General features: G+C 67.1%; 43 protein-coding genes, 1 tRNA gene and 1 pseudogene. 25 read left to right on the top strand and 20 right to left on the bottom strand.

Annotated features, from left to right (window positions below):
• Nucleotides 1–344: 344 nt before the first annotated feature.
• On the bottom strand, nucleotides 345–2,525 hold the full coding sequence (locus tag DBZ45_RS09865; protein WP_111903743.1) for an elongation factor G-like protein EF-G2: 2,181 nt from the start codon (nucleotides 2,523–2,525) through the stop codon (nucleotides 345–347).
• 250 nt (nucleotides 2,526–2,775) lie between these two features.
• Between DBZ45_RS09865 and DBZ45_RS09860 the strand changes: the two genes are divergently transcribed.
• Nucleotides 2,776–4,905 (top strand): amylo-alpha-1,6-glucosidase, encoded by a 2,130-nt coding sequence (locus tag DBZ45_RS09860; protein ID WP_111903735.1) that lies wholly within the window; start codon nucleotides 2,776–2,778, stop codon nucleotides 4,903–4,905.
• A 91-nt stretch (nucleotides 4,906–4,996) separates the two neighbouring features.
• Complete coding sequence (locus tag DBZ45_RS09855) at nucleotides 4,997–6,028, top strand: glycosyltransferase family 4 protein (protein ID WP_111903734.1); 1,032 nt, start codon at nucleotides 4,997–4,999, stop codon at nucleotides 6,026–6,028.
• A gap of 32 nt (nucleotides 6,029–6,060) precedes the next feature.
• Here the strand turns inward: DBZ45_RS09855 and hrpB are convergent, their stop codons facing one another.
• Complete coding sequence (gene hrpB, locus DBZ45_RS09850) at nucleotides 6,061–8,817, bottom strand: ATP-dependent helicase HrpB (protein ID WP_111903733.1); 2,757 nt, start codon at nucleotides 8,815–8,817, stop codon at nucleotides 6,061–6,063.
• A 114-nt stretch (nucleotides 8,818–8,931) separates the two neighbouring features.
• On the bottom strand, nucleotides 8,932–10,521 hold the full coding sequence (locus tag DBZ45_RS09845; RefSeq protein ID WP_111903732.1) for an HNH endonuclease signature motif containing protein: 1,590 nt from the start codon (nucleotides 10,519–10,521) through the stop codon (nucleotides 8,932–8,934).
• A 188-nt stretch (nucleotides 10,522–10,709) separates the two neighbouring features.
• On the opposite strand from DBZ45_RS09845, the gene DBZ45_RS09840 reads away from it, so the two are divergent.
• A complete protein-coding gene (locus tag DBZ45_RS09840; protein WP_111903731.1) occupies nucleotides 10,710–11,348 on the top strand; it encodes a hypothetical protein in 639 nt (212 codons plus the stop codon).
• A gap of 65 nt (nucleotides 11,349–11,413) precedes the next feature.
• Here the strand turns inward: DBZ45_RS09840 and ggt are convergent, their stop codons facing one another.
• Nucleotides 11,414–13,240: a gamma-glutamyltransferase gene (ggt, locus tag DBZ45_RS09835; protein ID WP_111903730.1), complete on the bottom strand. Its 1,827-nt coding sequence runs from the start codon at nucleotides 13,238–13,240 to the stop codon at nucleotides 11,414–11,416.
• Between the two features lie 84 nt (nucleotides 13,241–13,324).
• Nucleotides 13,325–14,566 carry an MFS transporter gene (locus DBZ45_RS09830; protein WP_111903742.1) on the bottom strand — a complete coding sequence of 414 codons (1,242 nt, stop codon included), beginning with the start codon at nucleotides 14,564–14,566 and terminating at the stop codon, nucleotides 13,325–13,327.
• Between the two features lie 194 nt (nucleotides 14,567–14,760).
• Between DBZ45_RS09830 and DBZ45_RS09825 the strand changes: the two genes are divergently transcribed.
• Complete coding sequence (locus DBZ45_RS09825; RefSeq protein ID WP_111903729.1) at nucleotides 14,761–16,917, top strand: amylo-alpha-1,6-glucosidase; 2,157 nt, start codon at nucleotides 14,761–14,763, stop codon at nucleotides 16,915–16,917.
• A gap of 21 nt (nucleotides 16,918–16,938) precedes the next feature.
• Here DBZ45_RS09825 and DBZ45_RS09820 read toward each other — a convergent pair whose 3' ends face one another.
• On the bottom strand, nucleotides 16,939–17,877 hold the full coding sequence (locus tag DBZ45_RS09820) for a 5'-3' exonuclease (protein ID WP_190243072.1): 939 nt from the start codon (nucleotides 17,875–17,877) through the stop codon (nucleotides 16,939–16,941).
• 67 nt (nucleotides 17,878–17,944) lie between these two features.
• Between DBZ45_RS09820 and DBZ45_RS09815 the strand changes: the two genes are divergently transcribed.
• On the top strand, nucleotides 17,945–18,532 hold the full coding sequence (locus tag DBZ45_RS09815; protein ID WP_111903727.1) for an HhH-GPD-type base excision DNA repair protein: 588 nt from the start codon (nucleotides 17,945–17,947) through the stop codon (nucleotides 18,530–18,532).
• 57 nt (nucleotides 18,533–18,589) lie between these two features.
• Here the strand turns inward: DBZ45_RS09815 and DBZ45_RS09810 are convergent, their stop codons facing one another.
• The 3 genes from DBZ45_RS09810 to DBZ45_RS09800 form a co-directional block, all read right to left on the bottom strand.
• Nucleotides 18,590–19,054, bottom strand: a complete 465-nt coding sequence (locus DBZ45_RS09810) for a phage tail protein (protein ID WP_111903726.1) — start codon at nucleotides 19,052–19,054, stop codon at nucleotides 18,590–18,592.
• Nucleotides 19,055–19,154: 100 nt separating this feature from the next.
• Complete coding sequence (locus DBZ45_RS09805; protein ID WP_111903725.1) at nucleotides 19,155–20,501, bottom strand: glutamine synthetase; 1,347 nt, start codon at nucleotides 20,499–20,501, stop codon at nucleotides 19,155–19,157.
• 55 nt (nucleotides 20,502–20,556) lie between these two features.
• Complete coding sequence (locus DBZ45_RS09800; RefSeq protein WP_223257003.1) at nucleotides 20,557–21,690, bottom strand: amidohydrolase family protein; 1,134 nt, start codon at nucleotides 21,688–21,690, stop codon at nucleotides 20,557–20,559.
• Between the two features lie 240 nt (nucleotides 21,691–21,930).
• Here DBZ45_RS09800 and bioB point away from each other — a divergent pair, with 240 nt between their 5' ends.
• The 6 genes from bioB to DBZ45_RS09770 are packed head-to-tail and all read left to right on the top strand — an operon-like array spanning nucleotide 21,931 to nucleotide 27,712.
• A complete protein-coding gene (gene bioB / locus DBZ45_RS09795) occupies nucleotides 21,931–22,980 on the top strand; it encodes a biotin synthase BioB (RefSeq protein ID WP_111903724.1) in 1,050 nt (349 codons plus the stop codon).
• Nucleotides 22,977–23,288, top strand: a complete 312-nt coding sequence (bsaP, locus tag DBZ45_RS23820) for a biotin synthase auxiliary protein BsaP (protein WP_440130513.1) — start codon at nucleotides 22,977–22,979, stop codon at nucleotides 23,286–23,288. The genes bioB and bsaP overlap by 4 nt, the downstream gene beginning before the upstream one ends.
• Nucleotides 23,258–24,661 (top strand): adenosylmethionine--8-amino-7-oxononanoate transaminase, encoded by a 1,404-nt coding sequence (locus DBZ45_RS09785; protein WP_111903723.1) that lies wholly within the window; start codon nucleotides 23,258–23,260, stop codon nucleotides 24,659–24,661. Before bsaP ends, DBZ45_RS09785 begins: the two co-directional genes overlap by 31 nt.
• Nucleotides 24,662–24,669: 8 nt before the next feature.
• Nucleotides 24,670–25,827, top strand: coding sequence for an 8-amino-7-oxononanoate synthase (locus DBZ45_RS09780; RefSeq protein WP_111903739.1), 1,158 nt, complete (start codon nucleotides 24,670–24,672; stop codon nucleotides 25,825–25,827).
• The gene (gene bioD, locus DBZ45_RS09775) at nucleotides 25,824–26,501 is read left to right on the top strand and encodes a dethiobiotin synthase (RefSeq protein WP_111903722.1); all 678 of its coding nucleotides are present in this window, start codon (nucleotides 25,824–25,826) and stop codon (nucleotides 26,499–26,501) included. Before DBZ45_RS09780 ends, bioD begins: the two co-directional genes overlap by 4 nt.
• Nucleotides 26,477–27,712, top strand: a complete 1,236-nt coding sequence (locus DBZ45_RS09770) for a cytochrome P450 (RefSeq protein ID WP_317616954.1) — start codon at nucleotides 26,477–26,479, stop codon at nucleotides 27,710–27,712. The genes bioD and DBZ45_RS09770 overlap by 25 nt, the downstream gene beginning before the upstream one ends.
• 26 nt (nucleotides 27,713–27,738) lie before the next feature.
• Here the strand turns inward: DBZ45_RS09770 and ribA are convergent, their stop codons facing one another.
• Nucleotides 27,739–29,595, bottom strand: a complete 1,857-nt coding sequence (ribA, locus tag DBZ45_RS23455) for a GTP cyclohydrolase II RibA (RefSeq protein WP_111903721.1) — start codon at nucleotides 29,593–29,595, stop codon at nucleotides 27,739–27,741.
• Nucleotides 29,596–29,697: 102 nt separating this feature from the next.
• Nucleotides 29,698–30,333 carry a dihydrofolate reductase family protein gene (locus DBZ45_RS09760; protein WP_111903720.1) on the bottom strand — a complete coding sequence of 212 codons (636 nt, stop codon included), beginning with the start codon at nucleotides 30,331–30,333 and terminating at the stop codon, nucleotides 29,698–29,700.
• Nucleotides 30,334–30,520: 187 nt separating this feature from the next.
• On the opposite strand from DBZ45_RS09760, the pseudogene DBZ45_RS09755 reads away from it, so the two are divergent.
• Nucleotides 30,521–31,864 (top strand): annotated as a pseudogene (locus tag DBZ45_RS09755) (aspartate aminotransferase family protein); the annotation flags it as partial.
• Here DBZ45_RS09755 and DBZ45_RS09750 read toward each other — a convergent pair.
• The gene (locus DBZ45_RS09750) at nucleotides 31,861–32,472 is read right to left on the bottom strand and encodes a dihydrofolate reductase family protein (RefSeq protein WP_111903718.1); all 612 of its coding nucleotides are present in this window, start codon (nucleotides 32,470–32,472) and stop codon (nucleotides 31,861–31,863) included. The pseudogene DBZ45_RS09755 and the gene DBZ45_RS09750 sit on opposite strands and share 4 nt — an antisense overlap.
• 225 nt (nucleotides 32,473–32,697) lie before the next feature.
• On the opposite strand from DBZ45_RS09750, the gene DBZ45_RS09745 reads away from it, so the two are divergent.
• Nucleotides 32,698–33,156, top strand: a complete 459-nt coding sequence (locus DBZ45_RS09745) for a CHAD domain-containing protein (protein WP_111903717.1) — start codon at nucleotides 32,698–32,700, stop codon at nucleotides 33,154–33,156.
• Between the two features lie 124 nt (nucleotides 33,157–33,280).
• Complete coding sequence (gene ftsW / locus DBZ45_RS09740; protein WP_111903716.1) at nucleotides 33,281–34,516, top strand: putative lipid II flippase FtsW; 1,236 nt, start codon at nucleotides 33,281–33,283, stop codon at nucleotides 34,514–34,516.
• Here the strand turns inward: ftsW and DBZ45_RS09735 are convergent.
• Entirely contained in the window at nucleotides 34,513–35,973 is a 1,461-nt protein-coding gene (locus DBZ45_RS09735) for an MFS transporter (protein ID WP_111903715.1), read from the bottom strand. The two genes, ftsW and DBZ45_RS09735, sit on opposite strands and share 4 nt — an antisense overlap.
• 225 nt (nucleotides 35,974–36,198) lie before the next feature.
• On the opposite strand from DBZ45_RS09735, the gene DBZ45_RS09730 reads away from it, so the two are divergent.
• Nucleotides 36,199–36,423 (top strand): hypothetical protein, encoded by a 225-nt coding sequence (locus DBZ45_RS09730; protein WP_111903714.1) that lies wholly within the window; start codon nucleotides 36,199–36,201, stop codon nucleotides 36,421–36,423.
• A gap of 43 nt (nucleotides 36,424–36,466) precedes the next feature.
• Nucleotides 36,467–37,708 (top strand): NAD(P)/FAD-dependent oxidoreductase, encoded by a 1,242-nt coding sequence (locus tag DBZ45_RS09725; protein ID WP_111903713.1) that lies wholly within the window; start codon nucleotides 36,467–36,469, stop codon nucleotides 37,706–37,708.
• Nucleotides 37,709–37,750: 42 nt separating this feature from the next.
• On the opposite strand, the gene DBZ45_RS09720 is transcribed toward DBZ45_RS09725, so the two are convergent.
• Nucleotides 37,751–38,365 (bottom strand): carbonic anhydrase, encoded by a 615-nt coding sequence (locus tag DBZ45_RS09720; protein WP_111903712.1) that lies wholly within the window; start codon nucleotides 38,363–38,365, stop codon nucleotides 37,751–37,753.
• A 140-nt stretch (nucleotides 38,366–38,505) separates the two neighbouring features.
• On the opposite strand from DBZ45_RS09720, the gene DBZ45_RS09715 reads away from it, so the two are divergent.
• Nucleotides 38,506–39,321: a hypothetical protein gene (locus DBZ45_RS09715; protein ID WP_111903711.1), complete on the top strand. Its 816-nt coding sequence runs from the start codon at nucleotides 38,506–38,508 to the stop codon at nucleotides 39,319–39,321.
• 31 nt (nucleotides 39,322–39,352) lie between these two features.
• On the opposite strand, the gene DBZ45_RS09710 is transcribed toward DBZ45_RS09715, so the two are convergent.
• On the bottom strand, nucleotides 39,353–40,303 hold the full coding sequence (locus DBZ45_RS09710; protein ID WP_111903710.1) for a cation diffusion facilitator family transporter: 951 nt from the start codon (nucleotides 40,301–40,303) through the stop codon (nucleotides 39,353–39,355).
• A 144-nt stretch (nucleotides 40,304–40,447) separates the two neighbouring features.
• On the opposite strand from DBZ45_RS09710, the gene DBZ45_RS09705 reads away from it, so the two are divergent.
• Nucleotides 40,448–41,296 (top strand): alpha/beta fold hydrolase, encoded by an 849-nt coding sequence (locus DBZ45_RS09705; RefSeq protein ID WP_111903709.1) that lies wholly within the window; start codon nucleotides 40,448–40,450, stop codon nucleotides 41,294–41,296.
• 30 nt (nucleotides 41,297–41,326) lie between these two features.
• On the opposite strand, the gene DBZ45_RS09700 is transcribed toward DBZ45_RS09705, so the two are convergent.
• A complete protein-coding gene (locus tag DBZ45_RS09700) occupies nucleotides 41,327–42,298 on the bottom strand; it encodes an NAD(P)/FAD-dependent oxidoreductase (RefSeq protein WP_111903737.1) in 972 nt (323 codons plus the stop codon).
• A 329-nt stretch (nucleotides 42,299–42,627) separates the two neighbouring features.
• Nucleotides 42,628–42,948, bottom strand: a complete 321-nt coding sequence (locus DBZ45_RS09695) for a hypothetical protein (RefSeq protein ID WP_223257000.1) — start codon at nucleotides 42,946–42,948, stop codon at nucleotides 42,628–42,630.
• A gap of 116 nt (nucleotides 42,949–43,064) precedes the next feature.
• Here DBZ45_RS09695 and fdh point away from each other — a divergent pair, with 116 nt between their 5' ends.
• The 3 genes from fdh to nrfD all read left to right on the top strand — a co-directional run bounded on the left by fdh (nucleotide 43,065) and on the right by nrfD (nucleotide 48,600).
• Nucleotides 43,065–46,400 (top strand): formate dehydrogenase, encoded by a 3,336-nt coding sequence (gene fdh / locus DBZ45_RS09685; RefSeq protein WP_146617477.1) that lies wholly within the window; start codon nucleotides 43,065–43,067, stop codon nucleotides 46,398–46,400.
• Between the two features lie 104 nt (nucleotides 46,401–46,504).
• On the top strand, nucleotides 46,505–47,515 hold the full coding sequence (locus DBZ45_RS09680; RefSeq protein WP_111903706.1) for a 4Fe-4S dicluster domain-containing protein: 1,011 nt from the start codon (nucleotides 46,505–46,507) through the stop codon (nucleotides 47,513–47,515).
• On the top strand, nucleotides 47,512–48,600 hold the full coding sequence (nrfD, locus tag DBZ45_RS09675) for an NrfD/PsrC family molybdoenzyme membrane anchor subunit (protein ID WP_111903705.1): 1,089 nt from the start codon (nucleotides 47,512–47,514) through the stop codon (nucleotides 48,598–48,600). The genes DBZ45_RS09680 and nrfD overlap by 4 nt, the downstream gene beginning before the upstream one ends.
• Before the next feature lie 34 nt (nucleotides 48,601–48,634).
• Here nrfD and selD read toward each other — a convergent pair whose 3' ends face one another.
• Nucleotides 48,635–49,648 carry a selenide, water dikinase SelD gene (selD, locus tag DBZ45_RS09670; RefSeq protein ID WP_111903704.1) on the bottom strand — a complete coding sequence of 338 codons (1,014 nt, stop codon included), beginning with the start codon at nucleotides 49,646–49,648 and terminating at the stop codon, nucleotides 48,635–48,637.
• Between the two features lie 42 nt (nucleotides 49,649–49,690).
• Between selD and DBZ45_RS09665 the strand changes: the two genes are divergently transcribed.
• From DBZ45_RS09665 to arfB, 4 genes are all read left to right on the top strand, one after another.
• Nucleotides 49,691–49,785 (top strand) — tRNA-Sec (locus DBZ45_RS09665).
• Between the two features lie 36 nt (nucleotides 49,786–49,821).
• Nucleotides 49,822–51,153: an L-seryl-tRNA(Sec) selenium transferase gene (selA, locus tag DBZ45_RS09660; protein ID WP_111903703.1), complete on the top strand. Its 1,332-nt coding sequence runs from the start codon at nucleotides 49,822–49,824 to the stop codon at nucleotides 51,151–51,153.
• Nucleotides 51,154–51,156: 3 nt separating this feature from the next.
• Nucleotides 51,157–52,950, top strand: coding sequence for a selenocysteine-specific translation elongation factor (gene selB / locus DBZ45_RS09655; RefSeq protein ID WP_111903702.1), 1,794 nt, complete (start codon nucleotides 51,157–51,159; stop codon nucleotides 52,948–52,950).
• Nucleotides 52,951–53,001: 51 nt separating this feature from the next.
• The gene (gene arfB / locus DBZ45_RS09650) at nucleotides 53,002–53,424 is read left to right on the top strand and encodes an alternative ribosome rescue aminoacyl-tRNA hydrolase ArfB (RefSeq protein ID WP_111903701.1); all 423 of its coding nucleotides are present in this window, start codon (nucleotides 53,002–53,004) and stop codon (nucleotides 53,422–53,424) included.
• 102 nt (nucleotides 53,425–53,526) lie between these two features.
• On the opposite strand, the gene DBZ45_RS09645 is transcribed toward arfB, so the two are convergent.
• Nucleotides 53,527–55,812, bottom strand: a complete 2,286-nt coding sequence (locus DBZ45_RS09645) for a gluconokinase, GntK/IdnK-type (RefSeq protein ID WP_111903700.1) — start codon at nucleotides 55,810–55,812, stop codon at nucleotides 53,527–53,529.
• The coding region (gene manD / locus DBZ45_RS09640; RefSeq protein ID WP_111903699.1) for a D-mannonate dehydratase ManD at nucleotides 55,802–56,938 on the bottom strand (1,137 nt) is incomplete at its 5' end. The genes DBZ45_RS09645 and manD, both read right to left, overlap by 11 nt.

Below are 56,938 nucleotides of genomic sequence, written 5' to 3'. Positions count from 1 at the left end.
CCACTGCCACCGGACTGCAACGCGACTCCCCGACCGGCCGAATGTCCACCACTGCCACCGGACTGCAACGCGACTCCCCGACCGGCCGAATGTCCACCACTGCCACCGGACTGCAACGCGACTCCCCGACCGGCCGAATGTCCGCCAGCGGCACCGGGTTCAGTTGGTGCGCGTGACTTTCTGGGTTTGCCGGTCGTTGTTCTGATGCACATCTCTTCTACAGTGGTGAGCGATACGCCGTGGCTCGGCCACCTCGCCAGTGGCATTCCAGCGACTAGATACCTTGAGCCCACGAGGCGTGGTTGCCTTGGATACACGCAGGCTTGGGGAACAGCCATCTACGCCTAGGCGTGCGCCGCCGCCGGTGCCACGTTGCCCGGGACGGGTTCGTGCCGCAGGTAGCTGCGGCGGAACCGGCCCGTGCCGGCGGTCAGCGCCCGCAGCTGCACCGCATACCGGAGGAGTTCCCCGTCCGGGACCTCGGCGGTGACCTCCGTGGCGTCCCCGCCGGACGACGTCGTGCCCGTGAGCCGGCCACGGCGGGACGACAGGTCGCTCATGACGGCTCCCACGTACTCATCCGGGATGCTGATGGTGACGGCGGAAACGGGCTCCAGCAGCTGGATGCGGCCGGCGGCTGCGGCCTCGCGGAGGGCCAGCGCACCGGCGGACTGGAAGGCGGCGTCCGAGGAGTCGACGCTGTGGGCCTTGCCGCCCACGAGGGTCACCCGGATGTCCACCACCGGGAAGCCGGCCGAGACACCCTTCTGCATCTGCGACCGCACACCCTTCTCCACCGAGCCGATGAACTGGTTCGGCACCACCCCGCCCACGGTCTTGTCCACGAACTCGAAGCCAGCCCCGCGTTCGAGCGCCTCCACCTCAATGTCACAGATGGCGTACTGGCCGTGGCCGCCGGACTGCTTGACGTAGCGCCCGTGCCCAACAGCGGGCGCGGCGAAGGTCTCTCGCAGCGGTGTCACCACGGGCACGGTCTGCAGCTTCACGCCCTGGTCCCGCAGCCGGTCCAGGACCACCTCGCCGTGGGCCTCGCCCATGCACCACAGGATCAGCTGGTGGGTTTCCGAGTTGCGCTCCACCCGGAGCGTCGGGTCGCCGGCGGCCACCTTGCCCAGGCTCTTGGCGAGGGCGTCCTCGTCGCTGCGGGTGGCGGCCTCGACGGCGACCGGCATGAGCGGCTCCGGCATGTCCCAGGCGGTGATGAGCAGCGGAGCGTCCTTCGCGGACACAGTATCGCCGGTCTCGGCGCTGCCAAGTTTGGTGATGGCGCAGATGTCGCCCGCCACCGCGAACGGCACCGGCTTCAGGTTTGCCCCCATTGGGGAGTAGAGGTGGGTCAGGCGCTCGTCGCTGTCGTGGTCCTCGTGGCCCCGTTCGGCCAGGCCGCGGCCGCTGACGTGCACTGCCGAATCCTCGCGCAGCGTACCGGAAAAGACCCGCACCAGGCAGACCCGACCCAGGAACGGGTCCATGGTGGTGCGCACCACCTCACCGGCCAGCGGCCCGTCCGGGTCACAGGACAGCGGACCCGCCGGTTCCCCGGCGAGGTCCGTCACGTCCGGCACGGCACCCTCCAGCGGTGTCGGGAATGCCCGGGTCAGCATGTCCAGCAGCTCGGCGATCCCCACGCCTTTTTCGGCCGAGGTTGGAAGGACGGGAAAGAACGATCCGCGCGCCACAGCCGTTTCGAGGTCGCCCACCAGGACGTCGGCGTCGATATCCTTACCTCCGAGGTAGCGGTCCATGAGCGACTCGTCCTCGCTCTCGGAGATGATGCCCTCGATCAGCGTGCCGCGCGCCGATTCCACGGATGCGAGTTCATCCGCAGTGGCGTCCCGGACCGCGGGTGCCGGGGACTCGCCGTCGTACTCCGAAACCTGCCCGGACAGCAGCCCCAGCAGTCCCGTGGCGCCGCCGTCCCCGAGGACCGGCAGGTAGGCGGGCACCGCCGACTGGCCAAAGGCGCTCTGGCAGGCGGCCAGGGCCGCGTCGAAGTTCGCCCGCGGGTGGTCCAGCCGGCTGATCACCACCGCCCGGGGCGTGTCCAGCTGGGCGCACTCCGCCCACAGCGCGGTGGTGGCGGCGTCGATGCCGTCCACGGCCGACACCACGAACAGCGCCGCGTCCGCAGCGCGCAGTCCCGCCCGCAATTCGCCGGTGAAGTCCCCGTAGCCCGGTGTGTCCAGCAGGTTCACCTTGACGCCGTCGTAAATCAGGGGTGCCACAGAAAGCACCACGGAGCGCTGCTGGTGGATCTCGGACGGCTCCGCATCGCTGACTGTGTTGCCGTCAACGATGGAACCCATCCGCGGGATGGTCCCGGAGGCGGCGAGCAGGGCCTCGAGCAGCATGGTCTTGCCGGCTCCGGAGTGTCCCACCAGCGCGACATTGCGGATGCCCTCAGGCTTGTCCACCGGCGCTCCGGCCGACGCGTCCGCCCGCCGGAGATCGGAACTGCCGCGGCCCGGACCCTTGCCCCGGCCGTTTGTGCCCTTTACCGACATGACCATCTCCCGGCGTGCTAGTCGTGAGCCGCCAAGCGGCCTTGGTAAGACGATTCGACACCTAAAGCTGCTGATCAGCAAGGGGTCCCTGCCCCCCAAGGCCAGTCCGACGGCGCGGCGGCGCGGCTCTCCGGGGCCGGCACCGGGCGCTACGTAATAACCGTTGCGGCGTCCTGCCGGTAGGGGGACGATGGATACCGTGGCCGCACGGCCGGCCCATGCCATCCGACTAGTCGCCAGGGAGCGGTCGATGAGTGCGTGGAATGAAAATATCGGTGCAGGATCATCCGGCCTGACGGCGGTCACCGTGGTGGAAGGCTCCTCCTTCTGCATCTCCGCCGAGAGCGGGGACGTGTTTCCCGGCCAGCCGCAGGGCGCTTTCTACCAGGACACCCGGATTCTGTCCCGCTGGCAGCTGACGGTCGACGGCGTTCCGCTGGAACCGCTGTCCGGCCAGACCCGCGAACCCTACCGCGCGGTGTTCGTCGGCAGGCCCCGCGGGGCCAACGGGGCGGTGGAGAGCCCGCTGGTGGTGGAGCACAGCCGCCAGGTCGGGCCCGGTCTGCGTGACGACATCAAAATCCACAACTACTCGGAACAGCCGCTGGCCTGCCGCATCCAGATCAAAGTGGACGCGGACTTGAGCGACCTGTTCGACGTCAAAGGCGGAAAGGTGGTGCCTTCCGCCGAACACAGCCGGCAGGTCCGGGCCGACGCCCTGCAGATTGACGCAATGCGCAATGGCGTCCACCGCGGCGTGATCATCAGCGCCCACGGCGCCACGGTCACCGAGGATGCCCTGATGTTCGACGCCGAACTGGCCCCCCGCGGCGTGTGGACGGCCAGCGTGTTCACCACCCCGCTGGTTGACGGCGCCGGGCCGGAGCAGCCGTTCACGCATGAGTCGGCTCCGCACGTGGGCGCCCAGCGCTACGCCGCTTGGGAGGAACACGTTCCCCGGCTGACGGTGACGGACAAGAACGTGGAGAAGGTGCTGACCCGCAGCCAGGAGGACCTGGGCGCCCTCCGGATCTTCGATCCCGACCACCCGGAGCGGGCAGCCGTCGCCGCAGGGGCCCCGTGGTTCATGGCCCTGTTCGGCAGGGACTCCATCCTGTCCTCCTACATGGCGCTGCCGGTGGACCCGAAGCTGGCGGCCGGGACCCTGCAGACCCTCGCCTCCCTGCAGGGCCAGAAGGTTGATCCGGACACCGAGGAGGAACCAGGCAGGATCCTGCACGAGGTGCGGCTGGGGGTCACCGCCGGACTCGCGCTCGGCGGCAGCCAGGCGTACTACGGCACCGCGGACGCGACGCCTCTGTTCGTGACACTGCTGGCGGAGCTGGGGCGCTGGGGCCTGGCGGGCGACCTGCTGGACTCGCTCCTGCCCCATGCTGACCGGGCCCTGGAATGGGTGGAGCACTACGGGGACCGCGACGGCGACGGTTTCGTGGAGTACCAGCGCGCCAACGAGCACGGCCTGCTGAACCAGGGCTGGAAGGACTCCTGGGACGGGATCAACTTCGCCGACGGCACGTTGGCGGAGGCCCCCATCGCCCTGTGTGAAGTGCAGGGGTACGTCTACAGTGCCTACCTCGGACGCGCGCTGCTCGCGCAGCAGCTGGGCGACGAGGAGACCGCGGCCAAATGGAACCGCCGGGCTGCTGATATCAAGGCCGAGTTCAACGAGAAGTTCTGGCTCCCGGAGCGGGGATACTTTGCCGTGGCCCTGGACAAGGACAAGCGTCCGGTGGATGCCTGCACCTCCAACATGGGCCATTGCCTCTGGGTGGGGATCGTGGACGCGGACAAGGCACCCCTGGTGGCCAAGCGGCTGATGTCGCCGGAGATGTTCACGGGCTGGGGAATCCGGACGCTCGCCTCGGACATGGGTGCCTACAACCCTGTCAGCTACCACAACGGTTCGGTGTGGCCGCACGACACCGCGCTGGTGGCTGCCGGACTGATGCGGTACGGGTTCGTCGAGGAGGCCACGCAAATCGCCACGGGCCTGTTCGACGCGGCGGAACAGTTCGACGGGCGGCTGCCGGAACTCTTCTGCGGATTCTCCCGGGATGATTTCCCTGATCCTGTGCCGTTCCCCACGTCGTGTTCACCGCAGGCCTGGGCTTCGGCCGCGCCCGTGCACCTGATGCGGACCCTTCTGCGCTTTGATCCCCTGCTTCCGCGTGCGGAGGTCTGCCTGGCACCGGTGCTGCCGGCGGAGTTCGGCAGCTTCCGCGCGGACAACGTGCAAATGGACCATTCCCGGATCACTATTAGCGCCGCCGGCAGCGAGGGATCCATTGACGGCCTGCCGCAGGGCACGACAGTGCTGCACGCACCCCGGCCGCCGCTGGAGCGGCTGATGGCACCTTAAGGAACACACCGCACCGCAACTCCGGTGCGCCTACAACTGAATGGTCTCAGTAGTTAGACGGTCACAGTAGATCCGGACAAGGGAGCTGCGGATGCGTATCGGTTTGATTGCGGGGCCTTGGTATCCGATTCCCCCGGCTGGGTACGGAGGCATCGAACTGGTGGTCGACGCCCTGGCCAGGGGATTTTCCAGGGCGGGCCATGAGGTGCTGCTTGCCGCCACCGCGGACAGTACCTGCCCCGTGGATCGGCTCCCCGGGATGCGCTCCTCCGAACCCGACCTCGTTGGATTCACCTCCTCGGAACTCAGCCACGTCATCAACGCGTATGCCGGCATGGACGGCACCGTGGACCTGGTGCATGACCACACGCTCGCAGGTCCGCTCTACCGCGGACGTCCCGAGGGGCTGCCGGTGGTGACCACAATTCACAGCGAACTCACCCCGTCGTTCGCCGCTGTTTATGGCGCAGCAGCCCGGGACACGACCCTGATCGCCATCTCCAAGAGCCAGGTCAGCAGCGTGCTGGCAGACCGGGTCGCGGCCGTCATCCCCCACGGCATGGAGGTGGCCGCGGTTCCAGTGGGGCACGGGCAGGGCGGCTACGCGTGTTTCCTTGGCCGGATGTGCCCCGACAAAGGCGTCGTCGAAGCCATCCAGGTGGCCCAACTGGCCGGGGTTCCGCTCCGGATCGCCGCAAAGATGCGGGAACCTGCCGAAATGCAGTATTACCACGACGTGGTGGGGCCGCTGGAGGGCCCGGACGTGGAGTTCCTGGGCGAAGTGGGCGGCGCGGAGAAATACAAGCTGCTGGGCGAAGCGATCGCCCTGCTCAATCCCATCCAGTGGATGGAACCGTTCGGGCTGGTGATGATCGAGGCGATGGCCACCGGCACCCCGGTCGTGGCCACACCCCTGGGGTCGGCGCCCGAGATTGTTGACGACGGCCTCAGCGGCTACCTGGCCGAGGCGCCGGAGGACCTGGCCCGCCTCCTGGTGCGCGCTGCGGACCTGGACCGCAGGACGGTCCGGACCCAGGCCGAAGAGCGGTTCAGCACCGAGCGCATGGTCGACGCCCATCTGGCCCTCTACGCCCGGCTGACCGCTGTGACCTCGGCCCGGTAGTCGCTTCCGCTCGCCATGACCCTCGCCGGTCCTCACTTCCGGGGGTTGGTTCGTGCGGTCGCCGTCGCGGTCCAGGGGTCCTCGGGCCAGGGGTGCTTCGGATAGCGGCCCCGCATCTCGGCGCGGACCTGCGCGTAGGGCCCGGACCAGAAGGAGGCGAGGTCGTCCGTCACGGCCAGCGGCCGCCGGGCCGGCGACAGCAGATGGAACTGCACCGCCACCCGTCCGCCGGCGAGCCGCGGCGTCCGGTCCCAGCCGAAGCATTCCTGGAGTTTGACGGCGACTACCGGCCTGCCGCGGTCGTCCCCGGGCGCCGGATAGTCAATCCGGACGCGGGAGCCGCTAGGCACCTCCAGGGATTCCGGAGCGAGCTCGCCGAGGCGGGCGGCGTCGGGCCACGGCAGCAGCCGCCTCAGGGGATCCGTCAGGTCGATGCCGGAGGTAGCGGCGCCACCGGCCAGCGCCTCCAGCTCCGGACCGAGCCAGTCATCCAGCCGGGACAGCAAGGCCAGTTCGGACATGTCCGGCCAGGGATCACCCAGTTCCCGGTGCAGCAGGGCGAGACGGCGGCGCAGTCCGTCGGCCGCCGCCGACCATCCGATGGCTCCCAGCCCCTGTTCCTCCAGCGCCCGGGCGACGGCGGCGCGCGCCTCCCCGGCGGAAGCCCGCACGGGCGTGGAGGAGAGCGAGATGGCGCCCAGCCGCCGCTCCCGGCGGGCCGTCACCCGGCCCTGGCTGAACGTTGCCTCCACCGAGTCGAGCAGCAGGTGAGCCGCGGCGGCCTCGGCTGCGTCCGTCGTCAGCGGTGCGGCAGAGCGGATCACCGCGCCGGTCCCGGCTGCATCCCGCCCGTCCGTCCGCGCAACCTCGGCCACCGCCAGCCATTCGTGACCCGCAAGCGGGCTGCCGGCGGGAAGGCCGGCCCGGGTGCCGGAGGCCAGCAGGTAGCGCTCCGGCCCGTCCCCGGGGACCCGGCGGGCCACCCGGTCCGGGAACGCCAGGGCCACCACCAGTCCGATCTGTTCGGCGGTCCCCGCTGGCACGGCGAGCACTGGCAGGGCGAGCACCGGCACATCGACGGAGGGAAGCCCGACGACGGTCCCCGCCTGGCGTGCCAGGGTGTCCAGCCGCCGCGCCTCCTCGGCCCACCGCTTGGAGGCGGGGTCCTTGCCGGAGCGAAGCGCCGACACCAGCCGGGGCAGGTCCGCTCCGTTTGCGCGCTGGTCCCCTGCGACGGCGGCCACCACCTCCGCGGCAGTTCCGGAACCGGCACCCCCGGAACCGGCTCTGCCGGCGGAACCTCCTCCCAGTAGCGCCGACCCGACCAGGAGGGCGCGTCCCAGGCGCGGATCGGCCGGGATGCGCGCCAGGGCTTTGCCCAAATCCGTGGCGTGGCCGTCCTCCGCCACAGCGCCCAGCTCGCGCAGCACCTCGACGGCGTCGCCCATCGCTGCCTGCGGTGGGGTGTCAGGAAGGGCCAGCCCACGGCCGCCCGGTGCGCCCCAGCAAGCCAGGATCAGGGCGGCGCCCGTCAGGTCGGACACGGCGATCTCAGGCGTCTGGTGCGCAGGCGCAGCGCCGAGGGTCTTCTGGTCATAGCAGCGGACCACCTTCCCCGGCCCCTGCCGCGCTGCACGTCCGGCGCGCTGCTCCGCGGACGCCCGGGAGCAGGAGACTGTGACCAGGCCGGTCATGCCGCGGCCGGCGTCGCGGCGCGGTTCGCGCGACAGGCCGGCGTCGACCACCAGCCGGACGCCGGGCACCGTCAGCGACGACTCGGCAAGTCCCGTGGACACGATGATCCGGGCGGGATCCCCCGGCTGGCGCCCGGACACGGCACGGTCCTGGGCCGAGGGGCTGACCTGGCCGTGCAGTTCCAGAATTTCGACGCCGGGACCCACCCGGGTGCGGAGGCGTGCGGCCACATGGGACACCTCCCACGCGCCCGGCAGGAATACCAGGGCGTCGGTGCCGGCGTCCGAGGCAAGGGCTTCCGCGTGGGACGCAGCGGCGGTGTCCGCCACATGCTCGAGGAAGGCGCGCGTCACGCCGCGACTGTCCAGCCGCGCCACCGGGGCGGGCGCCCATGCCGTTTCCAGCGGGTGCAGCGCGGAGGGGCAGTCGACGACGGGAGCCAGCCCGCCGCCGTCGGCCTCCTCGATTTGCTCTCCGCCGGGATCCGCACCGAGCAGCGCCGCGAACCGCGGCGCATCCAGGGTGGCGGACATGGCAACAAGCATGAGGTCGCCGCGCAGCTGGCGCACCTCGGCGAGCAGGCCCAGCAGCAGATCGGTTTCCAGGCCGCGTTCGTGCACCTCATCGAGGATCACCGCAGCCGTGCCGTCGAGGCCCGGGTCAGCCAGCAGGCGGCGCAGCAGAATGCCGGGGGTCACGAACTCGATCAGGGTGCCGGGACCGGCCTGCCGTTCGCCTCGGACGGTGTACCCCACCCTGTCTCCCAGCTTCGTCCCGTCGAGTGAAGCGAGGCGCCGGGCCGCAGACCGGGCGGCGACCCGGCGCGGTTGTGTCACCACGATGCGCGGCTTCCCATCCTTGGCGGCGGCCTGTGCCAGGTTGGCGACCAGCGGAGGCACCAGTGTCGTTTTGCCGGTGCCGGGCGGGGCCTGGACCACCGCTGCTCCGCCGTCACCCTGCTTTTGGAGCACGCCGGCCAGCTCCGCCAGCGACTCCGCAAAGACAAGCCCGGAGCCTATGGCCTGCAGGCTGAACGGGGCGGAACGTGCCAGGGCGTCCTGTGGGGCATCTTGCGGGAGGGGTGCGGAAGTCACCCCTCCATTGTGCCGGTCGGTAGGGGCGGCACCAGGGACGCGTGCGCCGTCGTGCTCCGGCAGGCGACCACCAGCCCTCGGATCCTGCCCGCGCTGTTTGCGGCACGCGGCTTCCTAAGCAGCTATGTATGCTGCCCAGTCGGGCCACGGATCCACCGGCAGTGGTGAACCCGAGATGTCGAAATCGTCGGGGTCGACGAAATCATCCGGGTCGACGAATCCGTCGGAATCCTGCCAGTCCGGCAGTTCCCGTGAATCTTGGGCGGGTGGTGGTTCTGGCCAGGTGGGTGGTTCCCAGTCCTGGTACTCGGCCTGGTAGGACCGGCCCGTCGGCGAGATCCAGCCGGGCGGCGCGTCCCGGGTAGCGCCGACCGGTTGCCAGGCCGTGGCGTGTTTCAGCCGGTGGTGTTTCGGGCAGGGTTGGCCGAGGTTGGCGACGCCTGTGCCGCCGCCGTCAGCCCAGGCCAGGATGTGGTCGGCGTCGTTGTCCAGTGAGTGGTTGCTGCAGCTCGGGAACGTGCACTTGGCGTCGCGGAGCCGCAGCCATTGGCGCATCGGTTTCCTTAGGCGGTAGCTGGTGCGTCCGATCTCCAACGGCGCCCCGTCCCGCGGGTCGATAAGCACCCGGAGGAATGACGTCGCGCCGTCGTCAACCAGCCGGCGGGCCATGCTGGCGGGGATGGGACCGTGCCCGTCCAGCATGGCCGGCTCCTCGGACAGGCCGAGCAGCGAGAACACCGGAACCGTGACCAGCACCTGCGCCCGCGGGGCCGGCACCTCACCAGCCAGCGCATCACCTGCCCGCGTAGAGTCCGCGGGCAGGATATCCGCGGGCCGGCCTTCGGTCGCGCCTTCCACTCCCGGCACCGGACTGAGGAGCCACGTGGCGAAGGCGTCGACGCGGAGCTGCGTCAGGGTCCGGGTTTCGGTGGGGCCCTGCAGGGCGCGGGCGGCGACGGTGGTGCGGTTCCAGATCCCCGCCGCCTGGTCCGCCGGCAGATACGCCGAGAACCACGCCATGCCGTCCCGGTCCGGGGCATACTCCAGCCGCCGGTCCTTCACACTCTTCGCGTGGCGTTTTTCGATGCTGACCGGATGATGCCGTTCCCGCCAATACCGCGCCTTCGCCCGGAACCGGCCCGGTGTCAGCTCCCCTGCCGGGCAACCCCGCGCGTACCCCGGCACATTTGGGTCCAGGAAATGCGCCTCCAACGCCGCGGCCGCTTCAGGTGCCAGCCCGTCGGTTTCATCACACATAATGCGCACATGCTGCCACGACAGAGTCCCTGCCTGAAGGGCGCCCAGCACCAACGGCAGATCCCTGGTCAGCCTCGCCGATTCCTCCAGAAACCGTGCCGCCGACCCCTCACTCACAGTCAGCGCGCCAGCAACCTCCGCCGTCACGGACATCCGCCGTACGGTGCGGTCCTGCACGGACGCACCAGGCGGAGTCATGGCCTCCTCCGCCTCCGCGTAACCGGCGACCAGGTTCACCTTCACCGCCGCCAGCCGCGCCTCCATCCTGGCCACACCAGCCAGACCGTCCAGGCACGCATCCGCCAGATCCCCCAGCGGATCCACCACATCCGGCAGCAAATCCGCGCCGGCCCGGCCCGGATCAGCCACCCGGCGGAGCTCAGCAGCCAGCGCAAGAGCGGAGGCACCGATGGCCTCCAACGTCTCCGCAACTGCCGCGCTATCCATACCCACAGCATGACAGGGGGCTCCGACAATAAGGGGCTGGACAGAGCACCACAAGCGGGCCGAGTTGATAAAGCTATTAACCGGAACGGGAGCCGAACATCGGAAAAACTTCGGCCAGCTTGGAAGGCGCATAATGACAACATCCGCAGGCGAAGAATTCCGACGGTAACCAGGACGGGGAGGTCCGGATGCTGAGGCTTCCGCGCATCACAGTTGAGGTTCCCGTGCTCGCCGTCGGAGCCAAACCCGCGGACTACGAACAGCTCGCCGCCTACGCGGATGGGCTGCGCAGACCGCAGGGCTTGCACATGACCCTGCTCCACATCGGCATCCTGGAGGACTTCGCGGCCGACGTTGCCGACTGGACCAAGGGCGCCACGGATCCTGCCGCTGCCGCCGTCAAGACTGCGGACTGGCTGCGCGCCCTTCCCGTGCTGGAGGGCTTTTCCGGAACGGCCGAGCGACTGGTTCTGCTGGGCGGCGGCAGGGTGTCCGGTCTCGATGTGGACGTGCCCCAGGGCGTGCGGGACTTTCAGGTCTCCCTCGTCCAGGCCCTCCACGAGCTGCTGGATGACCTGCTGGTGGATAACCCCGATGACTTCATCCTCAGTTCCCGTGCCCTGGGCTACAGGTATCCGCGGTGGCGGCCCCACGTTGCCGTGGGCAAGCCGAAGCCACAGGAGCATTCCGGGCAGGGCAACCCAGAGAACGGCCGTTCACGGGAACGTAGAGGCTCCTGGGAAATCCGTCCGCTCACGGTGGAGTTCGGCCCGTCGCAGATCAGGAACGGGCAGTTGCTGCCGGGCCCTGGCGACAGCACTTCTTAACGCCTCGCCTGACGTAATGGCTCGCCGTAGGCGGGGGCTGGCTTACCCGAGAACGACGGCGGGTCTCATCTGGCTGGTTTGACCACCATGGCGGAGCCTCCCCCGCGCCTGGCCGGCTCGGCCGCGGCGACCATGCGTCCGCCGGACTTGAACTCGATGGCGGTGGCCGCGCCGATCTCCGCTGCCGAAGTGAACGCGTCACCGGACGGGGTGAACTCGTGGCCGAACGGCTTCAGCTGGCTTTCATACGCCTTGATGAACGCCGGCTCGGCCGTAACCTTGGCCGCGTTCCTTTGCGCCGCCCGCGGAGCCGCGATGGCAGCGGAGATGTTCATCCCCAGGTCCACCCTGTTCAGGATGGTCTGCAGGACGGTGGTGATGATCGTCGAGCCGCCGGGCGAGCCGAGGGCCAGGAAAGGGTCGCCGTCCTCGAGGATAATCGTCGGCGACATCGAGGACCGGGGCCGTTTGCCGGGCTCAATCCGGTTCGGGTCCTTCGGGTCGTACACCGTGGAGAAGTCGGTCAACTCGTTGTTCAGCAGGAACCCGCGGCCGGGCACCACGATGCCCGACCCGCCGGTCTGCTCGATGGTGAGGGTGTACTCGACGACGTTGCCCCACTTGTCCGCGACGGTCATGTTGGTGGTGGAGATGTTCTCGGTGTCCTTCTCGCTGGCGGGCGCCGCCGCGGCGGCCGGGCACGCGCCGTCGTAATTTGCCACGTCACCAGGGGCCACCGGCTTCACGGCCGCCTTCTTCGGATCAATCGCGCAGGAGCGTTCCTTGCCGAACAACGGGTCCGTCAGGCGACTGGTGGGAACATCGACGAACGCGGGGTCGCCCACGTACTTGCCGCGGTCAGCGAAGGCGAGCGCGCTGGCCTCGAGGTAGTGGTGCAGCGCATTGGGTTTGGACATTCCGGAAAGGTTGAACGGCTCAAGGATGTTCAGCGCCTCGCCCACGGTGGTACCGCCGCTGCTCGACGGGGCCATGCCGTAGACATCGAGGCCGCGGTATTCCACGTGGGTGGGCGACTGGTCCAGCGCGCGGTACTTGGCGAGGTCCGCCGTTGTCAGGTGGCCTACAGGAATAGGCAGCTTGGTGGTCTTGGTCTTGGGCGGAGCCTGGACGGTTGACGCTATCTCCTTTGCGAGCGCCCCGTGGTAGAAGCCGCGTGTTCCCTTGTCCGCGAGCAGCCGATAGGTTGCAGCAAGGTCCGGGTTCTTGAAAATACTGCCGACGGCGGGTGCGTCACCGCCGGGGAGGAAGAGCTTGCTGGTTGAGGTGAACGCCTTGAAGCGGGGCTTGTTGTCCAGGGTCTGCTGCCGGAAGGTACCGTCCACCACAAACCCGCGGTCCGCAACCTCGATGGCCGGCTCGAGGACGTCGTCGAGGTCCTTGGTACCCCACCGGTCCAGCGCGCGCTCCCACGTGGCCGGCGTGCCGGGAACACCCACCGACACGCCGCTGGTGACCAGCTCGGGGGTGAAGTTGTAAGGCTTGCCCGTCTTCGGGTCGATGAAGGCGTTATGCGGCATGGCCGCCGGTGCCGTCTCGCGGCCATCGATGGTACCCACACGCCCGGTGCGGGCGCTGTAGAAGAGGAAGTACCCGCCGCCGCCGACCCCGGCACTGTACGGCTCGGTTACGCCGAGGGTGGCCGCTGCCGCCACCGCGGCGTCCGCAGCGTTGCCTCCCCTGCGGAGGATGTCGATGGCCGCGGCGGAAGCCTCCGGGTCCACGGTGCTCACCGCGCCGCCGTATCCGGTGGCCGTCGCGGTCTTTTCGGTCACCCGCTCATCGGCAAAAGCGGGAGTGGTGACGGCGCCCGCCGTCACGCTCACCGCCAAGGCCGTGGTGACGGCAGCTACTCGGCTTTTTAGGTGTGGCATGGTCGCTCCCGGGTGTGAGTAAATGCGGGTTGACGGTACTGTCACGCTACTCCGCAGTGGAAAGACACTCAACGGCCCAAACATTCATCGGCCGTGTGCTTCATCTGCCGCGGCGCGCTGCCGCCGGCTGGCGTAGAGGAACGGCACGGCGAGCAGCTGGATGACGCCGCTGAGCGCCACCGATGCCGGGTAGCCGTAGACATCGGCGGTCCGGCCGAGCACCGGCTGCACCACCACGCCGCCGCTTGAACCCATAAGCGAGGCGAAGCTGAGTACCGTGGCCCGCTGCCTGGAGTCGATCATGTCGTTGAGGTAGGCCTGCCCCACCGGGGTCCCGACCTCCGCCACCAGCGCCCAGACGGCCAGTAGCACGAGGGCCACCCAGAATTCACGGGTGAAGCCGAGCGCCACCAGGATCAGCGCGCTCCCGGACCCGCTGAGGATCAGCACCGTAGTGCGTTTGCGGACCAGGCGCCGGAAGCGCGGCGCCAGCCAGCCGCCGAGGACCTCGGCCCCTGCCACGATGGCCGCGGCCAAACCTGCGATGGCGTACGCGCTGCGGTCGCCGAACAGCTCAAGCAGGTACGGCTGCAGGGCGTAGAAGACATAGATCCCGACGCCGGCCGTGAACGGCGCGGACAGCATCACGTAACGCACGGGCGGATTTTTCAGGCCGTTCTCGATGGACGCTGAAAGGACTGCGCGCGTCGCCTGAAGGGGACGCGCGGAGCGTTCGGGGGTGAAGCCGACGTCGTGCATGAGCCAGAGGGCCACCCCGAACATGGCCAACAGCACACCCACCCGCAGCAGGAACGGCACCCCGAGGTCGGTGGCCTGGGCAATGACGCCGCCTGCCACCGACCCGATGAGCATGGCGGTGCCGGACACCACCTGGCCGCGCCCGAATACCGTCTCCAGCGCACCGTCGTAGCCGGAGAAGTGCAGCGCGTCCACGAGCCACGCCTCCACGGCGCCGGAGAAGAAGGTGAAACCCAGACCAAGCAGCACGGACACCACTGCCCACCACCAGAACGGCGCGGAAAGTTGCCACAGCAGGTAGTAGAGGAGCGTCGAAACGGACAGGGTAGCGGTGCCGAGCAGGAAGGAAACGCGCCGCCCCCAGCCGTCGGCCACCACGCCGGTGGGCACCTCGAACAGCACCATCCCGGCGGTGAAGAAGGCGTTAGCGGCGAAGGCCTCAAGGTTGCTGAGACCCGCGTCGAGCAGAAACAGCGTGTTGATGCCCCAAATGAACGACGCCGCAAGGGTATTGCCGAGTGTCAGCGTCAGGTATATGCGCTGCACCTTGCGGGCCGCCGGGTTCATCGCCTCGCTGTCCGTCCCGGCGCGGAGTTGGGGCACGGAACCCATTCTCGTCGTCTTCGCCGGGGGCTGCCAGAGACCCTTTTATCGGGCGGCGTTCGGGCGTAGCGTCGTGCCCAGCGGAGTAGGAGGCGAAAGGCAGTGCGGCTCCGGTCCGCACAGCGCCGCCTCCCCCTGGGCCGTCGAAGGAGGCGGGAATGGCTGCTGGCTGGAACGCTGATACGGCTGCCGGACCAGTGGGGTCGGGCACGGTCACCCTGGTGGAGGGGTCGTCCTTCTGTATCTCCTCGGCGAACGGGGATATCCACCCGGAGCATCCGCATGGCGTCTTCCATGAGGACACCCGCATTCTCTCCCGCTGGAACCTGTCCGTGAACGGCCTGCCCCTGGAGGCGCTGACAGCGGAGACCAAGGAGCCTTACCGGGCGCTGTTTATTGGCCGCGTTCCCCGCTCTGACGGCTACGCGGACAGTCCTCTCATCGTGGAGCGCCTGCGGGAGGTCGGTGCCGGCATCCGCGAGGAGATCACCATTCGGAACTACTCCTCGAAGGAGACCGAGTGCATCGTTTCACTCAGCGTTGAATCGGATTTTGCCGATCTTTTTGAGGTGAAGGAGGCCCGTGTCCAGCGGCGCTGGGAAGAATCCCGGCAGCCTGACGGCGACGCACTGGTGATCAAGGCGGGCTGGCAGGACCTCGTTAAGAGCGTCGTCGTCAACGCACATGGCGCCGAGGTCACCGCCGATTCCCTGACCTTCCGGACGGTGGTCCCGCCGCGCGGTGCCTGGAGCTCTCGGGTGAGCGTCGCGCCTGCCGCCAACGGCGGCGGGGTCCCGCCGTCGTCGTTAATCCGTCCCGCGCCCGGTGACGTATCCCCGAGCGACCGCCGCCGGCAGGAATGGGTGGCCAAGATTCCCAAGCTGCACATGGGAAACCGTTCCATCGAGCGGACCCTGCGGCGAAGCTATGACGACCTGGGCGCGCTCCGCATCGAGGATCCCGCACATCCGGAGCGCATCGTGGTGGCCGCCGGTGCACCGTGGTTCATGACGCTGTTCGGCCGGGACTCGCTGTGGGCCTCGGAAATGGCGCTGCCGGTGGATCCGTCCCTGGCGCTGGGCACCCTGCAGACGCTGGCCGACCGGCAGGGCAAGGTGGTGGACGTCATGAGCGAGGAGGAGCCCGGGAAGATCCTGCATGAGGTCAGGCTCGGCATCTCAAGCGGGCTGGCGCTGGGCGGCAAATCCGCCTACTACGGCAGCGTCGATGCCACCCCGCAGTTCGTGATGGCGCTCGGTTCGGTGAGCCGCTGGGGCTTCGCCAAGGACACGATTGCAGCGCTGCTGCCCCATGCCGACCGCGCTCTGGACTGGGTACGGAATTACGGCGACAAGGACGGCGACGGGTTCGTCGAGTACGAGCGCCTCAACGACCAGGGCCTCATCAACCAGGGCTGGAAGGATTCGTGGGACGGCATCAACTTCGCGGACGGGACGCTGGCCGAGCCCCCCATCGCGCTCTGCGAAGTCCAGGCCCTGGTCTACAGCGCGCTTCTGTCCAGGGCATGGATGGCGTACGACGCCGGCGACGCGCCTTTGGCGGCGCGGCTCACCGAAGAGGCGGCGGAGCTGAAGAAGAAGTTCAACGAGCAGTTCTGGCTGCCGGACCGCGGCTATTACGCCGTCGCACTGGACCGCAACAAGCGGCCGGTGGACGCGTGCACTTCCAACATGGGGCAGTGCCTGTGGCACGGCATTGTGGATGAGGACAAGCTGCCGCTGGTAGCTGAGCGGCTGATGTCCCCCGAGATGTTCAGCGGCTGGGGCGTCCGGACCCTGGCCACCGACATGGGCGCCTACAACCCGGCCAGCTACCACAACGGCTCGGTCTGGCCCCACGACAATGCCATCATCGCAGCAGGCCTGTTGCGCTACGGCTTCGTGGAGGAAGCACAGCGGATCGCTTCGGCATTGCTGGAAGCCGCCGAGTACACCGACGGACGCCTACCGGAACTGTTCTGCGGCTTCAGCCGGGACCAGGTCACCGAACCTGTGCCGTATCCGACGGCGTGCTCCCCGCAGGCATGGGCGGCCACCACGCCGATCATGCTGGTGACCAGCCTGATGCGGTACGACGCGCATGTGTCCCGGGGCGGCATGTGGATAGACCCGGTGCTGCCCGAATCCTACGGCGACCTGCACATCACCAACGCTCCCATGGGCGGCGGCCGGATCACCATCGACATCACGGGTTCCGAGCCGTCCGTGCAGGGTCTGCCGGAAGGACTGATCTTCCACCGCGAACACCGGCCATGGCTGACGGAGCTGCTGGCGGAAGCCGGGCTTGGAAAGTAGGAGTCGGTCTGGGTAAGTAGGCTAGGCGCGGCGGTCCAGCGCCTGCAGCAGCCGGTGCACGGAGCCGCCCAGGTTCCACTCGGTGGCGAGCCGTTCGAGTTCTTCCCGCGCCTCATCCCGGACGGCATGCAGTTCCGCACCCGCCACCTCAAGGGAGGGCAGCTCCAGGTTGCGCACCACGTTGACGACGGCGGGGGCCACCTTGAGATAGTCCGCGGCGGCGGCGAGCTTGGACCGCACCGAGGCGGACACCCCGCCTCCGGGATCCGCCGCCGCGGCGAGCAGCCCGTCGAGCGTTCCATGTTCCAGGAGGAGCGCCGCGGCGATTTTCTCGCCGATGCCCGCCACGCCCGGCAGCCCGTCCGACGCATCGCCGCGGAGGGTGGCGTAGTCGGCGTACTGCTCGGGGAGCACGCGGTACTTCCCGACCACGACGGCGTCGGTCAGGACTTCGAGGTTTTTCATGCCCCGGGCGGTGTAGATCACGCGCACCTGCCGGGCATCGTCGACCAGCTGGAAGAGGTCCCGGTCCCCCGTCACCACGTCGACCGGAAGGCTGGCGTGGCTGGCGTAGGTGCCCACGACGTCGTCGGCCTCGTGCTCCGGAGCGCCCACGACGGCGATGCCGGCGAGGGCCAGCACATGGCGGATCAGCGGGATCTGCGCCTCAAGCGCGTCCGGCACCACCTCCACGTCCGGGGCAGCCTGCCTCACCTCGGCGACCCGGTGGGACTTGTAGGTCGGGATGAGGTCCACCCGCCACTGCGGGCGCCAGTCGTCATCCCAGCAGGCCACCAGATGTGTGGCGCCGTAGTCCGTGGTGAGCCGCGCAATCATGTCCAGCAGGCCGCGGACGGCGTTCACCGGCGTTCCGTCGGCCCGGCGGATGGTGTCGGGCAGGCCATAAAAGGCGCGGAAGTACAGGGAGGCGGTATCCAGCAGCATCAGGCGGTTGACCATGACTGATCCTGACATGGATTCACCGCCCGGTGCCTGTGACACGGGCCGGAAGTGGGAGGATGGGCGCATGGAACTGCACATCACCGGCGACCCAGACGCCGACAAACTGCTGAGCGATGACGCTTTCGCGCTGCTCACCGGCATGCTGCTGGACCAGCAGGTGACCATGGAGTCGGCGTTCGCCGGACCCGAAAAGATCCGCACGCGCATCGGGTCCATCAGTCCTGCCGTCATCGCGGAACATGACCCGGCAGGCTTCGTTGAGGTGTTCAAGGAGCGCCCGGCAGTCCACCGCTTCCCCGGATCCATGGCCGGCCGCGTCCAGGCGCTCGCCGAGGCCGTGCAGAGCGAGTGGAACGGCGACGCAACGGCCATCTGGACCCGGGACGAACCCGACGGCAAGGAAGTTCTGCGCAGGTTGAAGGCCCTGCCGGGATTCGGCGAGCAGAAGGCCAAGATCTTCCTGGCGCTGCTCGGCAAGCAGCGCGGACTCGAGGCGCCGGGCTGGCGCGAGGCCGCCGGCCACTATGGCGAGGAGGGTTCGTACCTCTCGGTCGCGGACATCGTGGACCCTGAGTCGCTGACGAAGGTGCGCGCCAGCAAGCAGGCAGCCAAGGCCGCTGCCAAGGCAACGAAGGCGCCAGCCGCCGAGTAGCCGTCAGGCCGAACCGGGGCAAGTACGACGGCGGCCGGTCGCCTTGGCGTTACAGGCTTAGTACTGGCCCTTGATCACGAAATAGGAGCCGCGGATCTCGCCGGCCAGCTTCGACTTTTGCCGCGCGAACTTGAAGTTTGAGGCTAGTTCCTCGGGAACTTCCATGCCTTGTGAGAGCTTGAAGCCCACTGCTCGCTTGGCTCCGTCCTCGATCCCGTACATCACGTTGATTGAGAGGCCGGATTCGTAGAACACATACGCCATCCGGAAACCGTCCACCTCGAAGGAGGTAACCTCGAGCGGACGGGACGAGATGACGATGTTGCGCTCTTCGGAGAGGATGCGGTTGATCCAATCGAGCGTTTCCGGCGCCTCACTGGCGGGGCTGACCGTGAAAGCGTGGTCGTACTTGTTCTTGTAATAGCGTGCCTCGTTGGCACGCAGGCCTGCCAGCCGCTCCGCCACTGGGGACGATTCCACGCCGACGGTGGATACGTTCTGGAAGTCTACGGTGTATGGCATGCGCCCTCCTGATCATGATTCATCGCACTCCCCACCCTAGTGTCCGGCGCTGCAGCCCGGCTTCTCGATTCCTGATCGATTAGTTTCAGTAGCGCTGGAGTCAGTAGCGCCAGCGGAGGGCAGCGACCACAGCCTCGCGGTCAAGCCTGGCAAACCGCTCTGCTTCGCCGCGCCGCACTGCAACATAGGCGTCCAGCAATTCATGGCCCAAAGCTGAGCGGAGAAAGCTGCTGCCCTCCAGATCGTCCAGGGCCATAAACATGTCGGCCGCAAACGGCCGGATATCCAATCGCTCCCTCTCCGCCTCGCTCAATGTCGCAGGATCGACGGTGACCTCCGCAGGCAGTTTCAGCTGATTCCTGTAGCCCTCCATCGCGGCGGCGAGAATGGCTGCTACGGCAAGGTACTGGTTGGCGGATCCGTCGCAGCATTTCACTTCGACGTTCGATTGCCCGTCCTCGTCGCCCCTCAGCCCCGGCACGAAGCGGACGGCAGCCTCGCGGTTGCCGGTGCCCCAGCAAATAAAACTGCCCGCCCATTGTTCTGGTTGTAGCCGGGCCAGGCTCAAGGCGCTTCCGCCCAGCAATGCCGAGCTTTCGGCCAGCCTGCCTAGCACGCCCGCGATCATGCTCTCGCCTTCCTTGCTCATCTGCGTGGCGGCTGCAGCGTCGTGGAAGACGTTGCCGTCCCCGTTTCTCGCGGAGAAATGGATGTGGCAGCCGTTGGTCGCAGTTTTGGAGTCCGCCATTGGCGAGTAGGAAACGCACAATCCATGCCGGTAGGAAACCCGGGCGACGATGAACCGGGCGAGAAGGTAATCATCCACGGCCTGGACCGGGCTTCTCGGGGCCAGGGCGATTTCCACCTGGCCCCGGCCATACTCGGGGTGGATCTGTTCCACCGGAACGCCGGCATCCAGCAGCGCTGCAAGCACGTCCAGATGCCACGCTTCCAGTTGCAGGAATGCGGCCGCACTGTAGCCGGGACCACCGTGCGCCAGGACAGGCGCATCCCGGGTACCGCTGAACACGGTGAACTCCAGCTCGAAGCCTACCGACACCTCCAGCCCGGCCGTTGACCAGTCGGCTGCCACTCGTTTGAGTGCCGTCCGCTGGCAGGTTGGAAACGGGACACCCTGCATGTCCACCAGGTCAGCCGGCGCCCAGGCGAGGCCGCTTGCCTTGTCGATGACCGCAACTGCCGAGCGGTCCGGTATTCCGCGCAGGTCACCGACTATGGGATCGATCCCGGACGACCGGGTGACGTGGTCGTCAGCGGCCAGCAGGACACCGACGCTGACTGAGACGCCGCAACCATGGTGGAAGGCGCCCTCGACCTGCGGTCCCGGCAAAACCTTCACCCGTGACACACCCGCGTTGTCCAGGTGGGAGATGACAAGAGCCCTGACTTGCTGGAGATCCAAGTCTGCCTTGGGATTTGAAGTCACGGCTTTCCTTCCGTCGTCCGGGCGACCGGCGCTGGACTGAGGCGCTCAGGTTCGCTTAGGCGCTCAGGTTATAGACACGCTCGGCGTTTTTCGAGGCCACCATCGTGGCAATTCTCTCGGCGTCCTTAGCTGTTGCCCAGCCCGAGGCAATCCATTCGTCCACGAGGGCCGCGAACTCCGTTCTCCAGCTGGCGGCGCTGACGGCGTAGTGCTCGGCAAGGCCATACGAGTCCGACGAGTACAGAACCTTGCTAAACGGTGCGATCTCCATCGCCTGGCGGATCGCCGTGCCGGCACTCGGGCCCAGGTAATGCGATACCAGGCCCGTGTCCAGGTAGACGTGCGGGAAGACCTGGGCCAGGATTCCCGCTTCCCTGATAAAGGGGTAGCAATGCAGCAGCATGAAATCGACGCCCAGTGTTCTGGTGGCGTGGAAGAACGGGGTGAGCCGGGATGGATCAGCCCGGAACAGCTCAATGTCGCCGTCGCCGTATCCCGTGTGGAGCTGCATGGGAAGGCCTGCATCGATCCCGGACCAGAGCCCGAACCTCAGCAAGACCGGGTCCGTCACTCGGAAGGTCCCGGTTCTCTCCGCTGTATGGAACCATTCGTCAGCGGCTTTGAGGACTTCACGTCCGGATGGCCGTTCGGCGGGAATGTCGAAGCCATGACGGTAGGCGATGATGGATTTCAGCCCCACCGCCTCGCGGCTTCTGGCGGTCAGCGTCGCCGGGAGTTTCGCAACGAAGCCGGCTGCCGTGGACTCCGCCGCAAGGTCCTCGGCGACCCTCTCGATGCGGACGATCTCGCGGCTACGGGCTTCAGCGCGCGCCGCCATGGCAGCGGGCCCCAGCAGGCGGGTATCCCGTATGCCCGTGTCGAGAAGATAGTCGGACGTGCCTGTGCTGCGAAGCAGCAGGCGGTTAGCTTCTGCGGCGCCAATGCTCCTGCGCCGCGCAAGGTATTCATCAAGTGGCGCAAGTGGCTCGAGTCCGAGGATTGGGGCACAGAAACGCCGTAAGGCCAGGCCGAAGGGCGAATCGAGGCCGTCCGTGCCTTCCGGTGCGGGCCAGTCGGATTCGGTGGCCAGGCTCCCAAACCCGTCATCGCTCAGTTCGGTCTCGACGACTCCATGGCAGTGGTGGTCGATCAGGGGCAGGTCAATCCTGCGGCCGTTCGCGTCAGTCATGGTCGCCCTCAACTGTTCTTGTTCGCCCCACCTTAGATTGAGTATGTATCCGATGTCACGGAGGGCGACGCGGTGCCCAGTCGATCAGCGCTGGCATGGCACCAAGCAGAGAAACACAGTGGGACCCGACTAATGTCCCGCTGACCTGCTTGTCGGGACCCCACAAAATCTTGCCCTCCGTGGGGAATTAGCGTCGGTTCGGAGGAATATCCGCAGCCATCACACGCAAAGGACCCATCAATGACGATTCAGGCAGACGCGAGCGAAGCCACAAGCCACGCGACCATCCCGGCCATTTTCCCCATCCTCGAAACCGCCAGGCAGCAGGTCCTCGAGGACGGCATCGGGCTCACCCAGGAGCAGCTTGAGGAAGTACTCCGCCTTCCGGACGAGGCCCTGCCCGCGGCACTCCAGCTGGCCCACGAGGTCAGGGTCAGGCATTGCGGCGAGGACGTCGAAGTGGAGGGCATCATCTCCATCAAGACCGGCGGCTGCCCCGAGGACTGCCACTTCTGCAGCCAGTCCGGCCTGTTCGACTCCCCCGTCCGCGGCGTGTGGCTCGACATTCCCGAACTCGTCAAAGCCGCCAAGGAAACCGCCGCCACCGGAGCCACAGAGTTCTGCATCGTCGCCGCCGTCCGCGGCCCCGACATCAAGCTGATGAACCAGATCAAGTTCGCGATCGACCGCATCAACGAAGCCGTGGACATCAACATCGCCTGCTCGCTCGGGATGCTCACCCAGCGCCAGGTAGACCAGCTCGCCGAATGGGGCGTGCACCGCTACAACCACAACCTGGAAACGGCGCGCAGCTACTTCCCCGAAGTGGTCACCACGCACAGCTACGAGGAACGCCTCGAAACCTGCAACATGGTCAAGGCAGCCGGCATGGAACTGTGCTGCGGCGCCCTGATCGGCATGGGCGAAACGCTTGAACAGCGCGCGGAACTTGCAGCCCAGCTCGCCGCCCTCGAACCCCACGAGGTGCCGCTGAACTTCCTCAACCCCCGCCCCGGAACCCCGCTCGAAAACCAGGGCATCATGGACGGCAAGGACGCCCTGCGCGCCATCGCCGCCTTCCGGCTCGCCATGCCCCGGACGGTGCTGCGCTATGCCGGCGGCCGCGAGCTCACCCTCGGCGACCTCGGTACACGGAACGGGCTGCTCGGCGGCATCAACGCCGTGATCGTCGGCAACTACCTCACCACGCTTGGCCGGCCAGCTACGGCCGACCTCAACCTGCTGGTCGAGCTGAACATGCCCATCAAGGAACTCCAGAAGACGCTATGACCGGGGTTTCGACGGGCTCAACCAGCGGGGTTCCGATCCCCAACCGCCCCCTAACCTCGCAGGCTAGGCCAGGGAACCCGGCGGTCGTGGCCCCAGGCTCAACCAGCGGGGCCGCCTATTGCGGCCACTGTGGTGAGCCGTACGACGGCGGCGACGGGCCGCCGTCGTCCGCCCACCGGGAGTGCGGCGCACGCCTTGCAATGGAACCGCCGCGTTACTGCGCCGCCTGCCGGCGCCGGATGAAGGTCCAGGTCACGCCGCTGGGCTGGTCAGCGGAATGTTCCCGCCACGGGGTGCTGGTCCCGTGACGCCGGATTCGGAGCAGACTGACCTCATCCAGCGGGACCGCGCACGGCTGTGGCACCCCTACGCGCCGGCATCCCCCGGCCTTCCGCTGTGGGAGGTTGAGGCGGCCGACGGCGTGCGGCTGCGGCTCCGCAGCGAAGACGGCACCCGCCACGAGGTGATCGACGCGATGTCCTCGTGGTGGTCCGTGATCCATGGCTACCGCAACCCGGTGCTCGATGCCGCCGCCAAAGAGCAGCTGGCGAAGTTCAGCCATGTCATGTTCGGCGGGCTGACCCATGCCCCGGCCGTGGAACTGGCCGAGCGCCTGGTGGCCATGGCCCCGGGCGCCCCCGGCCGGTCCGGGCTGGAGCGGGTGTTCCTCGCGGACTCGGGCTCGGTCGCCGTCGAGGTTGCGCTCAAGCTGGCGGTGCAGTTCCAGACCGCGGCCGGCCACCCGCGGCGGCAGCGGTTCCTCAGCCTCCGCGGCGGCTACCACGGCGACACGTTCGCGGCCATGGGGGTGTGCGATCCCGTGGACGGCATGCACTCGGCCTTCCCCGGGCTGCTCGCCGGCAACCTCTTTGCGCCCCGCCCTCCGGCGGCGGCTTCGGCAACCCCGGAGATTGTCCAGGCGTGGGCATCCGACGTGGCGGGCCTGGCGGCCACGCACGCCGCGGAACTGGCCGCGATCGTCGTCGAGCCCGTGCTGCAGGGCGCCGGCGGGATGCACGCGTACCCGGCCGAATGCCTGACAGCACTCCGGGAAGTCGCGGACCGGCACGGTCTGCTGCTCATCTTCGACGAGATCGCCACCGGCTTTGGCCGCACCGGCGAGCTGTTCGCGGCCGATCACGCCGGCGTGGTGCCCGACATCATGTGCGTGGGCAAGGCCCTGACCGGCGGGTACCTGACCCTCGCCGCCATGCTCTGCACCGCCGAGGTGGCTGCAGCAGTCTCCGGCGGCCAGGCCGGTGCCCTGCTCCACGGCCCTACCTTCATGGGCAACCCGCTGGCATGTGCCGTCGCCAACGCCAGCCTTGGCATTATCGGGACCGGCCGCTGGCGGGCCGACGTCGCCCGGATCGGCGCTGACCTCGCGTTGGGGCTGGCACCTTCCCGGGAACTGTCGGCCGTCCGGGAAGTGCGGACCATTGGCGCCGTCGGGGTCATCGAGCTGCACGACGCCGTCGACGTCACCGCCGTCACCGCGGCAGCCATCCGCCACGGCGTCTGGGTCCGCCCGTTCCGGAACCTTGTCTACACCATGCCGCCGTACATCAGCACCGCGGCGGACACCGCACAAATCACGGCTGGAATGACCGCAGCCGTCGCCGAAGTTCATGAAGCCGGTATCCATGGACGGGTTCCCGCCCACTCCGGGAGTGCCTCATGAGCGGCGCGATGACACAGTGGCTCGAGCGGCAGGCGGCAGTCAGGGAACGCCGGGGCCAGGTCCGCCGCCCGCTCCCCCGCGCCGCGCACGAACAGTTCATCGACCTGGCCAGCAACGACTACCTCGGCCTTTCAACGGACCCGCGGGTTGCCGGGGCAGCCGCGGAGGCCGCGTCGCGGTGGGGCGCGGGTGCCACGTCCTCGCGCCTGGTCGCCGGAACCACCCAGCTGCATCTGGAGCTTGAGCAGGAACTGGCCGCGCTGGCCGGGATGGAATCTGCGCTGGTCTTCTCCTCCGGCTATCTGGCCAACATCGGGGTGATCACAGCGCTGGGCGGCCCCGGGACCCTCATCGTCGCGGACGAACACTGCCATGCCTCCATGATCGACGGCTTCCGGCTCAGCCGCTCACGCACCGAATCATTTGCCCACAACAGCGTTGGCGAAGCCGGCCGCCTGCTCGCCGGCCGCAAAGAACCGCGGGCCATGATCGCCGTCGAATCCGTCTACAGCGTCCTCGGCGACGAGGCACCGCTCGCTGACCTCCTGGCGCTGGCCGAGCAGCACGACGCCGTGCTGCTCATCGACGAGGCCCACAGCCTCGGCGTCACCGGCGCCGGCAGCTTCCGGGGCCGCGGCTCGGTGGCCGGGACCGCCCTTGCCGGGCACGCAAACGTCATCGTGACGGCCACGCTGTCGAAAGCCCTGGGCAGCCAGGGCGGCGCCGTCCTGGGATCCGCGCTTCTGCGCGAACACCTCCTCAACCGGGCCCGCGGCTTCATCTTCGACACCGGACTGGCGCCGGCGTCCGCGGCAGCGGCCCTCGCCGCGGCGCGGATCATCAGGGACGAACCATGGCGGTCGGCGTCCGTCCACCGCAACGCGGCGGCGCTTGCGGCAGGGCTCGCCCCGGCCCTTGCCCGGTTCGGCACCGCCCCCGACCGGACGGCCGGGGCCGTCCAGTCCATCCCCATGCCGTCCGCGGAATCCGCGCTGGCCGCCGCGGAGTCCGCGCGCCGCGCCGGCGTCCGGGTCGGGTGCTTCCGCCCGCCGTCCGTTCCGGACGGGATCTCGCGGCTGCGGCTCACCTCCCGCGCCACACTCACGCCTGAAGACATCGAAGACAGCTGCGCAATGCTGCGCGGCATTTTGGAGGAACTTCCATGAGCCTGTCCCCCTTCATTCTGGTCACCGGAACGGACACTGGCGTCGGCAAAACCATGACGACGGCGGCCCTCGCCGCCGTCCTGCACGGAATGGGACGCAGCGTCGCGGTTTACAAGCCGTGCCAGTCAGGTGCCGCAGACGGCGATTCCGACGCGGCCGAAATTGTCCGGCTCGCCGGAGCCCTGACCGCCGAAGCCGGCGTCGTGCTGCAGCAGCCGTTGGCTCCGGTCGCTGCTGCTGCCATCGACGGGACTCCGCTGTCAGCGCTGGCTGCGCACGCAGGGCGGATCCGTGAACTCGCCGAGGCCCACGACCACGTCCTGGTAGAGGGCGCCGGGGGTCTGCTCGTGGAACTGGATTCCAACGGCGGCACCCTGGCTGACCTGGGCTCGCTGCTGGCAGCTGCATTCGTGCTCGTCGCCCGGCCCGGCCTCGGGACGCTGAACCACACGGTGCTGACCCTCGAGGCGCTGTCCAGGCGCGGGCTCGACGTCCTCGGCGTCGTGCTCGGCAGCTGGCCCGTCAGCCCCGACGCAGTGCACCACAGCAACCGGCAGGTGCTCGGGACACTGCGGGTCCCCCTCCTTGGGGCACTTCCCGAGCAGGCCTCGGAACTCTCCCCGGCCGATTTCCGCACCGGCGCGGCAGCATGGCTGAACGGGCTGCCCGCATGATGCCGGCGTCCAGCATGGCGCTGGCGCCGGCTCCTGCGGAAACTCCCGACGAAGCCAGGTGCCCGTACTTCGTGGTGCGGGACCCGGAATCGGTCCGGGATGTCCTGCACCGGCCCGCCGACTTCAGTCCCGCGAATGCCCTGGTGGCGGTGACCCCGCTGGAGGGTCCGGCCCTGCGCGCTCTGCAGCGGGTGGGCTTTGCGTTGCCTCCGGTCCTGGCCAGCAACGACACCGAGTCGCACGGCGGAATCCGCAAGGTGGTGGCTGGCTTTTTTACGCCGGTCACCGTCGCCGCCATGGAACCGCGCATCCGGGAACTGGCCCGGGAAGCGGCTGAGAACGCCGCGGACCAGCTCGCCCGCACCGGCCGCGCGGACCTCGTGGAAGTGGTGGCGGCGTTTCCCCCGGCGGTCGTGATGCTCGAACTCCTTGGGCTGCCCGTGCGGGATCTTGCGGACCTCAAGCGCTGGGGCCTGGACTCCATGGAACTGTTCTGGGGCTGGCCCGACGGGGACCGGCAGCTCGAGCTGGCCCGCAGCGCCGCCGAGTTCTACGTCTGGCTGCGCCGGCTCGTGGCCGAATCCGTGACAGCTCCCGGACGCAACCTGTTCAAGTCGCTGGCCGGGCATGGCCTCTCGGGGACGGAAATGTGCTCGCTCGGCTACTTCCTGCTGATCGCCGGGCAGGAAACTACCACGCAGCTGATCAGCACCACGCTGTTCCGGCTGCTGGAGGGTGCCGCGCCCGTGGACTGGAAGGAAGCGGCCTCGGAGGCCGGCGCCAAGTCCGCAGTACGGCATGTGCTCGCCACCGAGTCGTCCGTCCCCACCTGGCGCCGCGTGGCAGCCCACGACACGGACCTCGGCGGCGACCGGATCCAGGCCGGGACCGAGATCCTCCTTGAACTGTCCGGCAACCGGATCACAGGAGGCGGTACGCCTTCGGACCCGTCGCCGTATGCCGAGGCTGGGCGCGGGTCTTCAACCGGCCTCATCTTCGGTTCGGGGATCCACCGCTGCCTCGGGGCCAAGCTCGCCGAACTGGAAGCCAGCGTCATCGTCCAGGAAGCCGCGGCGGCGTTGCCGGGGATTCAGCTGCGGGACCACGAACCGGAATGGATCCGGCACCTCTCCTTCCAGGCACCCGGGACCGTCAGCGTGACAGACCCGACGGGCTTAACCGGCCTGCAAGCAAACACGGGCCCTGGATAGACGGCACTGGCAAGAAGGACACTGGGCTAGAAAGTCGGCACTGTAAACCCAAGGCCCAGCAGACCCCGGCCCGCCTGCTCGAGGATCGGATCCAGGCTCAGGGTCGGGTGGTTGAGGAGGACATTCACGTCGCGCTGGATCCGCTGCAGCGGATGCGAAAGCCGGTGGACGCTGCCTCCCGAGCCCGAGACGGTGAGCCGCACTGCTTCCGCCGCTGCCTCGCCGCTGAGGGCAAGGGAGAGTCGGTACTTGGCCCGCTCGACTTCAGCCAGACCTGACGGCTGGCGCTCAAGTGACGACGAAACGATGCTGAGAGCCTCCTGCCAGTGCAGTCGCGCCGTGGCCGCCAGTCCGTAGGCTTGCGAGAAGCGGGCCTGCGCCAGCGGTGAATCCGCCTGCCGGTTGTCAACGGTGTTCTTCACCTTGCGCACCAGCATCCTTTCCCGGAAGACCTCGACGGCGTACTCGGCGGCTCCCAGCGCGGCAGCGGGTGCCACCAGGTTCAGCAGCGTTGCCATGGGCGTGTGGATCATCGGATCCGGGTGGATTCGGCTGCCGGGATTGTCCGCTGCGCTCAGCAGCGCCCAGTCCATGGCCCGGTACTCCGGAACAAACACGTCCACCGCCCGGAGATCGTTGCTGCCGGTCCCCCGCAGTCCGGCCGTGTGCCACGCATCGAGCAGCTCCAGCTCGGCCACGGGGACCAGGCACTGCAGGCGGACGCCGTCGGACTGCACCGACAGCAGGGCCCAATCCGAATGCATGACCCCCGACGCGAAGCTCCAGTGGCCCGAAATCGAGAAGCCTCCCGGGACCTTCCTGGCCGAGCCTACGGGAGCACTCGTGGCCGCTGCCAGCGGAGCAGGCCCGGCCGCGAACACTTCGTCCTGGACCTGCCGGGGCCAGCGGGCCAGCATCCAGACGTGCTCGATCAGGTGTCCGGCGGTCCAGGCAGTTGACGCACAGCCCCGGGCAAGCCGCCGGATGACCTCAGCGTAGGTTTCCGCGCCCATGCCGTATCCGCCCACCTCCAGCGGAGCCAGGATCCGGAACACGCCTGCCTCCTTGAGGTCATTCATGGTGGCTTCCGGGAGGCGGCGCAGCCGCTCGGTTTCCTCCTCCCGGTCCCGCAGCCGGGGAACCAGCTCGTCCACGCGGCTGAGCATCTCGTCGTGGCTGGGGACGGTGCCACCCGGCACCGGCGGCACATGCCCGACGTCGGCCCTGGAAAGTTCCAGCGTATGTGCGGTGCGGTCCCGCTTCGCCGCCAGGTAGGCGTGGTTGGCCGGCGAGAGGTAGACACCCGTGGGAATCTGTTCGGCGACGTCGATGCCGAGGGCCGTCAGCTGGTCAGCCTTGTCCGGGTTGTTGCTCAGAAGGCGGATGCTCGCGGCGCCGAGGGCGCCAAGCATCTGTGCGGCCGCAGTGTAGTCGCGCTCGTCCTCGGCGTGGCCAAGGGCCAGGTTGGCGTCATAGGTATCAAGGCCGGTGTCCTGCAGGGCGTAGGCGTCGAGCTTGGAATAGAGGCCGATGCCGCGGCCCTCCTGGCGGAGGTAAAGCAGGAATCCGCCCGCTGCGGCGATCTCTTCGACAGCCTCGCGCAACTGCGGTCCGCAGTCACAGCGCTGGCTGCCGAACACGTCGCCGGTCATGCATTCACTGTGCAGCCGGACCAGCGGCACGTCACGGGCGAGGAGCGTCTGCTCCCACTGGCCCAAAGCGAGCAGCAGGTGCTCCTTGCCGTCCGCGAGGCCGCGAAACGTCAGCACCTCGGCCGTCGTGCTGAAACCGTCGGGAAAACGCAGCGGCACAGTCACCTGGCTGCGCACGGTAGCAATGGGCAGGGACGCGTCCAGCACAGCGGTTTCAACACAAGCGGTCATCAGGGGTCCTCGACATTCCGGGAGATTACTTGAAGCTTAAACCAAAGGTACTCCTCGTTGGTTCAAGCTTCAAGTAATATTTCCGCGAACGAATGGACCGGCTCACTTCTGCCCGCCGCCGGGCGGACCATCAATCACGGTGGGGACGTACTCGAGCAGCTGGAGCCGGCCGTCGAAGGTCCTGCTGTTCACCATCTCCAGCGAGACGTCCGGATACCCGTCATAGATCCGCTCCCGGCCGGTGCGACCCGTGATCACCGGGAAAACGACCAGCCTGAACCGGTCCACGAGGCCGGCAGTCAGCAGTGACCGGCAAAGGCTTAAGCTCCCGAGGGTACTTAGGGTGCTGGTTCCCGTCCGTTTCATTTCCCGCACGGCCTCGACGGCGTCGCGGGTCACCAGCTCCGAGTTGGGCCAGGTCAGGGGTGCCTGCAGGGTGGAGGAGAAGACCACCTTGGGAACTGCGTCAAGGCCGGTCAGGGCGGCTCCCTCATCCATGGAGAATCCGGAGCGGTCGGCCGATGCTTCCGCAGACATGCTGGACATCACCCGGTAAGTGTTCGCCCCCAGGAGGAAGGTGTAATTCTTCTTTCCCTCCTCCTCGAGCCACGCCAGATATTCCGGCCCCTCCAGACCCCACCAGCCCGGCCATCCCTCGGCAGAGGCATACCCGTCCAGGGAGATGATCAGGTCCACCATCAATTCCGCTGATGACGTTTCTGCACTTGGTTCGCCCATGGCCGCCTCCTCCGTCTGATCGACGTCAGGAGCCGCTGGGACGCCGCGCCGTCGATGCCCGTGCCGGCAATGCTAGCCACGGAGCGATCAGCCGTTCAAGGGCCCGACATCTGGTAACTGCCGCCGGAAGGTGCCAGTGTGAAGCAGTGAAGCGGAGTGCCCGGAATCAACCAGCCCGGCAAGCAAGCAAGCAAGCAAGCAAGCAACGGAGGATGTCATGAATCTCGACGATCTGGTCTTCCACCCCTGGACCGTCCAGGGGCCGCGCGAGGTGCCGACGCTGGTCGGCGGCTCCGGGAGCCACGTCGTCGACGTCGACGGGCGGCGCTACCTGGACTTCGGCTCACAGCTGGTGTTCACCAACCTCGGTCACCAGCATCCGCGCATCGTCGCCGCGATCAAGGAGCAAGCTGACCGCCTGTGCACCCTCGCACCCGGCCACGCCTCAGATGTGCGGGGCGAGGCGGCCCGGCTGATCATAGAAGTCGCGCCGGAGCACCTCGGGCACGTACTGTTCACCACGGGTGGCACCGAGGCCATCGAGCATGCGGTGCGGATGGCGCGCCTTTTCACGGGACGGCCCAAGGTGCTCGCCGCCTACCGCTCCTATCACGGCTCGACCACGACGTCGATCCATCTCACGGGCGACCCGCGCCGCTGGGCCTCGGACACGGGCGCGGCGGGTGCCGTCCACTTCTTCGGTCCTTTCCTGTACCGATCGGCCTTCGGATCAGGGACGCCGGAGGAAGAATCCGAGCGGGCGCTGGCCCATCTCGAGCAGGTGATCCTCCTGGAAGGCCCGTCGACGATCGCCGGCCTGGTCCTGGAATCAGTCGTCGGCAGTTCGGGTGTCATCGTGCCGCCACCCGGTTACCTCCGCGGCGTCCGCGAGCTATGCGACCGCCATGGCATCGTCTACATCGCCGACGAGGTGATGGTCGGTTTCTGCCGCACGGGCGCGTGGTTCGGTGTGGACCACGCTGGTGTGGCACCGGACCTGATGGCGTTCGCGAAGGGGGTTAACTCCGGGTACGTTCCGCTGGGCGGCGTGCTGGTCGGCGACAAGATTTACGAGGCGTTCACCAAACGCCCCTATCCGGCGGGCATGACCTACAGCGGCCACCCGCTTGCCTGCGCAGCAGCCGTCGGCGCCATCAATGCGATGCACGAGGAAGGGACCGCGGCTGCAGCTGCCCGCCTTGGCAAAGATGTCCTTGAGCCGGGACTCAGGGAGCTTGCCGGGAGGCACCCATCTGTGGGGGACGTGCGCGGCATTGGCGGCCTCTGGAGCCTGGAGCTGGTCCGCGACCGACAGACGAAACAGCCGCTCGTACCTGCAGGAGGCACCTCCGCCGAGATCGCGCCGATGTTCGCCGTCGCCAGGGCGTGCCTGGACCGGGGGCTTTTGCCGCTGGTCCAAGGCAACCGTGTCAATGTCGCCCCGCCCCTCAACGTGACCGACGCCGATGCGGCCGCGGGCGTGGCGATCCTGGACGAGGCATTGTCTGTGGCAGACGCGTACCTGAGCTAAGCCTGCACGCGGTATGTCACGTGCGTGACGAGGCTCGCTGCCCGCGACTTCACCTGCACGAGCTTCAGCGGCGGGACGCCCTCGAACAGTCGCGTGCCCGCGCCGAACGTGAGCGGGGCGATGTGCACGCGCAGTTCGTCGATCAGGCCAGCGGCGAGGAGCTGATTGATGGTGGTGGCCCCGCCCCCGATCGCCACATCGCCATCGCCGGCCGCCGCGCTCGCCCTGGACAACGCCGATTCGATGCCGTCGGTGACGAAGTGGAACGTCGTGCCGCCGTCCATCGGCTGGGGTTCGCGCGCGTGGTGCGTGAGCACGAAGACCGGGGCGTGGAAGGGCGGACTGTCGCCCCACCACCCATTCCACTGCCGGTCCCATTCACCACGCAGCGGGCCGAACATATTGCGGCCCATGATGAAGGCCTTGGCGGCAACGATCTGGTCGATCTCGGCCCGGTTCTCGTCGGGAGTTTCGAACATCCGGGCGTGCAGCCCATTGCCGAAGCCGTCGCCGCCGAACGGGCGCTGCTCCGTCTGGTTGAGCCCGGCCGAGTATCCGTCTGCCGTGACCGTGATGTCGCAGACCACCCGGCCCATGCCTTCAGTCATTGCTCTACCCTCCTCATGGCGACCGCCGTCGCCTCGCGGTGAGCTTGCTTGCAAGCATCAGCATAGACAGCCACGGCACAGCGTCCAACGGCCCCGCGCATGAGAAGACCCTCACAGGCTTCTCATGGCTGTCTCAGGTCCTGGCGTCACCATGGAAGGTATCGAAGGCGATGAAGTCATCTGGGCCTTCTTCCGGCCCGGGCATCGGAACAGTCGGGACAGAAAATGTTAAAAGCTCTTGAGAAAACCAGCCAACAGGCCGAACCGGTCGCATCGTCCTTCCTTTTCGATCAGGTTGCGGCGCTGCTCTGTTACGACCCCAGCGTGCGATCCGGCGAACAGGCCGCGTCGTGGGCCATGAGTGCCGCCGCCGGCCGGGTCTGGTCAATACTCGGGGACCGGAAGCTCTTCGACAGGACTGAAGCGGACAGGCTTCGTGCAGAACTAACATGGCTTGCCGAAGCCCTGGGGCCACTCAGCGATTCCGCACTTGTCCACGAACAGACCCCTTGGAACCTCCCGGACCGCGGCAAGGCACAGGGATCCGCCTTTGAAGCGGCTTACGACATGGCGCTCGCAGCCCTCGAATCCGACAGGTACTTCCGGCTGGTCGCAGACCTCCAGCAGTTCTGCTCCGATCCCCCGGTCAGGCAGACGCGGCGCTGGCACCTCTACATGGGATGACCCCATGCCCGGCAAAGCACCTGATCCCGCAGATAAGGACGTATGATTTTTTCCCGGCGGGTTTCTCCTTCCCGGAACGGCCCGGAGCAGGCCCGGCCCGAGGGAAGGAAACAGTGATGAGCAAATGACCGCCACGCATCCGCCGAGCAAAATGACGGGTCGCGGCGATGTCCTGCTCCGCATCGGCCGCTGGCTTGGTGACGAGTCGGGGGACCGCACCCGTCCGGTCATCCTGGCAGTTGTACTGGTTCTGGCGGCACTCGGCCTCATCGAGGTCGCATCGGCGTCGTCGGTGGAATCGGTGGCGGCCGGAAAGAACCCGTACGATCTTCCTCTTAAGCAGGCCATGTGGACGGCAGCCGGGATAGCCATCATGTTCGGTCTTGCCCGCCTCCGGACCCAGCACATCCGCTGGCTTGCCTGGCCGCTTCTGGGGGCCGCCGTCGTATCCCTCGGGCTGGTGTTCACACCCCTGGGCATGACGGTAAACGGCAACCGGAACTGGCTGGCCTTCGGCGGATTCACCGTCCAGCCCTCCGAGTTCGCCAAGCTCGCCCTCATTATTTGGGCGGCGGCCGTCCTGTCCCGCAAGCAGGCCCTCCTGCACGAGTGGAGGCACGCCGTCGTCCCGTTGCTGGTGCCGGCCGGCGTCAGCATTATCGGGTTTGTCGTTCTCGGCCATGACCTGGGCACGGCCATGATCATCATGATGATCCTCGCCGCCACGATGTTTTACGGCGGGGTACGGATGAAAGTCTTCGGTGTCGCCGGAATTCTGTGCGCGATGTTGGCCCTCGTGCTGGCTGCCACGAGCGGCAACCGCGTTGGCCGAATTTCCTCCTGGCTCGGTGCGGGTTCCGCGGACGATTCCCAGGGGGTCGGGTACCAAGCGCTGCACGGCCAGTACGCCCTGGCCTCGGGCGGCTGGTTCGGTGTGGGCCTGGGGCAGAGCCGGCAGAAATGGAACTGGATCCCCGAAGCCCACAACGACTTCATCTTCACCATCCTCGGCGAGGAACTCGGCCTGGCTGGAACGCTCCTGGTGCTCGTGCTGTTTACGGTCCTCGGCATCGCTGTGTTCAAGGTGATTGCCCGCACCCAGGACACGTTCGCCCGCATTGTCTCCTCCAGCGTCATTACCTGGATCATCGGCCAGGCCGTTGTGAACATCGCCATGGTCACCGGATTGCTCCCGGTCATCGGCGTGCCCTTGCCGTTCATCTCCTACGGCGGCTCAGCGATGGTTTCTTCCCTGGCCGGCATCGGCATGATCCTGGCAGTCACCCGCCCTCAGCCTGTTCAAGTCATTCGGCCGAAGAAGCCGACGCAAGCAGTACACCGGAGTAAAGTGCGGTCCTAATCCTGTGAGGATGCCGCGTTGGCCTTGGCCGCCGCGTCGGGGTTCGTGCTTTTGGCGTCCTCGGCAGGCATCGCGACAACGGCGGCAACGGTGAGTACTGCACAGACCAGTACAGCCAGGAATACGGCGCTCGACGCCGACACGATTGTCTGCGGATCGGTAACGCCGCCGGGGGCACTGGCGTAGATCGCGTTGGCCACTGCCCCGAAAACAGCGACGCCGATGGAACTGCCGATGGAACGCGCAAAAAGATTGGTGCCGGTGACTACACCGCGCTCGTTCCACTCGACGCTTGACTGGGCGGCAATGAGACTCGGGGTCGCTACCAGCCCCAGTCCAAGTCCGACGACGAAGCAACCTGCCGCTGCCACCAGAATGTTGGGTGCGGAGGCAGTCAGAGCCAGAACAGCTGTTCCGATGACCGTGACCGTGACGCCGATCAGGGCGGTCCTCCGGAACCCGATCCGCAGATAGAACCGGCCCGCCTGGGACGCGCTAATCGGCCAGCCGATGGTCAATGCCGCCAAGGCGAGTCCCGCGAAAATCGGGGAGGTCGAGAGGGCTCCTTCGAGGAACGTGGGAACGTAGGAGGTGAGGCCAAGCATGACTGCACCGACACCGAACGAGATCATCGCCGTCGTCGCCAGCAGCCGCCGGGACACGACCCACGGAGGCAGGACCGGCTCCGCCGCCCTCCTCTCGACGAGGAGGAACGCGGCGAACAAGAGAGCTCCGACGGCGAAGACGGCGATGCTGATGGGAGAGTTCCAGGCCCACGCCTGACCGCCCTCGAGGGCACCAAGAATGAGCAGACTGAGCGAAATTGTCAGCAGCGCCGCCCCCAAGTAGTCCACCCGGTGCTTGGCACGCTCGACATTCTCGTGGAACGTTCGGACCAGCATCCACCCCGCCAGGAGGCAAAGGGGAATGTTCACCAGGAAGATCCCGCGCCAGATGCCGAGTGAGGCGAAGACACCCCCGAGTGTAGGGCCAACGACGGAGGACACCGCCCATACGCTGGCCAGGTAGCCCTGCACCTTTGCCCGCTCGGTCAGCGTGTAGATGTCGCCGGCGATGGTGATCGCCACCGGCTGGACTGCTCCAGCACCCAGGCCCTGCAGCACACGGAACGCGATGAGGGCCGGCATGCTCCAGGCCACGCCGCAGAGGATCGAACCGAGCAGGAAAAGTCCGATGCCGCTAAGGATGATCGGCTTGCGGCCGACGACGTCCGAGAGTTTTGCGTAGACCGGCACCGAGACTGCCTGCGCCAACAGATAGGCCGAAAAAAGCCACGGGAAGGATGTGAACCCGCCGACGTCAGCCACGATAGACGGCACCGCCGTTGCGACGATCGTCGAATCGATCGCCACCAGGCCCGTCGAGAGCATTAGGGCGATGAGGATCGGTCCCCGCCGGGAACGGAAGCCCACTCCCTCGGCAGTCGTCGTCGTCATTTAATCTCTTTCCCGTTGTCATCAAAGCGAGGTGCGCGCGCGGAGCCCCGTGACGGCCCAAGACGCATAACTGTGCCAGGCGCCGAATTAGTCCCGGTATGACCCTTTAGCAAAACTTGGCCAAAACCTGTTCAAATCTGGCCCGCTGCCTGACCGGTTCTTGAGCCCAGCCCGGCATTGTGGTTCATGGCAAGCCAATGCACGGGGCGAACGAAGGGCAGGGCCATGAACGCCAAGACAGTACTCACCAGTCATCACACTGACAGCCACTGGACGGCGGATGACGTCAGGGAAAGGCTTGGACGGGAAATGGAATCCGATCCGGCCCTGGCCGAATTCCTTGCCGCCGCCCCCAACATGGCACGCGCCCTCAAAGCCGTCCTGAACCTGGACCTTGGCGAACTGGCCGAGCGGCTGGTCCGGGCGGAGATCAGCGCCATCCTGCACTAGCGGTGCCCTGTTGCAGCGATGCTTGGCAGGGTATGTTGCACGAATGGACGATACATATCAGGTGATCGTGGTGGGCGGCGGGTTTGCCGGAATGGCAGCAGCTGAGCAGCTTGGGCGCAAGGGGATCCGGGTCCTCCTTGTTGACGCGAACAATTACCACCAGTTCCAGCCCCTCCTCTACCAGGTGGCTGCTTCGCAGATCGGCGTGTCCGCGGTGGCCCGGCCTCTGCGCTCCGTGTTCCGCAGCACCGAAAGTGTCCGGGTCCTCACAGCGGAGGTGACGGCGATTGATTCCGCCACCCGTACCGTCACCACTGTCGACGGATCCCGCTATCAGGCGAAGATCCTGGTAATTGCCGCAGGCGCAGTACCGAACTTCTTCGACACTCCCGGCGCCGAAGAACATGCCTATCCGCTGTACTCAGTGGCCGACGCCACGCGCCTGAGCACTGCACTCACTACAGCCCTGGACCAGGCGGACCGCGCGAACGCCGGCCGCGCAGAGGTGGTCGTGGTCGGCGGCGGCCCCACCGGTGTGGAGACTGCCGGTGCCCTCGCCGAGAACATCAAGTACCTCGTGCCCAAGTATTTTTCGCCCGGGCTGGCAGCCCGGTGCCGTATCCATCTTGTGGATATGTTGCCGAACGTGCTCATGCCCTTCTCTGCCAAGTCACAGGCGTACACGCGGGACAGGCTGATAAAACTTGGCGTTCAGCTGCACATGGGCCAAGGCGTTACCGAGGTCCGGGCGGACGGCGTGACGCTGGCGGACGGGACCATCATTCCCGCGCAGATCGTCGTGTGGGCCGGAGGGCTGAAAGCCGGAAAAATCATCGCCGAATCCGGCCTGCCGCAGGGGAAGGGCGGCCGCATCGACGTGCTGCCGGACCTGACCGTGCCCGGCACCGAAGGCGTCTACGTCCTGGGTGACTCCGCCAACATCACCGATGCCACCGGCGCCAAACTGCCCCAGCTCGGCTCTGTTGCTGAACAGTCCGGGAAATGGGCCGCCCGCAACATCCATGCTGACCTTACCGGCGGCACCCGGCAGCCTTTCGCCTATTGGGATAAGGGTTACATGGCCATGGTCGGCCGTGGTGCAGCAGTGGCCGAACTGGGCCGCAAACGCATCCAGCTCCAAGGACCACTGGCGTTTCTCTCCTGGCTCGGGGTGCACCTCGCCCTGCTCCCCGGCGCCCAGCAGAAGGTCCGCGCGCTCTCCTCCTGGCTTACGGGGTACATCGCTCACAGCCCGTCACACGTCGTCGTCGGAAGGCCCGACTAGAAGCCGGCGCGACTATCCCTGCCCGGCGCTCCCGAGCCGGTCTTAGAGGACCCCCGATGTGGATACGAGCTGCGCCCGGCCCTCTTCGAGCCGGTATGCGACGCCGATCACCGCGGTGGAGTAATTGTCCACGGCGTCATAAATCATCCGTGAACTGTCCAGCAGCCGGCGCACGGTCTGCTTCGCATGTTCGACCACCATCTCATTGACGTCCGTTTTGTCCACACGCAAGGAGCTCAACACCGACGGTGTAATCCTCTCAACCAGGTCGCGGATGTGGCCTGAGGGCAGCTCCCCAGTATCCACAGCCTCTTTGGCGGCCGTGACGGCGCCGCAGTTGTCGTGTCCCAGGACGACTATCAGCGGGACGTGGAGCACCGAGACGGCGTATTCGAGTGAGCCGAGAACGGCGTCGTCGATCACGTGGCCCGCTGTTCGGACCACAAAGACGTCGCCAAGTCCGACGTCGAAGATAATTTCCGCGGCCAGACGGGAGTCCGCGCAGCCAAAGATCACCGCGAACGGGCTTTGGGTGTGCACCAGCTCGCTGCGCCGTGAGGCGTTCTGGTTCGGGTGCATCGAATCTCCCGAGACGAAACGCTCATTACCTTCAAGGAGGCGCTGCCAGGCATCGTACGGGCTGACTCTTTTGCTCACCCTGCTTACTTTACGAGGCGTCCCCCGTCGGTCGGGAATGGCGGTCCCGCCCCGCCACAAACGAAAAGAGGCCGTGAGGCGCGTTTGTGGCGTCCCCCGCTCGACGCATCCCGGCCGGGTCGCGATAAAATGGCTTGATCATGATCGGTGCCAAGCTCCGTCTTCTGGCCTGGTTCGTCAGCCTAGCGACCCTCATCTCGGCCTGCTCGCCCGTCATCAGACCCGATGCGGCCGCCACCGATCGACCGACCCAGACCTCCTCCGCCCCGCCAGCCGCACGCGATAACATCCCTGCTCCGCACCGCACCCAGTCCCCCACCCCGACACCGGCTCCCACGCCGACCCCAATCCCCAAGGCGTTCGCCCTCAACCTCTATCAGGAGGGGGACTTTGTTCCGCAGTACACCTTTGAATGGTGTGTGGCGGCGAGCATCCAGATCATGCACAACCTCATCGAGGACAAGGCGGCCGGCACGTGGGCCGATCGCGTTCAGCAGGGCGAGCTGTGGGAGATGGCCCGCGCACGGTCGTCCAACTCGTTCAACGGTGCCAACCCTTTGGGTTGGGCGAAGGTGCTGAATGAGGCCGGGATGGGGCCGTACACCGTCGTCAGCATCGCCGACTACGAGGAAGCGCTGCAGACCGCGGCGCGTGCCATCGCCGACACGAGACGGCCGGTCGGGCTGGTCATGTGGCGCGGTCGTCACGTATGGGTGATGAGCGGCTTCAAGTCGCTCGGCGATCCCGACCGGTTCCCGGAGTTCTCGGTCACCGGGATTCGGGTCCAAGATCCGCTCTACCCCTACGGCGATGACAAGTGGGGACCGTCCCCCGCACCCAACGCCCTGCTCACGCCCCAGCAGTTGGCGACGCAGTTCGTCGTCCGCGAGCCGCGGCGCTGGAGCAGCAATCTGCCGACCGGCTACATGCTGGTGCTGCCGCGGGCCAAGGCCTGATCGGTCCGTCGCGCGCTTCCTGAGCGCGTCCTTAGAAGTGCAAGGCAGTTTCGTCCGGAGTCGCCAGCGTCAGCACGGCTTCCTCCACCGTTTCGTGGTCCTCCAGCTCGCGCTCGATTCTGCGCAAGGCAACGGCTACTTCGTGTTCCGGGTGGTCGCCCTGCAGGTCCACCGCCGCGACGAGGTACAGCTTGCGGGGGCCGACGAACTCCAGGTGGAGGTAGGTGAGCCGGGCAACGACCCGGTGTTCGAGCACCCGCCGCGCCATGGAACGTTCGATATCTGGGGTTACGCCCTGGCCCACCAGGAACCGCCGGTTGCGGTCGATCAGCACAACGGCAACAACCGCCAGCAGAACGCCGACAACTATCGAGCCCACAGCGTCCGGCAGAGGCGATCCGGTGACCTGGCGCAAGAACACCCCCGCAAACGCGACCACGAGGCCAACGAGCGCTGCAGCGTCCTCCGCAAACACCGCGCGCAGGGTGGGGTCGGAGCTAATCAGGACCTGCTTCAGGGTGCTCCGTTCCAGCTCATGGGCTGCCTTCCGGGTCTGCCGGAAAGCCTGGACAAACGAAACTCCTTCGAGGACAAAGGCCGCGGCCAGGACCACATACGCCACCAGAAAGTCGGACGCGGGCTCCGGTTCGATGATCTGCTGGATGCCGTGCATGATGGACACCACAGCCCCTGCGGTGAAGAGCCCGAAAGCGGCGAACATCGACCACACATAGGCTTCCCGGCCGTAGCCCATCGGATGGCTCTTGTCCCGCGGGCGTCGGGAGCGCCGTTCCGCCATGAAGAGGAACACCTGGTTGCCGGTGTCCGCCCAGGAGTGCGCGGCTTCTGCGGTCATGGAGGCAGATCCGGTGAGGACCGCTGCCACCGACTTGGCCGCAGCAACAAGGGCGTTCGCCGTAAAGGCGACGATAACAGTCAGCAGTGTGGAGCTCGGCTCTTCTCGCTTCTCGGATACCGCCATAGGGGTACCGTACCCAACGGGACGGAAATGATGCCTTGGCAGGAGTACGGGCCTGGAATAACAGGGGTGGCAGTTCGCGACGGGTCACTTTCAGCTGCTCATCTTCGCTCCCGGCAGGCATCCGAGGAGCTGTAGGGTGGGCAGATGCAGGCACGGGAGGAACGCCGTAGTACTGTCCTGTCCGCCGGAGCGGAGCTGGCCGTGTTCGAATACGGTCCGCCTCCAGCCAGCGGCGCGCCCACACTGCTCCTCGTGCACGGATACCCCGATGACCACCGGCTGTATCTTCCGGTGATTGCCGAGCTGGCCGTCACCCACCATGTGATCGCCTACGACACGCGCAACGCCGGGTTATCCTTCGTGAAGCAACCGCCTGGTGACTTCACTGTGGATACCCTAGTGGATGACCTGTTCGCTGTACTGGCGTTCACGGATGCTGTCAACGTCCACCTCGTGGGCCACGACTGGGGGTCGGTCCAGGGCTGGGCGGCGATCCAGGAACCGCGCGCATCAGGTCTCATTTCCCGGTTCACCAGCATCTCCGGGCCCGACCTTGGGCACTTCCTCCGCTGGATGCGTTCTCGTGCCCGCACCCTCAGGGGCTGGCCCCAGCTGGCAGCGCAGCTGATTCGTTCCAGCTACATTGCCGCGTTCCAGATCCCGGTGCTGCCGGAAGCTGCGTGGCGCCTGTTCCTTACTCGTCTCTACGAAAATGCGGCAGGACGCCGCGTCAACGATAACCCCCGCCGCGGGCTGGCCCTCTACCGCAGCAACCGCTTCCCTGCGGGCACGGTAACGGCCCCCACGCCGATCAGTGTGCCCGTGCGCGTCGTGGTCCCGCTCAAGGATCCTTTCCTGTCACCGCACCTGACATCCGGACTAAGACCCTGGGTGCCTGACCTCACCGTCATCCCTGTCGACGCCGGGCACTGGTGGCCAGCCACCCACCCGGCAGAACTCGCGGAGCTGCTACGAGATCCCTATGACTTTTAGTCCGCAGGCCGCCCCGGAACTGGGCACAACCTAAGTCAGCGCCGTTTTGGGGAAGGCGGTTCGCCTGGCGGCCTCTACCGCCCGCCGGGTGTCCTCCTCGACAAGATCGGCGTTGATGGCCGTCGCTGCCTTCACCCCTGCCGAGGCTGCCGTTATTACCTGCGCCGTCGGGTCGCAGATGTTGCCGGCGGCCCACACACCTTGCATGGCCGTCAGGCCCACGCCGTCTGTGTTCACGGGGCGGCCTTGCCCGGCCTCGCCTGTATGCTGCAGCCCGAGGGACTGCAGCAGTGACGATTCCGTCCTGGCCCTGGGGCTCACGACGAGATATTCACAAGCGACAACCTGACCCGTCGCCAGGCGCACTCCGGTGAGGACGTCTCCTGCCAGTTCCAGCGACGCAACGGGGCCTTGGACGACGTGGACACTCCTGGCCTCGAGCTGTTCACGTTCACCCGGATCCAGGTCCTCCAGAAGGTGCTGAAAGAAAATGATGTGCCCGCTCCACTGCCGGAAGAGCAAGGCCTCCTGTACCGCGGCGGGTTCTGTCGCGAGTATTCCTATGGCCCTGTGGCGAATCTCCCAGCCGTGGCAGTACGGGCAGTGCAGCACGTCCCGGCCCCATCGCTCCCTGAGGCCGCGCACCTCGGGCAGTTCATCCTCAAAGCCGGAAGCGATAAGCAGCCGCCGCGAATGCAGACTCTGCCGGTCCTGCAGCTCAATGGTGAAAACGCCCCCTTCTCCGCGAGCCGAGACGGCTCGTCCTTGCAGAATCTGGCCCCCGTGCGCCCGCACTTCCGCGCGGCCGGCAGCGAGAAGTTCCTCAGGCGGCAGACCCTCATGCGAGAGGAATCCGTGCAGACCAGCAGAACGGCCGTTCCTTGGTTGCCCGGCGTCGATGACCAGGACTGAACGCAGGGATCTGCAAAGAGTTACGGCTGCGCTGAGGCCCGCCGCTCCTCCTCCGACCACCACGACGTCATAGATCTTTGGCGATGTCATGCAATCCCCTAACAATTTCGCTACCCGCAGTGCCTGTGCCCGCCGAATGGGCCGCCCCCACGGGGACATCCCCCTCCTCGCCTCCAGCCCCAGTGGTGGACCAGCGGGTTGAAAAGCGCCTTGCAGGACTGAACGGAACGGAATCTGCATACCGCGCCAATGGGACAACATACTAAGCACACTTACTATCTCTGGCAAATGGCTGACGCCTGCCACGGTCGCGGCAATAGTTGAAGCGGGGCGTAGGTCCGCCCTGCCTGGCTCCCCTGCACGGTATACGCGCCGGCGAAAGCCTCGGAAGCGCCGCCCGGCCGCAGGGAAGATGTCTTCTACTTGGCCCGCTCTGCCCGCTGATGGCGGTACCAGGCGGTGATCCACAAGAGCTGGGCCGAAGCGTCCGGGAGGTACATTTTGCTGAGAGTTCCGTTTCCGACATAGACCAGGTCGGCCGCAGCAAGCGTTGCTGCCGTTCCCATGCCGAGCCTCCTGGCGTGGTGCGCCGCTTCAGGACTCCGGCCGGCCCGGAGCTGTGTCACGCCGTTGGTGAGAAGGAGCCCACCGACAGTCCGGACCAGCCACCTGTCCGTCTTCGCTCCAAAGACAGCCTCGAAGCTGGGCAGATGAACCAGCGGCCACAGGCCATTGGCCACAAGAAATGCTCCCTGCAGGCGAGCACGACGTGCGGGCAACGGTCGCCATTGCTGTCTCCGCGGTGAGTTTCATCGCGTCCCTGCCACTGCGGCCTTGGTTGGGATATGCTCCTGCCATGGCACGGCGCAGCTTTCTTCAATGGCCGGTCGTCCGGCAGCTGAGTACGGGCGATCTGCTGGGCCGCGGGCCGGCAGTAACCTCCCCGCAGACGAGGGCTATCACGCCGCGGACGGCAACCGCAGACCGAGTTGTGCAGAGTGTGTGCCCCTATTGTGCCGTGGGCTGTGGACAGCGGGTCTACGTCAAGGACGAGAAAGTCGTTCAGATCGAGGGTGATCCTGATTCGCCCATTTCCCGCGGCCGGCTGTGCCCCAAGGGCTCTGCCAGCGAGCAGTTGGTAAACTCTCCGGGCCGGCAGACCGGAGTGCTCTACCGTGCGCCCCGCTCCACTGAGTGGCAGCATCTGGATCTCGCAACAGCCATCGAGATGGTGGCGGATCGGTTCGTCGATACGCGCCGCAGGACGTGGCAGCAGGAAGACGAAAAAGGACGGTTGCTGCGCCGCACCATGGGCATAGCTTCGTTGGGCGGGGCCACCCTGGACAACGAAGAGAACTACCTGATCAAGAAACTCTTCACGGCTGCCGGGGCAGTGCAGATCGAGAATCAAGCGCGCATTTGACACTCCGCCACGGTTCCCAGTTTGGGAGCCTCGTTTGGACGCGGTGGTGCGACCCAATCACTGCAAGACATGGCCAACGCCGACTGCATCATCATTCAGGGTTCCAACATGGCCGAATGCCATCCTGTGGGATATCAGTGGGTCGCGGAGGCGAAGGCCCGCGGAGCGAAGGTCATCCACGTCGATCCCCGGTTCACGCGCACCTCCGCGGTCGCTGACAAGCACATTCCGATCCGGGCCGGCTCCGACGTTGTTCTTTTGGGCGCGCTGATTAACTACGTCATCACACACGACCTGTGGTTTAAGGAGTACGTGAGCGCCTACACCAACGCGGCCACGCTGGTCCACGCCGATTACCGCGACGCCGAAGACCTCGGCGGGCTGTTCTCCGGCTTCGATCCGGGGACCGGAGCGTACGACACGGCGTCATGGGCGTACGCGGAACAGGGCGGCGGCACCATCCAAGAGCCTGCGGGTGACTCGGAACACGGCGCCCATGCCTCGGCTCGTGCCGCTGGCCACCAGTTTGGCAGCGGGGGTCCGCCCCTGGAGCACGCCCAGGTGCAGCGTGACGATACCCTGCAGGACCCCCGGACCGTCTTCCAGATCCTGAAGCGTCATTACGCCCGCTACACTCCGGAGATGGTCCAGGACATGTGCGGCATTGGCGTCACGGACTTCGAGTATCTGGCCCGCGCCATTACGGAAAACTCGGGGCGCGAACGGACAACCTGCTTTGCCTACGCCGTCGGCTGGACCCAGCACTCGCTGGGAACGCAGTTCATCCGGTCCGCCGCCATCCTGCAACTTCTGCTCGGAAACGTAGGCCGCCCCGGCAGCGGAATCATGGCCCTGCGCGGCCATGCCAGCATCCAGGGCTCCACCGACATTCCGACCCTGTTCAACCTGCTGCCCGGGTACCTGCCAATGCCCAGTGCCGGCCGCCATGACACCCTCACCGAATATCTGGAATCCATCGCGTCCAAGAAGCAGAAGGGCTATTGGACGGATGCGGACTCCTACACCGTCAGCCTGCTGAAGGCCTGGTGGGGCGATGCCGCGAGGGCGGAGAACGACTGGGCCTACGACTACCTTCCGAGGCTGACCGGGGCGCACGGTACCTACGAGACGGTAATGGGCATGCTTGAGGACAAGGTGGAGGGCTACTTCCTGCTCGGGCAAAACCCTGCCGTGGGCTCGTCCAACGGCCGGATGCAACGCCTGGGCATGTCGCATCTGAAGTGGCTGGTGGTGCGTGACTTGAATCTCATCGAGTCGGCCACTTGGTGGAAGGACGGCCCGGAGATCGAATCCGGGGAACTGCGCACCGAGGACATCGAGACCGAAGTGTTCTTCCTACCTGCAGCTACCCACGTGGAGAAGGCCGGCTCGTTCACGCAGACCCAGCGGCTGCTGCAATGGCGGCACAAGGCGGTCGCCCCGCCCGGGGAGTGCCAAAGCGAGTTGGAGTTCTTCTTCAAGCTGGGCCAGCGGATCCGGGAGAAGCTGGCCGGTTCCGACGACGAACGCGACCGTCCGTTGCTCGACCTGACCTGGGACTACCCCACGGACGAACACGGCGATCCGGACGCCCAGGCGGTGCTTGCCGAGATCAACGGCCGTCACCTCAATGGCCCGGATGCGGGCAAACCCCTTTCTGCATATACAGAGCTCCGTGCCGACGGTTCCACGTCAGCGGGCTGCTGGATCTACACCGGGGTGTATGCCGGCGGCATCAACCACGCCGCCAACCGGAAGCCCGGCCAGGAGCAGGGACCCGCGGCTTCCGAATGGGGCTGGGCATGGCCGGCCAACCGCCGGATCCTCTACAACCGGGCGTCGGCTGACCCGGCCGGGAAACCGTGGAGCGAGCGGAAGAAATACATCTGGTGGGACCAGGAGCAGGGGCGGTGGGTCGGCGACGATGTTCCCGACTTCCCGGTTGACCGGGCACCAGGCAGCCAACCCGACCCCGATCTCGGTGGCGCTGCCGCCCTCGGCGGAGATGATCCCTTCATCATGCAGGCCGACGGCAAGGGCTGGTTGTTCGCGCCGAAAGGCCTCATGGACGGACCCCTTCCCACCCACTACGAGGCCCAGGAGTCGCCGGTGGCCAACGCGCTTTACCCGCAACAGCAGAGTCCCGCGCGGCTGGTGTTCCCCCGTGCGGATAATCTCAGCGCGCCAAGTGCCGGTACCAGTGGCGCAGACGTCTATCCGTATGTCTTCACCACATACCGGCTTACCGAGCACCATACGGCCGGCGGGATGAGCCGTTGGCTCCCGTACCTGTCGGAACTGCAACCGGAGATGTTCTGCGAGGTTTCGCCCGAACTGGCGGCTGAGCGCGGCCTTGAGCCCTACGGGTGGGCCACGATTATTTCGGCCCGCTCCGCCATCGAGGCGAAGGTGCTTGTCACCGAACGGATGACGCCCTTGGCCGTTGGCGGCCACACGGTGCATCAGATCGGACTGCCCTACCACTGGGGCGCCGGCAGTAACGCCGTCGTCAGCGGTGACGCGGCCAACGATCTGCTGGGCGTGACGCTGGATCCCAACGTCCAGATCCAGGAATCCAAGGTGGCCTCCTGCGACATCCGTCCGGGCCGCCGGCCCCGGGGGGAGGAACTGCTTGCCTTGGTTGCTGAATATCAGGCGCGGGCCGGAGTCACCCTTGAGACCGGTAATCGCGCCGTCACCGATCCCACGGCGGAAGGCATCGAACCCGGCCCAGGTGAGGACGGCCGAGCCGCTGGCGGGTCGCGATGATGAATATCTTCGTTGCCGGTCCCACCGGACCCCGCCATGGCCCGCCCGCGCCGCCGAGTCATTCTGCTACCGTTCCCCGTACCGACTCAGAGTTGGAGGACTAGATGGGCCAGCTGTCCGGACCGACCGACCCCACGGCCGATGCCCACTGGGAGCACAGCCATCCGCGCAAGGGGTTCTTCACTGATACCTCCATCTGCATCGGCTGCAAGGCCTGTGAAGTTGCCTGCAAGGAGTGGAACCACAATCCGCAAGACGGAAACCTGGAACTGCTCGGATCCTCCTACGACAACACCGGAGCGCTGGGCGCCAGCACCTGGCGGCATGTCGCCTTCATCGAACAGGGCCAGGAACGCATCACTGAGGCGCGGGAGTCCGGGCGCGCCCTCGTCAACCTTGGCATGCCGCGCATCGGTCCTCCCGCCGCGGCAGTGCGTACTGAACAGGACCTGGCGCAGGTGGATACGACACCCCCGGACACGGCCGACTTCCGTTGGCTGATGTCCTCCGATGTCTGCAAGCACTGCACGCACGCCGGGTGCCTGGATGTCTGCCCGACCGGGGCGCTCTTCCGCACGGAGTTCGGCACCGTCGTCGTACAGGACGACGTCTGCAACGGCTGCGGAACCTGCGTGGCCGGGTGTCCGTTCGGCGTGATTGAGCGCCGCAGCGACGGCACGGTCAAGGTCGCCGGCAAGAGGGACGGGCAGCACGCCGAACATCCCGCCGTCCCCAACGCCGGCGTCGCCCAGAAGTGCACGCTGTGCTACGACCGCTTGGTCGCCGACGAGACGCCGGCCTGCGCTAAGGCCTGCCCGACGACGTCCATCAAGTTCGGCAACCACGACGACATGGTGGAGACGGCCCGGGAACGGGTCGCCGGCCTGCATGCGCAGGGACTCACCGAAGCGAGGCTTTATGGTGCAAACGAGCTCGACGGCGTCGGCGGAACCGGAGCGGTCTTCCTCCTGCTCGATGAACCGGAGGTTTACGGACTCCCACCGGACCCGAGGGTGCCCACCGCTGATCTGCCGCAGATGTACCGGCGGGCCGGTATGGCCGTAGCGGGCATGGTCGCCGCAGCGGCAGTGGCGTTCCTGGGAGGGCGCAGGTGACCCACTCCGAGTTCGATAGCTTTCGGCCGCCCGAACCGACCCGCCGCCGTCGGCCTGGCGGCAAGCGCGGCACCGGCCGCCGTGACACCGGCGATGGCTCCCGGGAAATGCCCATGGTCCCGGAGCCGGAATTCACCTCGTACTACGGCCGTCCGGTGGTCAAGCCGGCGCCCTGGGGTGACGAGGTTGCCGCCTACCTGTTCCTTGGCGGCCTGGCAGCGGGCTCCGCACTGCTTGGCCTCGGCGGGCAGCTGACCCGACGGCCGACGCTGCGCCGGAATGCCCGGCTGAGTGCCCTGACAGCGGTGAGCCTCGGTGCTGTTGCGCTGGTGAAGGACCTCGGCAGGCCGGAACGCTTTCTGAATATGCTGCGGACAATCAAGGTGACCTCGCCGATGAGTGTGGGCTCGTGGATTCTGAGCGCGTTCAGCGTCGGCGCGGCCGTCCCGGCCGTAGCGGAAATCGACCGGATGAGCGGGGCGCGGTTGCCGCTGGGCCCGTTGCGGACGGTGTTGCAAACGGTCGAGGGGCCGGCCGGCTTTGGGGCCGCTTTTTTTGCCGGACCGCTGGCGGCGTACACGGCGGTCCTGCTCGGCGATACAGCCACACCGACGTGGAACGCCGGGCACGAGGAATTGCCCTTCGTCTTCGTTAGTTCGGCGGCCCTCGCCTCTGCCGGGCTCGCCATGATCACGACTCCGGTGCACGAGGCGGGTCCCGCCCGGAACCTTGCCGTGCTGGGCGTGGTAGGTGACGTGGCTGCAATGCGAGTCATGGAACACCGGATGGACCCGGTGGCAGCCGAGCCCCTGCACCAAGGCAAAGCAGGCGCCATGCTCAAGTGGAGCGAGCGGTTGGCCGCCGCGGGCGGGCTGGGGACACTGCTCGGCGGACGTAACCGGGCTGTGGCCGCAGCTTCGGGGTTGGCACTGCTGGCGGCCTCCGCCCTGACCCGGTTCGGAGTGTTCGAGGCGGGCCTTTCCTCAGCCAGGGATCCGCGCTACACCATCGAACCGCAGAAGAACCGGCTCGCCGCCCGCCGTGCGGCCGGTATCGCCGGCGATTCGATCACCACTGCAGGGTGACCGGCCGGCCCTGGTTCTGCGGGTTTAAGCGGGTTCAGCGGATCTCGATGCCCTGGCCCACGACCGTATGCCCGATCACGGGATGCCCGGGCAACTCGCCGACGACGAGCAGGCCACCCGAGGTCTGCGCATCGGCAAGAAGGAGCAGGTCGTCTTCGGTGACGCCGGGAGCGACCCTTAGCTGCGGTCGAACCCAATCAAGATTGCGACGGGTCCCACCGGAAACAAAGCCATCCCGCAGGGCCTGCCGAGCGCCGTCGACAAGTGGTACGGCCTTCCGATCGATTACTGCCCCCACTCCGGAGGCGCGGCACATCTTGTACAGGTGCCCAAGCAGGCCGAAGCCCGTCACGTCCGTGGCCGCACGCACGCCGGCCGCCACCGCATCCGCGGCCGCGTCGCGATTGAGGCACGTCATTGTCGCCACCGCTTCGGCGAACACTTCACCGGTCTGCTTGTGCCGGTTATTGAGCAGTCCCACGCCGATCGGCTTGGTCAGCGTGAGGGGCAGCCCTGGCACGGCGGCGTCGTTACGCAGCAAGCGGTCGGGGTGGGCGACGCCGGTTACGGCCATGCCGTATTTCGGCTCCGGATCGTCAATGGAGTGTCCGCCGATCATCGGGCACGCCGCCTCGGACGCGATGCTAAGACCGCCGCGGAGGACTTCAGTCATCAACTCCAGTGGCAGCACGCCGCGGGGCCAGCCGACGAGGTTGATCGCCATGATCGGGCGGCCGCCCATCGCGTAAATGTCCGAGAGCGCGTTGGCGGCCGCGATCCGACCCCAGTCGAAGGCGTCGTCGACGACGGGGGTGAAGAAGTCGGCGGTGGAGAGCACCGCCAGATCATCACGAACCAGGACGGCAGCCGCGTCGTCGCCGCTGTCGAGACCGACCAGCACGTCCGCGCCGGGTTGGCCGGTAAGGCCGCGAACCGCTTCTTCGAGTTCGCCGGGCGGAATTTTGCACGCGCACCCGCCACCGTGGGCATAGCCGGTGAGCCGGACAGCGCCCTGAAGCTGTGGATTAGACGTCTGGGTCTCGTTCACGTCCCTAGCGTACCCCCGTGGGCAATCTGCTAAATTGAACGCGGTGGCGTCCGGGTCCTGGTGGGCCCCCCGGTCTTCAAAACCGGTGAGGCCGAGTATCTCGGCCTGGCGGGTTCGATTCCCGTCCGCCTCCGCCAACCACCGACGGGCACGAGGCGGAACGAGGAGGAACTGTGGACCAGGTCGATCCCCGCCGCCTGATTCCGCGCACCGATGATCTGCTGGCCCTGCCGGCCGTCCGCAGAGCCGGGAAGCGCCTGAGTGGACGTGTCATCCGCGAACTCGTCCAGGAAGCCCAGGAGCAGGCTCGTCGCGGTGAGCTCGCTCCCGCCCAGGTGGAACCGGCCCTGCTGGCAGCAGTCGCTACGCGTACCGCGACAACCCTGCGCCCGGTGCTCAATGCAACTGGCGTCATAGTCCATACCAACCTTGGTCGCGCCCCGCTTTCCGCCGGTGCGGTTGAAGCACTTGTCGCAGCCAGCGGCTACGTGGACGTGGAACTCGATCTTGCAACCGGCAACCGCTCCCGCCGCGGTGCCGGTGCCCGAGCTGCATTGCTCGCCGCGTGTCCCGCTGCGGAGGACGCGCTGGTGGTCAACAATGGGGCAGCCGCGCTGGTGCTCGCCACCACAGCCCTCGCCGCCGGCCGGGAGGTCGTGGTGAGCCGCGGGGAACTGGTTGAGATCGGTGCCGGTTTCCGGTTGCCGGACCTCATCGAATCGACTGGCGCTGCCCTGCACGAGGTGGGCACGACCAACCGGACGCACCTGCGGGACTACGCCAACGCCCTCGGACCGTCCACCGGCTGCGTACTCAAGGTCCACCCGAGCAACTTCCGCGTGGACGGATTCACCTGCGCCGTTCCACTGGGCGAATTAAGCTCGCTGACCGCGGCACACGGGGTTGCACTCGTGGCCGACCTGGGCAGTGGACTGCTGGCACCCGATCCGCACCTGCCCGAAGAACCGGATGCTGCCACCGCGCTGGCGAGCGGGGCCGACGTCGTCATCGCCAGCGGTGACAAACTGCTGGGCGGCCCCCAGGCCGGTTTGCTGCTCGGTCGCGCGGATGTCATCACCCGGTTGGCGCGCCACCCGCTTGCCCGTGCCCTCCGTGCCGACAAACTTGCCCTCGCCGCGCTGGAGGCGACGCTCGCGGGCGGACCACCGCCGGTTGTCCAGGCGTTGCACGCGGACCTGGCACAGCTGCGGTATCGTACCGACCGGCTCGCCGAGGCCCTGCGGGTGCCGGTCGTGGCGCACGATGGCCGGGTCGGCGGCGGCGGAGCGCCCGGTGTTCCCCTGCCGGGATGGGCGCTCCGCCTCCCCGAAGAGCTCGCCGGCACCTTGCGTGCCGGCCACCCGGCCGTGCTCCCGCGCGTCCACGGCGGCTCCTGCCTGGTGGATCTGCGCTGCGTGCCCGAAGGGGACGATGACCGGATTCTCGACGCGGTACGCCGCGCCCTGGCAACCCTCGAGCCTGCGGATGCTGGCAGGGCGGGCTGAGCAGTGCATGTCGTTGCCACCGCCGGCCATGTCGATTGCGGTAAGAGCACGCTGGTGCGCGCGCTTACCGGCATGGAGCCGGACCGTTGGGAGGAAGAGCGGCGGCGCGGCCTGACCATCGACTTGGGTTATGCCTGGACCATCTTGCCATCCGGGCAGGATGTTGCCTTCGTGGACGTACCGGGCCACGAACGCTTCCTCGGCAACATGCTGGCCGGAATCGGGCCGGCGCCCGTCGTCTGCTTCGTCGTCGCCGCCGATGAGGGCTGGCAGGCGCAGTCAAGCGATCACCGGGACGCCATCGCTGCGCTGGGAATTGAGTACGGCGTCGTGGTCCTCAGCCGGGTGGACCTGGCGCCGGGGCGGGTTGGTGACGTGCTCGCCCGGACACGCAGAGAGCTGGCCGGAACAGGTCTGCGGAACGCGCCCGCAGTTGCTGTGTCTGCGACCGAGGGTACCGGTCTGGCCGAATTGCGTGCCACGCTCGACGGCGTGCTGGCCGGTGTGCCTTCCCCCACCATCTCAGGGCGGCTCCGATTGTGGGTGGACCGCTCGTTTACCATCACCGGTTCCGGAACGGTGGTGACCGGAACACTGGCAGCCGGAACGCTCGTTCAGGGTGACCGGCTGCAGCTGTTCGGCCACAATGGTTCGCGGCCAGTGGTGGTCCGTGGCCTTCAAAGCCGCGATACGTCATACTCCTCGCTGGGACCGGTCAACCGGGTGGCGCTGAACCTGCGTGACGTCTCCGCCGCCGACATCCGCCGCGGAGACGCTCTGCTTACCCCCGAGGCGTGGCCCATCACGGGTGTTGTGGGCATCCACCGCACTACCGGTGTGCCCTATACGGATGTGCCGGAGCAGCTCATGGTGCATGCCGGCACTGCGGCCGTGCCAGCCCGGTTGCGTCCCTTTGGTCCCGACCACGCCCGGCTGGTCCTCGGCAGGCGCCTGCCGCTCGTTCTCGGGGACCGTCTGATCCTGCGGGACCCCGGGAGCCGCTCGGTGCTGGGCGGCGCACAGATCCTCGATGCCGATCCCCCGGCCTTGCGGCGGCGCGGCGACGGTGTCCACTGGGCGGAGCGGCTCGCAGGTTTGGACGCCACCGGCGACGTGCTGGGTGAAGTGGCGGGCCGCGGGGCGGTCCAGGAACAACACCTGCGTCGGCTCGGGCTGCTGCCTGCGCACCACGCGGAGGCGCCGTCCGGTGTCTTTGTTTTCGGCGACTGGTGGGTGCATGCTCCCCTCTTCGAGGCATGGCAGCACCGGCTGCGCACGGCGCTCGAGGTGCTGCTTGAGCGCGATCCCTTGGCACCGGGACTTTCGCAGGGTGCGGCGCGGGATCTGCTCAAGCTGCCCGATGAGTGGCTTCTTACCCCCGTCGTGCGCGATGCAGGTCTGGAACAGGAAGGCGGCCACGTCCGGCTGCCCGGCAGCCATGCCAACCTTGGCGCCGCCGGGTCCGCTGTCGCCGAGTTGGAGCGCAGGTTTGCCGCAGACGCGTTCCATGCCCCGGAAGCCGATGAGTTGGGCACGCTGGGCTTGGGCGTGCGCGAGCTGGCTGCCGCCGAGCGCGCCGGGCGCTTGCTGCGGTTGCGCGACGGGGTGGTGCTACTGCCGACGGCGCCGGCCCTTGCCATGCGCGAGCTGGCCCGCTTGGAGCAGCCCTTCACCACGAGCCAGGCACGCCAGGTGCTCGGCACAACACGACGGGTCGCGGTTCCGCTGCTGGAATATCTCGACGCACGCGGCTGGACCCGGCGCCTGGATGCCGGTCACCGCACCGTGGTGCGTTGACCCCGGGGTTTGGAGGCTTTGATCCCGCCTTTGTTGTGCAAAGCTGGTTGCATGGATCTGGAAGTGTCGCCCGGGCTCACGATTCCGACGTCGGAACTCGGCTGGCGGTTCTCGCGTTCATCCGGGCCGGGCGGTCAACACGTCAACACCTCGGACAGCCGGGTCGAGCTGTTCTGGAACGTCAGCGACTCTGCGGCCCTCTCCGAGGGCCAACGGCTGATGCTGCTAACGCGTCTCGGCGGACGAATGACCGCCGGAGTGATCACCGTAACCGCCTCAGAGCGGCGCTCGCAGCTACGCAATCGTGAGATCGCCCTCGCCAAGCTCGCTGACCTCGTGGCAGAGGGTCTTGCTCCCGAAGCTGCCCGCCGCCGGCCAACGAAACCCACCCGCGGCTCCAACCGTCGGCGCCTCGCCGCAAAGGAACAACGGGCGGCCACGAAACGGCAACGACAACGACCATCTGCGGAATAGCAGCACCGTGCGGTCAGGGCGAGGCGTTCGAGCCCAGGGCGTGCGCCCAAAGCCGCTGCGAAAAGGTCCGGGGACACGAAAACGGATCGGCAAACGCCGGTCCTAGAGTCGGGTGTCGAACGAGCCACAGAAGACGTTCTCATTGAACGTTCCGTGGAACTCCGACTTGCCCTGGACCTTCTCGATGGTCGCCCGAATGGCCTCGGGTGTTCCGGCGTGGGCGTGGATGGCGGTTTTCACCATCGGCACGTCAATCAGGTGGTTGGGCTGGTTGAGTGAGACGAATACCGTGGGAACCTCGGTGACGTACCACGGGATCTCCGCAGCCATCGGTGAGGACCACTTGATCCGGATGGCGGCTTCCTGCGCAAAGCCCTTCACGTTCGCGAACACGAACGCAGCGTCATACTTCTCCGCGTAGTCTCCTGCGGCTTCCTCGGAGATCACCGACATGAAGTTCACTCCGGCCTCTCCCTCCGCTTCGCGCTGGGCTGCCGTCTTGAAAACGTGCACGTCGAAGCCGGCGTTCTCCAGCTCGGCCTTTACTGTGTCCAGGTAAGCCAGCGGATCGGTGCGGGTGAAGTCCGCGCCGCCGGAGATGCCGTACAGGCGAATGCGCTTGTGCGTCTGCGGGGTGATGGGCAGGTTGTTGGCGGTGTCCTTGACGAGCGTGACAGTCTTGTCTGCAATCTTGGCGGCGATGGCCCGGTGGGCCGGGCTGCCGATGACGCCGAGGGATTCCGTCGGGGGGACAAGCTTCGCAGCGGGTTTCCTGTGCAAGCCCAGTGCGGCCTTCAGGCCAAGGATGCGGCGCAGGGCATCCTGAAGGCGCTGCTCGGTGATGACGCCGGACTTGTAGCCGTCCAGCATGTACTGGAAGTCCTCTGCGGGGTTGCGGAAGAACAAGAACATGTCGCAGCCTGCGGCGATAGTGGCCGGCACGAGGTCCCTGCGCGGCATCGCCTGGGTCAGCCCGATCATCTGCGAAGCGTCTGTGAGGATGAGCCCGTTGAAGCCGAGCTCGCCGCGGAGCAGGTCCTGGAGCAGCTCCGGGGCAAGGGTCGCCGGCAGGATGTCCTTGTCCGCGAGCCCGGGGCGGAAGTGCCTGGAAAGTTCCGGGGCGCCGATGTGTCCGATCATGATGGACTGCACGCCGTGCCCGATCATTTCCCGGTATACATGGCCGTACGTCCTGTTCCACTCCTCGTAGCCAAGGGTGTTGTATGAGGTGACCACATGCTGGTCGCGTTCGTCCATGCCGTCGCCGGGAAAGTGCTTCATCGCGCAGACGGTGGGTGACTCGCTGATGCCGTCGAAGTACTCTTTGGCCCGCTCCACCACGATCTCCGGCGTGTTGCCGAAGGCCCTGGTGGATACAACCGTGTTCCGCCAGTTGTAGTGGATGTCCACGATCGGGGCGAAGGCCCAGTTGCAGCCGAGCGCCGCGGTTTCCACGCCGGCAACCTGCCCCATGAGCCGGGCAATTGACTTGTCAGCATGCGAACCGGCCTGCAGGTGTGTGGATACGAAAGTTCCGTCGTCGCAGCTGCCGAAACCGCCCATTTCGGGGTTGGAGGCCACCAGCAGCGGCACCTTGGTTTTCGACTGCGCGTAGCGGATGTGTTCCTGGACTGCGGCCGAGGGGCCGGGCCGGTAACGCACGCCACCCACCTTGTAGTTGTCCAGTAACTCGTCCAAATACTCCTGGGAGTAGTCGTTGTTGTGGTTGATGAACAGCTGCCCGATTTTCTCGTCGAGGCTCATCTCGGCGATCGTGGACTCCACCCAGGCCACTGCGTTGTCGTCGAGGTTGAACGGCGCCGCCTGAAGGTCGACGTCGAAAAGGCGTGGTTCGGTGCCTCGGGCACCGGCTGTAACAGCAGCAACCGCTTCATCGACAATCTGGCCGACGGGCGTGGCAATGTCCACCACTACCCCGGCCTCATCGGCCTGCAGTTCCTCGAGGGTTTCCAGCTGTGAATCCAGCAACGAAAGGGGCATGAAGTGCCCCGGCCGCGCAGCCATCCGGCTGGCGAGCAGTTCCCGGGTGCCGTGCAGGTGCACGAACACCACGGACGGGTCGCCGCTGCGGATGATGTCACGGTACGCGCGCTTGAGCGCGCTGCACGCAATCACCAGTCCGGCGTCCGACGCCGCGAACCGCCTGCCAATTTCAGCCAGCCACGGTGCCCGGTCGCCGTCGTTCAACGGAGTACCCGAGGCCATCTTGTCGATATTGGACTGCGGGTGCAGCGAATCACCGTCGACGAACTCGGCTCCGATGCGTCCCGCTATCGCCGCACCCACTGTGCTCTTCCCGCAGCTGGTCACGCCCATCACCACAATGTGGCGGCCGGCGGGAGCAGGGGGCTTCAAATCACCAGTCATGGACGGTTCCGTCGACGAGGCGGTTGTAGGGCAGGTAGGCCTGCTGATAGGGGTAGGCGGCTGCGGCTTCTTCGTTGAATTCGACGCCGATGCCCGGCTTGTCGCCCGGGTGCAGGTAGCCGTCGGTGAACGTCATGGACTGCTCGAACACCTCGTTCGTGGCGGCCGAGTGCTGCATGTATTCCTGGATGCCGTAGTTGTGGATCGCCAGGCCCACGTGCAGCTGCGCGGCGAACCCGACCGGGGAAATATCCGTGGGGCCGTGGAAGCCGGACTTGATCTGGTACTGCGCGGCGAAGTCCATGACCTTCTTCAAAGGGCTGATCCCGCCGAAGTGCGTGGAGGCTGCCCGGACGTAGTCGATCAGCTGTTCCTTGATGATGGTCTGGTAGTCGTACACGGTGTTGAAGATTTCACCGATGGCCAGCGGGGTGGTGGTGTGCTGGCGGACCAGGCGCAGCGCCTCCTGGTTCTCCGCCGGGGTGCAGTCCTCCAGCCAGAACAGGTCATACGGCTCCAGGGCCTTGCCCAGCTTCGCGGCCTGGATCGGCGTCATCCGGTGGTGCCCGTCATGCAGCAAAGGCAGTTCCGGTCCGAACTCGTTCCGGACCGCCTCGAACACCGACGGCAGGTGGCGCAGGTAGGCCCGGGTGTCCCAGTCCTCCTCCACCGGGAACGCACCGCGCCCGGCCGGTTCGTAGTCGTACCGCTCCCCCGACGCCTGGGCCTGCGCGGCCACCCCGTACACGGCCTTGATCCCGGGCACCGCGGTCTGGATCCGCACCGACTTGTACCCGAGCTCCAGGTGCTCCCGGACCGAGTCAAACAGCGAGGGGATGTCCGAACCGGACGCGTGCCCGTACGCCCGCAGCCCGTTCCGGGACGCCCCGCCGAGCAGCTGGTACACCGGCATGCCGGCCAGCTTGCCCTTGATGTCCCACAACGCCATGTCCACCGCGGCGATCGCGGCCATCGTCACCGGGCCCCGGCGCCAGTACGAGGACCGGTACAGGAACTGCCAGGTGTCCTCGATCCGGTGCGGGTCCTTCCCGATCAGCAGCTGCGCGACGTGCTCCTTCAAATAGGCAGCAACGGCAAGCTCACGCCCGTTCAGGGTGGCGTCACC

Origin of the sequence: Arthrobacter globiformis, from assembly GCF_003261175.1 — a bacterium.
Lineage (GTDB): Bacteria > Actinomycetota > Actinomycetes > Actinomycetales > Micrococcaceae > Arthrobacter > Arthrobacter globiformis_A.
Note: the sequence above shows the minus strand (reverse complement) of the source record. Positions and strands in the feature narration are given on the sequence as shown.

Coding starts and splice junctions, on each gene's coding strand:
- DBZ45_RS09705 (WP_111903709.1), top strand. CDS start 40,448: ATGCAGGCACGGGAGGAACGCCGTAGTACTGTCCTGTCCGCCGGAGCG.
- DBZ45_RS09715 (WP_111903711.1), top strand. CDS start 38,506: ATGATCGGTGCCAAGCTCCGTCTTCTGGCCTGGTTCGTCAGCCTAGCG.
- DBZ45_RS09845 (WP_111903732.1), bottom strand. CDS start 10,521: ATGGATAGCGCGGCAGTTGCGGAGACGTTGGAGGCCATCGGTGCCTCC.
- DBZ45_RS09820 (WP_190243072.1), bottom strand. CDS start 17,877: ATGGTCAACCGCCTGATGCTGCTGGATACCGCCTCCCTGTACTTCCGC.
- DBZ45_RS09825 (WP_111903729.1), top strand. CDS start 14,761: ATGGCTGCTGGCTGGAACGCTGATACGGCTGCCGGACCAGTGGGGTCG.
- ftsW (WP_111903716.1), top strand. CDS start 33,281: ATGACCGCCACGCATCCGCCGAGCAAAATGACGGGTCGCGGCGATGTC.
- DBZ45_RS09745 (WP_111903717.1), top strand. CDS start 32,698: ATGTTAAAAGCTCTTGAGAAAACCAGCCAACAGGCCGAACCGGTCGCA.
- DBZ45_RS09710 (WP_111903710.1), bottom strand. CDS start 40,303: ATGGCGGTATCCGAGAAGCGAGAAGAGCCGAGCTCCACACTGCTGACT.
- DBZ45_RS09840 (WP_111903731.1), top strand. CDS start 10,710: ATGCTGAGGCTTCCGCGCATCACAGTTGAGGTTCCCGTGCTCGCCGTC.
- ribA (WP_111903721.1), bottom strand. CDS start 29,595: ATGACCGCTTGTGTTGAAACCGCTGTGCTGGACGCGTCCCTGCCCATT.
- DBZ45_RS09730 (WP_111903714.1), top strand. CDS start 36,199: ATGAACGCCAAGACAGTACTCACCAGTCATCACACTGACAGCCACTGG.
- bioB (WP_111903724.1), top strand. CDS start 21,931: ATGACGATTCAGGCAGACGCGAGCGAAGCCACAAGCCACGCGACCATC.
- ggt (WP_111903730.1), bottom strand. CDS start 13,240: ATGCCACACCTAAAAAGCCGAGTAGCTGCCGTCACCACGGCCTTGGCG.
- DBZ45_RS09810 (WP_111903726.1), bottom strand. CDS start 19,054: ATGCCATACACCGTAGACTTCCAGAACGTATCCACCGTCGGCGTGGAA.
- DBZ45_RS09700 (WP_111903737.1), bottom strand. CDS start 42,298: ATGACATCGCCAAAGATCTATGACGTCGTGGTGGTCGGAGGAGGAGCG.
- DBZ45_RS09645 (WP_111903700.1), bottom strand. CDS start 55,812: ATGACTGGTGATTTGAAGCCCCCTGCTCCCGCCGGCCGCCACATTGTG.
- DBZ45_RS09780 (WP_111903739.1), top strand. CDS start 24,670: ATGACACAGTGGCTCGAGCGGCAGGCGGCAGTCAGGGAACGCCGGGGC.
- DBZ45_RS09785 (WP_111903723.1), top strand. CDS start 23,258: ATGTTCCCGCCACGGGGTGCTGGTCCCGTGACGCCGGATTCGGAGCAG.
- arfB (WP_111903701.1), top strand. CDS start 53,002: ATGGATCTGGAAGTGTCGCCCGGGCTCACGATTCCGACGTCGGAACTC.
- DBZ45_RS09860 (WP_111903735.1), top strand. CDS start 2,776: ATGAGTGCGTGGAATGAAAATATCGGTGCAGGATCATCCGGCCTGACG.
- DBZ45_RS09760 (WP_111903720.1), bottom strand. CDS start 30,333: ATGGGCGAACCAAGTGCAGAAACGTCATCAGCGGAATTGATGGTGGAC.
- DBZ45_RS09770 (WP_317616954.1), top strand. CDS start 26,477: ATGGCTGAACGGGCTGCCCGCATGATGCCGGCGTCCAGCATGGCGCTG.
- DBZ45_RS09800 (WP_223257003.1), bottom strand. CDS start 21,690: ATGACTGACGCGAACGGCCGCAGGATTGACCTGCCCCTGATCGACCAC.
- DBZ45_RS09725 (WP_111903713.1), top strand. CDS start 36,467: ATGGACGATACATATCAGGTGATCGTGGTGGGCGGCGGGTTTGCCGGA.
- bioD (WP_111903722.1), top strand. CDS start 25,824: ATGAGCCTGTCCCCCTTCATTCTGGTCACCGGAACGGACACTGGCGTC.
- DBZ45_RS09750 (WP_111903718.1), bottom strand. CDS start 32,472: ATGACTGAAGGCATGGGCCGGGTGGTCTGCGACATCACGGTCACGGCA.
- DBZ45_RS09735 (WP_111903715.1), bottom strand. CDS start 35,973: ATGACGACGACGACTGCCGAGGGAGTGGGCTTCCGTTCCCGGCGGGGA.
- DBZ45_RS09680 (WP_111903706.1), top strand. CDS start 46,505: ATGGGCCAGCTGTCCGGACCGACCGACCCCACGGCCGATGCCCACTGG.
- DBZ45_RS09830 (WP_111903742.1), bottom strand. CDS start 14,566: ATGAACCCGGCGGCCCGCAAGGTGCAGCGCATATACCTGACGCTGACA.
- bsaP (WP_440130513.1), top strand. CDS start 22,977: ATGACCGGGGTTTCGACGGGCTCAACCAGCGGGGTTCCGATCCCCAAC.
- DBZ45_RS09815 (WP_111903727.1), top strand. CDS start 17,945: ATGGAACTGCACATCACCGGCGACCCAGACGCCGACAAACTGCTGAGC.
- DBZ45_RS09855 (WP_111903734.1), top strand. CDS start 4,997: ATGCGTATCGGTTTGATTGCGGGGCCTTGGTATCCGATTCCCCCGGCT.
- DBZ45_RS09865 (WP_111903743.1), bottom strand. CDS start 2,525: ATGTCGGTAAAGGGCACAAACGGCCGGGGCAAGGGTCCGGGCCGCGGC.